The sequence below is a fragment of the Ensifer sp. ENS03 genome, assembly GCF_014852035.1.
GTDB classification, from domain to species: Bacteria; Pseudomonadota; Alphaproteobacteria; order Rhizobiales; family Rhizobiaceae; genus Ensifer; species Ensifer adhaerens.
This window is the reverse complement of the sequence record NZ_JACVAV010000001.1, coordinates 506,021-563,691: the sequence shown is the minus strand read 5'-3', so window position 1 is coordinate 563,691 and position 57,671 is coordinate 506,021. Positions and strand designations below refer to the sequence as shown.

Here is a 57,671-nt window from a genome sequence, read left to right as displayed (position 1 = left end):
GAACATCGACATCCTGACGACCGGCTACTTCCTCGTCTCGCGTGAAGCCTTCCGCATCTTCCGCCAGCAGAAGGCCGGCGGCAACGTCGTCTTCGTCGCCTCCAAGAACGGTCTTGCCGCCTCCCCCGGCGCATCTGCCTATTGCACCGCCAAGGCGGCCGAAATCCACCTCGCCCGCTGCCTGGCGCTCGAAGGGGCTGGCGCGCAGATCCGCGTCAACGTCGTGAACCCCGACGCGGTGTTGCGCGGCTCGAAGATCTGGACTGGCGAGTGGAAGGAACAGCGCGCCGCCGCCTACAAGATGGATGTGGACGACCTCGAGGCGCATTATCGCGAGCGCTCGATGCTGAAGCTCAGCGTCTTCCCCGAGGATATCGCCGAGGCGATCTATTTCCTCGCCTCCGACATGTCGGCGAAATCGACCGGCAACATCATCAATGTCGACGCGGGCAACGCCCAGTCCTTCACCCGCTGATCGAGGAGAGTTTCATGACGACCACCATGATCAGCCAGGCGACCGTCGAGGCCGAGAACGAAAGCCGGCTCACTGCACTTCGCCGGGATTATGAGAGCCTCGGCGAAAGGCTCAGCCGGCGCGGCATCGCGATCGACGAGATCAAACGGAAGGTCGCCGCCTACGGTGTTGCCGTCCCTTCCTGGGGTGTCGGCACCGGCGGCACGCGCTTTGCCCGCTTCCCCGGCAAGGGCGAACCGCGCAACATCTTCGACAAGCTCGAGGATTGCGCGGTCATCCAGCAGCTGACCCGGGCGACGCCGACCGTCTCGCTGCATATCCCGTGGGACAAGGTGAGCGACATTTCCGAACTAAAGGAGAAGGGCACGTCGCTCGGCCTCGGTTTCGATGCGATGAACTCCAACACCTTCTCCGACGCGCCGGGCCAGGAACATTCCTACAAGTTCGGCTCGCTGTCGCATGCCGACGCCGCCACGCGCGCCCAAGCGGTGGAGCACAATCTCGAATGCATCGAGATCGGCCGGCAGCTTGGGTCCAAGGCGCTGACGGTCTGGGTCGGCGACGGCTCTAACTTCCCCGGCCAGAGCAACTTCACCCGCGCTTTCGAGCGTTATCTCGACGCGATGAAATCGGTCTACGCGGCGCTGCCGGATGACTGGCGCGTCTACACCGAACACAAGATGTTCGAGCCGGCCTTCTATTCGACCGTCGTCCAGGACTGGGGCAGCAACTACCTGATCGCCCAGGAGCTCGGCCCCAAGGCCTTCTGCCTTGTCGACCTTGGCCACCATGCGCCGAACGTCAACATCGAGATGATCGTCGCCCGCCTCATCCAGTTCGGCAAGCTCGGCGGCTTCCACTTCAACGATTCGAAGTATGGTGACGACGATCTCGACACCGGTTCGATCGATCCCTACCGGCTGTTCCTCGTCTTCAACGAACTCGTCGATGCGGAGACCCGCAAGGCCAAGGGGTTCGAGCCGGCGCACATGCTCGACCAGAGCCACAACGTCACCGACCCGATCGAAAGCCTGATGACGAGCGCCACCGAGGTCTGCCGCGCCTATGCCCAGGCGCTGATTGTCGACCGCCAGGCGCTCGCGGGCTACCAGGACGACAGCGACGCGCTGATGGCGAGCGAGACGCTGAAGGTAGCCTTCCGCACCGACGTCGAGCCTATTCTAGCGATGGCGCGGCTCGAAAGCGGCGGTGCAATCGCACCTGTCGCGGCCTATCGCAGGAGCGGTTACCGCGCGAAAGTCGCGGCTGAGCGCCCGGCCGTTGCCGGCGGCGGGGGCGGTATCGTCTGACCCTGAAACGAGCGGCGCCGGGCTGCCATTTGAGGCCCGGCGCCGCATCCCACGCTCGACAGCTCAAAAAATCGCTGCGCGATGAAATTGCCCCCTATCTGATTTCAATTCCTGATCTATCTTTCCCTTGGAGATTCAACGGAAAGGGACCCGTTCATGGGCATTGAAAGCATTCTCGTCTTCCTGATCGTCGGCGCGGTCGCCGGCTGGCTCGCCGGCCTCATTGTCAAGGGCGGCGGTTTCGGCCTCATCGGCAATATGGTCGTCGGCATCATCGGCGCCTTCATCGCCGGCTTCCTCTTTCCGGCGATCGGCATCAGCCTCGGCACCGGCATCCTTTCAGCGATCCTGCACGCGACGATCGGTGCCGTCATCCTTCTGGTGCTGATCCGCATCGTCAAACAGGCCTGACCCATCGTCGGCGGCAGTACCCTTCGCGCCCGGGATATCCCCGGCCGTTCCATCTGGACGCGCGAAGGGGGCTGTAGCACTGTGATCTGCTGGACGGGACATCGCACATAGCCAGACGGAGGCGAGCATGAACGCACTTTACACCGACAAGATCGAAACGGCGCTCAAGTCGTTCATTGCGGATCACCCGGGAATGCAGACACGGGATCAGGCGATCATCGCGATCCTCGAAAACTGGTTCACCAATCACGGCTACCTGCCACCGCAGCAGGAAGGTCTGCGCCCGGAAGACCTTGACGCTTCCAACGACGATTGAGAGATTTGCGCGCCCGGCACGAAGGACCCTAGCGCTCCTTGCGCCGCGGCGGCCGCCCTTGCCTTTTCAATAACGTGAACTGTTCGCCATGAGCCTGACCTCCGTCAAAGACTTCTTCTCCCAGCACGCCCCAGATATCGACGTCATTGAGCTACAACAAAGCACCGCCACGGTTGCTCTTGCGGCCGAGGGCCACGGCGTCGAGCCGGCCCAGATCGCCAAGACGCTGGCGCTTCGCGTCGGCGACGACGTGATCCTGATCGTCACGCGTGGCGACGCCCGCCTCGACAACAAGAAGTACAAGGCTCGCTTCGGCACAAAGGCCCGCATGCTTGGTTTCGACGAGGTGGAAGCCGAGACCGGCCACCCGGTCGGCGGCGTCTGCCCCTTCGGTCTCGCCAAGCCGCACAGCATCTATTGCGACCTGTCGCTCAAGGCCTACGACATCGTCGTGCCGGCCGCCGGTGCCACCAATGCGGCTGTGCACATCAGCCCGACCCGCATCGCCGAGCTGACCGGCGCCGAGTGGATCGACGTATCGGAAGCGTAGTTTGCCGTTGCGGATACGGGGCATGCCTTGGAATGGCCACAAAGCTTAACTGAAACCGCAAGCGCGCGCCCGGCAGTGATTTGCCGGGTTGGTCCTTTCCGTTCCCAGGAGTCCGTCAAGCATGAAGCTACTCGCGTACCCGCTCGTCTTCGCCGCCACATTCTCCCCGGCGCTGGCGATGGATCAGTCCCTGGTACGTCAGTTCGAGAAGCTCGACCCCCAGACCCGCCTGGAGCAGCGCTGCGACACCGAAGCGATGGAGCGCATCAACGCCGACAAGTCGAGCTTCAAACCGGACAAGGTGATTGCCTATACTTTCGCCGAACCGGTCGTGAAGGAAGACAAGATGAAGGCGCCGGGCGCCGTGTTCCGCAGCAAGGGCGAATGGTACAAGCTGAAGTTCAAGTGCCGCACCGACGCCGAGCACCTGGATGTCCTGTCCTTCGAATACAAGATCGGTGAGCTTGTGCCGCACGAGAGCTGGGACGAATTCTACCTTTATCCCTGACAGGCGTCGAAGGACGCGGTGGCCTTGAGGGCAAAGAGCCCTAGAGGATGGCCACGAGAAAGAGCAGGGAGCCGAACGAGAGCGCGGCCATGATGCTCATCAGCATTTTCATCATGTGCTCTGCCATATTGTACACCCTTACCTCGGCTCCATCGGAACGAACGCGACGGCGTATCCCGTCCGGCAGCTCCGGTCCGTCGCACAAGGGGCGGCGTGAGCCTGATCCGAGAGTGCGCCAGCATGGTTAACAAAGCGTTAACCGCGTTTGATCGGCGCCGAGAGGGGGCCGACATCGCCTATCCAAGACAAGGCTCACACAAGATCGAAGCGGAATAAGGAATGTGCAGGGGGCGTTCCCTGCATGCGCGGGACACCTGCGCCGTGCGGGCAGCGCCAGGGCTGGCGATGCGGGCAACGGCAACGTCCGAAGAGACTGGAAACCGCGCGAGAAAAGCACCATGGAGAGACGCGTGAGCCAGGTTAAGCTGAGCATTTGCATTCCAACCTACAATCGCGCAGCCTTTCTCGAGAAGTCGCTCGCCTACTTCGTCGACCTTTATCAATTCTCCTATAAGTACGAGATCATCATCTCCGACAACGCGTCTACGGACGACACGCGCGACGTGGCCGAGCGTTTCATCGCCAAGGGCCTGCCGATCCGCTACCTCAGGCAGGCGGAGAACTACGGTTCCGGCGCCAACGTCGTCAGCGCCTTCAGCCGCGCGACCGGCGAATATGTGCTCTATCTCGCCGACGACGACATCCTGATCAATGAAGGCATGCGCGAGGCGATCCGCTACCTGGATCTCAATCCGGAAGTCACCGCTTGCTACGCGCCCTGGTACACGCATGACGAAGTCGAGGAGCGCGACGATCCGCCGTTCTACATCGTCGACAAGGACACGAAGTTCAAGAAGCGCGCTTCCGAGGAAGTGTTCGACTTCCTCTGCGAGCGACACGTGTTTCCGGAAATCGGCATCTACCGGGCGTCGGCGCTACGGTCGGCCTGGGTGCCCAGGAACTTCGCCTACTGGGCCTTCGCCTATCTCGCCCATTTTCTGGAGCAGGGCGCCGTCGCCTTCCTGAGAAAGCCGTTCTACCGACAGGTCACCCGTTCGAAGATTGCCCGCGACCGGCCGCAAGCCGGCCATGCCGACGTGCTCACCGCCTGGGACAGCTACCGCGGCGGCCTTGAATATTTTCTCTATTCCGGTGCCAAGCGCGGCGCCGTGCGGCTAACACCGGAGCGCCGGGCCTATCTCGATGCGCAGGTGAGGGATTTCACCATGCTGCGCATGACGGTCGCCCTGCGCATGTGGCTCGCGAAGAAGGACTACATCCGCGCCTATGAGCTTTATACTCGCCTGATGCTCGGCGGCTTCGAACACCATCCCGAACTGCAGCGATCAAAGGGCGTTCTGCCGCTCATGGTCGCCCTGCAGACGGTGATGTGGCACACGAACGCGGTCGCCGAGATCGATCGTCTGGTGCTGCACGGCGTCGAAGACCATGGTGCGATCGAAGAGCTGTTGCGTGACCTTGGCCTGCGCTCCCATATCGCCGTCGTTCCCGGTACAACGGAGCTCACGCCGGACGAAATTGCCCGCACCGCCGTCTTCGTCACGGCCGACAGCGATCGCAAGCACTATCTTCGCAAGGGGCACCTGCCGAACCTAGTGGTCAGCGAAAGCGACATCCTCAACCACGTTCTGCTTTAAAACATAAAGGGCGCCGCTGGCGCCCTCGTTTGTTTCGCAGGTTATGCCGGGTAGCGCGACGGGCAAAAAGGCCGCTTGGCCACGCACGCCCCACGGATACCGCATTACTTGCGCATGATACCCTTGTAATAGGCGCCGTTGCGCGGCGGTGGGCGGTTCACGACCTTGGCCTCAGGGTTGTACTTCTCGCTCTTGTGGCCTTCGTTGATGGGCGTTGTCGATACGCCCTTGTAGTAGCTTCCGCCGGCAAATGCCGGAGCAACGCCGCCCACGGCGACCGTCGCAGTCACCAAAGCTGCCAGAGAGAGTGTCGCAAGTTTACGCATGTCTAATCCTCGTTGACCCGGCCACGCCCCCGTTTTTTCCGGATGTCGCGGCCTAAATTGTGCGGCGACGAACTGCGCCGCTCAGGTCCTCCCGGGCGCCAGAATAGGCAGAAGCTGCGACACGCCTGTAACGCAGGTGACAGCCGAGGAGCCTCGGCTGAGTTATGTTCCGGGGTCAGTCGAGGCAGGTCCGCAGAGCGGACGCTGTTCTCCCCTCTTAATCGCGCCCTCCAAATCCACCTCTGCGGCTTGTCTCAGCGGAAGAGCTGCAGGATGTTCTGAGCGTCGGAGTTGGCGATCTGCAAAGCCTGGATGCCGAGTTGCTCCTGCGACTGCAAGGCCTTCAGCCGCGTCGATGTCTCGTTCATGTCGGCATCCACCAGGCGCCCGACCCCCTTGTCGATCGTCGCCATCAGCGTTTGAGCGAAGGTCGTTTGCATGTCGATGCGCGACAGCAGCGAACCGAGCGCCGCTGCACCATCGATGGTCCGCTGCAGGACGACTTCGATGTAGTGGAGATAGGAATCGACCGATTGCGGGTTGGCCGCGATATCGACGTCAAGGAAGTTTCTGCGGGCGATCGGTTCGATGTTCACGTCAATGTTGGTGAAGCCGATAAAGGTTCCGGCACCGGATTTCCGATCGACGGCCGGATCGGACTTTATCAGGATGCCGCCTGAGCCGTTGTTCTGAATGATGGTGTTCGGCCGGGTGATGAGCGACTGAAGCACCGTCACCATCTCGTCGACCGTTTCGATCTTGCCGGTATCCTTGCCCAGCAGCGCGTTCACCTGATTGCGGTCGAAGGAATGGGTGCTGGGAGCTTCGCCGTTCACCGAAAAATTGAAGGATACGACGACGTCCTTGTAGACCTCGAACTGCTCGAACGTCAGCGTCATCTCCGATCCGCGCTCGCCGAAATCCGAGTTTTCAACGAGACCAGCTCCGCCGCCGCTCGACGTGCTGACGACCAGATTGGCGACCTCGACATAGGACCCGTCGAGGCCGGAATTCTGCTGTGTCATGAAGCCGATTTGATTGATAATGGGGGCGTAGGGCTCATAGGGGTGCCTATATGTCTTGACCGTGGCGCCGGCCCCCGCCTGTTTGACCGCGTGGTCGAGCACTGCTGCATATTGCGTGTAGTTCGATATCACGCCGTTGGCAGCGGCGCCGAGCACCGTATCGACGGTGGTGCGATCGACGGTGACCGAGGTCGTCTTTCCGGCGTGTAGCGGCAGCGAGAGACCTTGAGAGCTGCTGTCCTTGTCGACGATGACGTCAAACGTGATCTTGTCGCCCGCGTTCGAAAAACTGAGCGGCCCCGTGAAATGGAACACGAATTCGCCAGCCTGGCCCGCCCGGTTGTTGTAGTTGCTGTTGGTGGTGTAGCCGTCGACATCGACCGAGGTCACGAAGCGGATCCCGCCGACGGTCCTCAGATCCCGCGTGTCGGCCTGCAGGATGCCGCCGCCGGTGCTGTTGAACAGCGAGGAGTCCCGCAGGAAAAAGTCGGCCGTGTTCAGCGACACGCCGTTTCGGGCGTCTCTCGAAAACGAGGAGGCGACGGACGTGCGATTCAGATCGCTGTCATAGATGTCGGAGACATTGGTTCTCAGCCAGTTCTGTCCGCTGAAGCTCGCCGAATCCACGATGCTCAGGATCTGCTGCTTGAGCTGGTCGAGCTCCTTCTGGAGCTTGCCTTTGTCGACGCCGGGCTCCCTCGCCGTCACCAGCCTGGCCTTGAACTCGCTGAGAATACCGGTAACGGCATCCATCGCCGCATAGGCCGTCTCGACCTTGGCCGCTCCCAGCCCGAGCGCGTCCTGGACCGCAGACACGGCCTTGGCATCGGAGCGCATGGTTGTCGAGATCGACCAATAGGCGGCGTTGTCGGCCGCCGTCTGAATTCTCAGGCCCGAGTTCAGTTGCCCGCGGACCTGAGCCATGTCGGAGTTAATCGTACGCAGAGTCTGGAGCGCAGAAATCGCTCCAGCGTTCGTGAGAATGCTGACCATATTAGTGACATCTTAAAATTGAAAAATGCCCTTCATGGGCCGCTGTGATTGTGGCGATACAACCAAATACGTGGTTAACACCGACTTAAGAAACCTCGCCTCGGGGCGCAAATATTGCGTCAGCCCTTCCGATGGTTGGCAATAATTGCGCCCTTGCTCCTCGCCCTGCAGGCGGGGTCAGGCACGCTCGGCCGCCAGCGGCACCGGTTGGGTTACGGGGAACAGGGCTTTCAGGGCGTCGAAGTGCTTTTCCACCAGATGCCAGGAAATCGTCGCGACGATGACCGTGATGGTGCTCATGATGAGGAACGTCATCGGCCCCGCCCTGTAGAGCGCCGGCCACTGTTCCGCGACCAGCCACCAGAGCGCCATGTGGTACACATAGGTCGCGTAACTGACGCGGCTGAGGAAGCGCGTGACGGGGTTTGCCAGGAGATAGGCCGACACGCCCTTGTATCCGATGTAGGAACTCAGAACGATCGAGGCCAGCGCGTAGATGCAAAGCAACTTATAGGTTTCCGAATGGCCGAACTTGAAACCGACGAAGAGAGGTGACGCGATGATCGCGACAGACGCGAGGTTGTTGAGCTTGCTCGTCAGAACCGCCCGCACATCGGCATTGTCCTTGACCAGCGCCAGGATCGCCCCTGCCGCCACCGGGTCAAAGGCAAGAACGATGTTTGACCAGGCGAGAAGACCGAGCTCGTCGCTATAGGTTCGGGCGATCACCGACATCGTGAAGATGAGGACATAGGCCACGAAAATATGCCGCCGGCTCAGGAAGATGATGATCAGCGGAGCGGTAAGGTAGAACTGCTCGACGATGTTGAGGCTCCAGAGATGCGCGGCAACCCAGGGCTCCCAGTCCTGGGTGATGGCGAAATACAGGCTCGACATCTGAAACGTGTGCCACGCCAGGCTGTTGCGTATGCCATCCATGTTGAACAGTGCCGCCACGAACAGCATCAGGAACAGCGCCGGGAGCAGGCGAAGCGAGCGGCGAATGTAGAAATTGGTGACGTTGATCGTTGCCTGGGTGTCTTTTGCCGACAGCAGGATCACCCCGATCAAGAAGCCGCTGATGATGAAGAAGAGTGAAACTCGAACAGATTCAAGTGTGGGATGCTCGTTCCAGTAATGAACGTACAATACCCCCGTCATGGCGATCACGCGAAGCCCGTCAATTTGCTCCCGCCTGTCGCCGCGCGCTCCCGTCGCAGCCATTCCTTTGTCCCCGCAGGATCTATTACTTAAATTATTTCTACTTAAGAATATCCTTGGAGATTACGCCGCTTCCGCGCACTTGTGAAGAGGAGCGATGTTCTTGACCGATCGGCGACGATACCTCGCCCGCCAGCCCAACAGAAAGGCCACGGGCGCGGCGTGCCCGTGGCCTTTCCAACGTTTAGAAGCAAACCTTAGGCTTCCTTGAAGACCTCGTCGCGGTTTCGCCGCATCGACGGCGAGATGGCGATCACAAGCGCCATGACGGCGATCGCCAGCAGAATTGCCGACAGCGGCGATTGCAGGAAGGTCAGCGGGCTGCCGCCGGAGATGATCAGCGACTGGCGCAGCTTCTCCTCGAGCAAGCGGCCTAGCACGAAGCCGAGCGCCAGCGGCGCAGGCTCGAATTCGAGCTTGTAGAGGGCGTAGCCGATGATCCCGAACAGGGCGGCCATCATTACCTGGGCCGCATCGTTGGCGATCGAGTAGAGGCCGATGCAGCAGAAGCAGACGATGGCCGGAAACAGGAGGCGATAGGGCACGCGCAGCAGCTTCACCCACAGACCGATCAGCGGCAGGTTGATGATGACCAGCATGAGGTTGCCGATCCACATCGAGGCGATGAGCCCCCAGAACAGTTCCGGATTGCGCTCGATCACCTGTGGCCCGGGCACGATGCCCTGGATCATCATCGCGCCCACCATCAGCGCCATCACCGCATTCGGCGGCAGGCCGAGGGTGAGAAGCGGGATGAACGAGGTCTGCGCGCCGGCATTGTTGGCGCTTTCCGGGCCGGCGACGGCCGCCGGTGCGCCATGGCCGAAGTCCTGCGGCCGCTTCGAGATGCGCTTTTCGACCGCATAGCTGGCAAAGGGGCCAAGGATCGCGCCGTTGCCCGGCAGGACGCCGAGCACCGAGCCCAGGAAGGTGCCGCGGAGGATCGCCGGGAAGTTCTCCTTGAGTTCCTTCGGCGTCGGCCACAGGCGGCCGATGCGGCTGCGCACGACATCGCGGGCTTCCGGGTCGGCGAGGTTCTTGAAGATTTCGCCGAAGCCGAAGATGCCCATGGCCAGCACGACGAATTCGATGCCGTCCTGGAGCATTTCAACGCCGAAGGTCATGCGCTCGCGACCCGTTTCCATATCGGCGCCGACACAGGAGAGCAGCACGCCGACGAGGATCATCGACACCGCCTTCAGAAGCGAGCCGTGCGCCAGCACGACGGCAAAGACGAGGCCCATGATCATCAGCGAAAAATACTCGGTCGGGCCGAAGAGAAGGCCCATGCGTGTCATCGGAACGCCGAGAGCGGCAATCACGATGGTGGCAACCGTGCCGGCAAAGAACGAACCGATCGCCGCCAGGCCGAGCGCAAGCCCCGCCTGGCCCTTCTGTGCCATCTTGTGGCCGTCGATGGCGGTGACGACCGCGGTCGCCTCACCGGGAATGTTGACGAGGATGGCCGTGGTCGAGCCGCCGTACTGGGCGCCGTAATAGATGCCGGCGAGCATGATCAGCGAGCCGGTCGGATCGAGCGAGAGGGTGACCGGCAGCAGGATTGCGATGGTGGCGACCGGGCCGACGCCGGGCAACACGCCCACCAGCGTGCCGATGAGACAGCCGATGAAGCAGAGCGCGATGTTCTGCAGGGTGAACGCCACGGTCATGCCGAGGCCGAGATTGATAAAGACGTCCAGCATCTCAGTATCCTAGAAGCCAGGGCGCAACGGGAACCGAAAGCCCGAGCGCATAGCGAAAGAGGCCGATGCAGAAGGCTGTTAGCACGGCGGCAAAGACAAGAAGTTCGCCAAGGCGCGCATCGCGCGCGGCCAGGCCGGAAGCGACGACCGCCAGCGGACAGGCGATCGAGAGGCCGAGACCGGGAATGGTAACCGGACCGAGATGATAGCCACGCACCGTAACGGCAAAGAGAACGACGCCGAGGATGACGGGGATCGTCTCGCGGATCGCCCAGCGGCCGGTCGAAGGCCCCGGATCCTTTCGGCTCAGCACCAGTTGCAGGAGCCCGAGCCCCAGGATGACGAGGGAAAGCAGCCGCGGCATCAGCCCCGAGCCGACGCCTTCCGAGGTGATGAAGGGCAGATCGGAGCCGGCCCACAGGCCAAGCCCGCCGAGGCCGACCAGCACGATGCCGGCAAGCCTCTCCCGGCCGAGCCCTCCCGCAGAGGGCTCGGTTTCAGTGTTCGGGGACGTGGCTTCCATCTTACTCGACCTTGATGTCGGCCGCTTTCACCACGTCGCCCCAGCGCGCGCGCTCCTTGGCCATGAAATCGGCAAAGGCCTGGGGGCCCATGGAGGACGGCACGGCGCCGTCGTTCTTCAGCTTGTCGAGCACGTCGGCATCGCTGAGCGTCTCGGTCGTCGCCGCCTCGAGCTTCGACTTTACGTCCGCCGGCATGCCCTTCGGACCGACGAGGCCATACCAGGCCGAGGCCGTGTAGCCCGGAACGCCGGCTTCAATGGCGGTCGGCACATCCGGCAGGCTCGCAAAGCGCTTGTCGCCGGTGACGGCAAGCGCCTTCAGCGTGCCGCTCTCGATCAGCCCGATCGCCGAGGGAATGGTGGTGACCATGAAGTCGATGTGGCCGCCGACGAGGTCGTTCACCGCCGGGCCTGCGCCCTTGTAAGGAACGTGCCTGACCTTGATGCCGGCGGTCTGGCCGAGCAGCAGCGCGCCGAGATGGCTGGCCGAGGCGTTGCCGGCCGAACCATAGACCAGTTCGCCGGACTTGGCCGCCTCGACCAGTTCGCCGAGCGTGTTGACCTTGAGCGATGGTCCGACAACGACGACGAGGGACGCATCCGCGATCATCGCGATCGGATCGAGGTCCGTGCCCGGATCGGCCTTCAGCTTGAAGATATGCGGGTTAACGACCATCGGGCCCTGATTGCCGATCAGCAGGGTGTAGCCGTCGGGATCAGCCGCAGCGGCAACTTCGGTCCCAAGGTTGGCGGCGGCACCCGGGCGGTTTTCGACGATGACGCGACCGCCGAGCGCCTTTTCAAGCCGCGCGGCAAAGACGCGGGCGATGGCATCTGTGCCGCCGCCGGCGGCATAGGAAACCACCAGCGTGATCGGCTTGGACGGATAGGCATCCTGCGCCATCACAGGGGCTGCGACCGACATGGTCATGGCGGCCCCGCACAGGGCCAAGGCGACGCGACGGGTAAATTTCATGGGCATTTTGTTCTCCTCCCAGTTCGTTAATGCATTCGCGACACGTTGCTCTGCAAGACCCTAAGCGTCTTTGCGAACAAGAGCCGCACCTTCAAACAGCCGACGCGTGGTGCGCATCACAGACACAGTCGGGCTATTGTCTCCTATGGCCTTCTCGACCCTTACCCGCAGTTCACCGGTCGGGTGCTCGAAGGCGAGCGTCGCCGGCAGCGAAAGCTCCAGAAAACGCCGACCCACCAGGCCGGTCGGGATCGTTGCCGCCAAACCGAGGCTTACGGCACCGGTCGTTGCAAGCGCGGTGTGGCAATTGGCGGGCGTGAAATAGCGTACGGCCAGATCGCCGCCGTTCGCGGGCGCCCCGATCAGCACCGGCTTCGGCAGAACCGACTGGCTGACATCCCCCATCCCCATCAGCCTTCCGGCCTCCCGCCGGATTTCCTCGAGCCGGGCCATGAAATCCGTATCGGCGTCGAAAGCTGCAGCGGGCTCCGAGCCGCTGTAGCCCATATCCTCCGCGGTGATGATCACCACCGGCGTTGCGCCGTCCAGCAGCGTCACTTCAAGACCGAGAATGACATCGGTCGCCTTGCCGCTCGGCAGCAGTCGGCCGGTCTTGGCGCCGATCGCATCGCGAAAGGCCAGATAGACAGGGGCGGCCTTGCCCGGCACGCCGTCGATGGCGGCCTCTCCCTGATAGGCGATCGCGCCGCCGGGGGTCTGAATGCGGGCGTCGATGATCTTGCCGGTGTTGACGTTGTGAACCTTGATGACCGTTTCGTCGCCGGTCGGCAGAACCAGGCCGGCCTCGATGGCGAAAGGGCCGACGGCCGAGAGCATGTTGCCGCAGTTCGGCGCCGTATCGACGCTGCGCTCCAGCACCTTCACCTGGGCGAAGAGATAATCGACATCAGCTTCCGGACGGCTCGACGGACCGACGATCGCGACCTTGCTCGTCAGCGAGTTGCCGCCGCCGAGACCGTCGATCTGCAGCGGGTGGCCGGAGCCCATGATTTCGATCAGCAGGCGGTCGCGCTCGACGGGATCAGCCGGAAGATCGCGAGACAGAAAAAACGGTCCCTTCGACGTTCCGCCGCGCATCATCACGCAGGGTATCCTGATCAAGTCATCCATTCCGCATGCTCCTTCGAACCGGCCGCAACCGGCTGATCGGAGGGATCTCACGGATCAAATCTGTTGTGAAATGCAAAGAATGGCGTAATTATTCCGATATGCGCAATAATTTCGAATTCCTCGACCTCAAGGCTTTTCTCGCCGTACTCGACCTCGGCTCGTTCAACGAAGCTGCCCGCCAGCTCAATCTTTCACAACCTGCGCTTTCACGGCGGATCAAGGGCTTTGAAGCCTCCGTCGGCGCGCAGTTGATCGAACGCACGACCCGGCACGTGGCGCCGACGCAGGTCGGGCGGGAGCTTCTGCCACTGGTCAGGCGTCTGGTCGACGAATTCGAGGAATCGATCCTCTCGATCAGCGACCTCGGTGGGCGACACCGCGCCCAGGTCACCATCGCCTCGGTCCCGACCGCGGCCTTCTATTTTCTTCCCAGGGTTGTGCAATCCTTCAACGAGAAATTCCCGGGAATCCGCTTCCGAATCCTCGATCTCTCGGCCAATGAGGGGCTTGATGCGGTCGCCAACGGCGAGGTCGAATTCGGCATCAACATCACTGGGGCGGCGCGCCCTGATCTCAGCTTCACGCCGCTCGTCGACGACCCGTTCGTGCTCGCCTGCCGCCGCGATCATCCGCTGGCGACCTCGAAGCAACTGACCTGGGCGGATCTGACCGGCCACCCGCTCATCGGCGTCAGTAAGACCAGCGGCAACCGTGCCGTGCTCGACCGGGCGCTGACAACGGCCCAGGTGCAGCTCAACTGGTTCTACGAGGTCAACCACCTCTCGACCTCGCTCGGCCTCGTCGAGGCGGGCCTCGGCATCTCCGTGATGCCGCGGCTGGCCACACCCCAGGTCGAACACCCTGTTATCGCCACCGTGCCGCTGACCGCCCCCACCGTCAGCCGCACCATCGGCCTTGTCGAACGCCGCGGCGGCAGGCTATCACCGGCCGCCATCCGCTTTCGCGAGATGTTGGTGCAGGAGTGGACGACGTATTGAAGGAGCGCAGCCGCACAGCGGACGCAAGGAAACGACACGGCAGCGCTTGAAGGAACCAAGATCTTCGAGAAGAAAGAATGGTGCCCGGAGGCGGATTTGAACCACCGACACGCGGATTTTCAATCCGCTGCTCTACCAACTGAGCTATCCGGGCATCCTGCCGTTTCGGGCATCGGCTCCTTTCGGAACCATCGGGGCGCTTGTGTTTGCCCCGGGAACGAGCGGGGTTATAGCATCTTGTTCGGCGGTGTCCAGCGCCAAATGAAAGTTTTTTGACCGAAATCCTGTGGACAATCGAAACGCCGAAAAAGCGAGGAGTTTCAGAGAGATCGCATCCTCTCCCTGGTCCATTTTTCGTGGAAAGTGGCCGTTGGAAGCCGAAAAAGATGATCGCCCGCACCCGGTGACGCGCGAGGATCTTCGAGGCGTCGTTCGCGGCAAAGAGGATGTGGGGAAGGAAAAGCCGGACCGGCGGGTCCGGCCGCAGCGGTACGCCTAGCGGTCGTCGCCGTCGTCGGCCTTCGCCTCGTCGTCGGCGACCGGAATAGCGTAGGAGCCGGAGAGCCAGCGATTGAGGTCGACGTTGCGGCAGCGGTCGGAGCAGAAGGGATAGTGTTCCCGATGCGACGGCCGGCCACATTCCGGACACGGGCGCGGTGCACGCAGGGGCGCAACGTTCGAAGCGCTTTTCTTCGTTTCGTCGGTCACTCGTTCAGCCTTCCAGCCAACGATTGTGCACGTCATAGCCTTCGCCGACAAGCAGGCTGACGGTTTCGTAAAGCGGCAGGCCAACGACGTTGCTGTAGGAGCCGACGAGCTTGACCACGAAGCTGCCGGCGATGCCCTGGATGCCGTAGCCGCCCGCCTTGCCGCGCCATTGGCCCGAGGCGAGATAGCTCTCGATATCGAAACCGGACAGGCGCTTGAAGCGCACCTTGGTGTCGACGACCTTCTGGCGCACGGTCTTGTCCGGGGTGATCAGGCAGACGCCGGTGTAGACGCGATGACTGCGGCCGGAAAGAAGATGCAGCGCGCTCGAGGCTTCGCTGACGAGTTCCGGTTTCGGCAGGATGCGGCGGCCAACGCAAACGACCGTATCGGCTGCCAGAATGTAGCTTCCGTCCCAGCCGGCCTCGCCCTTGACTGCAGCAAGCGCCGCTCGCGCCTTTTCGGCCGACAGGCGCCTTGCGAGCGAACGCGGATGTTCGGCACGCTTCGGCGTCTCATCGAGATCCATCGGCATCAGGCGCGCGGGCTCGATGCCGGCTTGCGCCAGAAGCTCGACGCGACGCGGCGAACCGGACGCAAGTATCAGTTTCTTGGCCACTGTCATCGGAACGAGCCGTCACTCCAAAGCAATTCCAGCAAAATGCGATAGGCGGTTTACGTCTGGAATTGCAATCCAACCAAAAGGTTAGAGCGTTTTCGCGATTCGAAGTAGAAGCGGAAATGCTCCAGGAATTGCTAAGAGCCGGAGCGGCTTACTTGAAGCGGTAGGTGATACGGCCCTTGGTAAGGTCGTACGGGGTCATTTCAACGAGAACCTTGTCGCCGGCAAGCACGCGAATGCGGTTCTTGCGCATACGACCGGCAGTGTGAGCGATGATCTCATGCTCGTTTTCGAGCTTCACGCGGAAGGTCGCATTCGGAAGCAATTCGGTGACCACGCCCGGAAATTCAAGGACTTCTTCTTTCGCCATGTAGGACTGTTCTTTCTATCTTTGTTTAGGGAACCGTCAGGTATCCCGAAAAATTCGCCGGAAACTACACAATCGACGAGGATTTGTGAACCATCTAAGACCGGCTTTTGCGCTTTTGTGACGGGCTACTGTGCCGCGCGTCGGATCAGAAGCGCGAAGCCGCTATAGCACTTCGTACCGCTCCATGTCTCTAGTCTTAAATCGATCGAGATTTACGCCGGCATGGAAGCGACGGAGACTGCAGACCGCGCGGGGATTTTTCGCAACACTCTCAAGCGTCTTCCGACTTCCTGGAGCTGATCAACCGATGATTGATCAGCGTCGACAGGTGATCGCGCACGGCGCGGTAGGCATCGACGATCTGCTCGCGCGTGCCGGCAGCCACCGTCGGATCCGGCGTCGGCCAGTAGACCACGTCGACGGCCATGGAGCGCGTCAATTCGAGCGCCTTGTGATGCGCCTCCGGCGCCAGCGTGACGATAAGGTCGAAATAGTCATCCTCGAGTTCATCGAGCGTATGCGGCTGGTGGCGACCGAGGCTCAGGCCCACTTCGGCCATGACCACGTCGACGAAGGGGTCGCGTTCGCCATGCCGCACGCCGGCGGAGGCGACATAGGTTCCGGCCGGCAGCGCCGCCTTGGCGAGCGCTTCGGCCATCGGCGAGCGAATAGCGTTCATGCCGCACATGAAGAGGACCGAGCGGGGCATTTTCAAGCGCTGAGCCTCGGTTCCCGCCATGCCGGTCGTCGCCCTCACCCGCGCCAGTAGAGCACGCAGACGAGCGTGAACAGGCGGCGGGCGGTATCGAAGTCCAGCCGGATCTTGCCGGAGAGGCGATCCATCAGCGTCTGCGAACCCTCGTTGTGAATGCCGCGGCGCCCCATGTCGATCGCCTCGATCTGGCTCGGCGTCGCCGAGCGGATCGCTTCGTAGTAACTTTCGCAGATCATGAAGTAGTCCTTCACGATCCGGCGGAACGGCGTCAGCGACAGAATATGGGTGGCGACGTCGCTGCCCTTGTCGGTCGAGATCGCAAAGACGAGCTTGGCGTCGACGAGCGAGAGATTGAGCTTATAGGGGCCGCCTGGATGGCCGACCGGCTCGAACAGGTTTTCTTCGAGCAGGTCGAAGATCGCAACCGCGCGCTCATGCTCCACGTCAGGGGTCGAGCGGCCGATGGTATCGTCCAGAACGACATCGCAGAGACGCTGGTTGCGATCCGCCTTCATCCAGCGTCCCCGAGATTGAGGCGAATGGCGACGGAGCGCGCATGGGCCTCAAGGCCTTCGGATTTTGCCAGCACGATGGCCGCCGGCCCGAGGATCCGCAATTGTTCGGCATCAAGCCGCAGGATCGACGTGCGCTTCATGTAATCCAGCACGCCAAGGCCGGAGGAGAAGCGCGCGGAGCGGGCGGTCGGCAGCACGTGGTTGGAGCCGCCGACATAGTCGCCGATGACCTCGGGCGTGTGGCGACCGACGAAGATCGCGCCGGCATTGCGGATCTTGGCCACCATCGGCTCAGGGTCGGCAAGCGCCAGCTCCAAGTGTTCGGCAGCGATGCGGTTCGCGAGCGGCACGGCCTTCTCAAGATCGGGCACGAGGATGACGGCACCGAAATCGCGCCAGCTTGCCGACGCCGTTTCGGCGCGTGGCAGCGTTTTCAGCTGCCGCTCGACCGCGCTCTCGACCGCCTGGCCGAAATCCGCATCGTCGGTGATCAGGATCGACTGGGCGCCGACATCGTGCTCGGCCTGGGCCAGGAGATCGGCTGCGATCCAGTCCGGATCGTTGTGCTTGTCGGCAATAACAAGCACTTCGGAGGGGCCGGCGATCATGTCGATGCCGACCGTGCCGAAGACCTGGCGCTTGGCCGCAGCCACATAGGCATTGCCCGGGCCGACGATCTTGGCAACCGGTGCAATCGTCTCGGTGCCATAGGCAAGGGCGGCCACAGCCTGCGCGCCGCCGATGCGGTAGATTTCCTCGACGCCGGCAAGGCGTGCAGCAGCCAGCACCGCCGGGTTGACCTTGCCGCCGGTTGCCGGCACTACCATGACGATGCGGGACACGCCGGCAACCTTTGCCGGCAGCGCGTTCATCAGCACCGAGCTCGGATAGCTCGCGGTGCCGCCGGGCACATAGAGGCCGACGGCATCGACCGCCGTCCAGCGCGAGCCGAGGCCGACGCCCATGGCGTCCTGGTAGATATCGTCCTTCGGGCGCTGGCGGGCATGGTGCGCCTCGATGCGGGTGGCGGCGACCTTTAGCGCGCCGAGAACTTCCGGCTCGACCGCCTGGATCGCCGCATCGATCTCGGCGGCGCTGACCGCCATCGGCGTCGTCTGGAAATCGACGCCATCAAAACGCTTGGAGTATTCGGCGAGCGCCGCGTCACCGTGTGCCCGCACGTCGTCGATGATCGCCTTGACCACCGCATTGACGTCCTCGGACACCTCTCGCTTGGTCGTCAGGAATGCCGCGAACTTTTGTTCGAAGTCACCGTCGAGAAAATTGAGCCTGATTGCCAAAGGGGACGTCCTCGTATGCCAGTGTCGGTCGGGTCGATCAGCGTCAAGCGCCTTCGGGATGCTTGGGCTTGAAAGCGGTTTCCCACGCCCCGCCGGTATCCGCAAGCTGCGTTTCGATGCATTCGACGTCAAGCGCGATCGAGGCGTCGCCAGCCAGAACCAACTGCAGCGTGCCTTCCGGCCCCTCGCCCTGCAGCGCGAACTTCAGCGTCAGCAGATCGAGCACCGCCTCGCCGTCACGCCGGTCGAAGCCGACGGAGCGCACCGCATTCACACGCTTGAAGAGGAGAGCCGCACGCCGGCGCTCAAAGGAGCGGCGCTTGCCATCGGCCGTCTCCCAGACGAAGCGGTTGACGATGAGAGAAAACTGCTTGCGACGCGCGTCGTATTCCAGGCCCGAAACCTTGAACACGGCATCCTGGACGTGGGCGGAGACGACAGCGAGATCCTCCTCGTCGAGCGCCAGCAGCTTCAATCCGGTCATGCCATCCATTCCTTTCGTTTCGCCGCACATCTTGCCGTGCCACAATTGAAATGGACATAGGATGTTGCGCCTGAAACCGCAACGGTATCAGGCGCAACCGTTCAAATCAGTCGCTGACGCGCTCGACGTGCGCGCCGCACCGGGTAAGCTTCTCTTCGAGCCGCTCGAAGCCGCGGTCGAGATGATAGACGCGCGAGACCATGGTCTCGCCTTCGGCGGCTAGGCCGGCGATGACGAGCGAGACGGAGGCGCGAAGGTCGGTCGCCATAACAGGCGCGCCCTTCAGGCGGCTGACGCCCTCGATTTTCGCCGTCTGGCCGGAAAGCGAGATCTTGGCGCCGAGACGGGCGAGTTCCTGCACGTGCATGAAGCGGTTCTCGAAGATCGTCTCGGTGATGTGCGAGGTCCCCTTCGCCATGGTCATCAGACCCATGAACTGCGCCTGCAGGTCGGTCGGGAAGCCCGGGAAGGGATCAGTGACGATATCGACCGGCTTAATGCCGGCGCCATTGCGCACGACGCGGATGCCGCTGTTGGTCTCGGTGATCTCGGCGCCGGCGCGGCGGATCGCTTCCAGCGCCGTGTCGAGCAGCGCCATGTCGGTGTCTTCGAGAATGACGTCGCCGCCGGTCATGGCAACCGCCATGGCGTAGGTGCCGGTCTCGATGCGATCAGGAAGAACGCGGTGACGGGCGCCGGAGAGCGAGCGAACGCCCTCGATGGTGATCGTCGAGGTGCCCTGGCCGGTAATCTTGGCGCCCATGGCGTTCAGGCAGTTGGCGAGGTCGACGACTTCAGGCTCGCGCGCGGCGTTGCCGAGCACCGTGGTGCCGTTGGCAAGCGTCGCTGCCATCATCAGCACATGGGTGGCGCCGACCGACACCTTCGGGAAGGTGTAGCGCGCGCCGATCAGGCCGCCAGCCGGCGCCGTCGCGTTGACGTAACCGCTGTCGATCTCGATGTTGGCGGAAAGCGCCTGCAGGCCTTCGATGAAGAGATCGACCGGACGCGTGCCGATGGCGCAACCGCCCGGCAGCGATACCCGCGCCTTGCCTTCACGGGCAAGCAACGGGCCGATAACCCAGAAGCTCGCGCGCATCTTCGAGACCAACTCGTAAGGGGCGGTCGTGTCGACGATGTTGCGGCAGGTGAAATGGATGGTGCGGGCGTAGCTCTCGCCCTGGCGCTCGCGGCGACCGTTGACGGAGATATCCGCGCCATGGTTGCCGAGGATACGGATCAGTTGCTCGACGTCGGCCAGATGCGGCACGTTTTCGAGCGTCAGCGTGTCGTCGGTCAGAAGCGACGCAATCATCAGCGGCAGGGCCGCATTCTTGGCGCCCGAAATCGGGATGACGCCGTTGAGCTTGTTGCCGCCTACAATCCTGATGCGATCCATGAGGCCTCTCGAACGGGCTTGGCCCGCCTTTCCAAAATAATCCGATGTTGTCTGAAGGCGCCTCTTTAGTGGAGACGCCGCGAAATTAGAAGTGCCTTGAACGCCGCGCATCCCTTCGGACGCCTGGCGCTGTAACATTTAGGTCGCTGCACGGCTTCCCCCGCGATCGGTCCCGATTTACGAACCTGTGCAATCGAACGCCGATGGAGATGCCACCGGCAAATTGAGAACGAAGCGGCGATGCCGCTTCCTGCCCGTACTAATCTTGGGATTCGTCCGTTTTTGCGGCAGGAAGACCGCTGACGTCATCGGCAGCGCCAGATCGGCGCGCCCGCATCTGCTGCTTGCGGCGCATGAGGTTGTCGCGCAAGTTCCTGGCAAGACGCGCCTTTTTCAGGTCCGCCTCGGTCGTATCCTTTATCTTTTTCTGGCGCACCTTGCCATCCGCCTGCCGTTCGTCAGGCGGAGGCACGGCTTTGCCGCCTTCTTCGTCGTCTGTTTGCATGCCCATGCCATAGCGCAAAACCAGGGTCTTCGGAAGCGCCGGTGACTTTTCTCACAGCTCTTCGCGAAAAACTTCGAATTGCGGCTTGCACTCGCCGCTGAGCTATGGCAATAGCCCCCTCGCTTGATGCGGCTGACACACGAACCGGCCGCGAGATGCTGCTATAGCTCAGGGGTAGAGCACTCCCTTGGTAAGGGAGAGGCCGAGAGTTCAAATCTCTCTAGCAGCACCAGTTTTCTCTTAAAGAAATCAAATTGATACTCGCTCGTAGCACCGCGTGCTTTTGCGGTCTGCGAATGTTTTCGCCTGTCCTATCGCCCCAAACGAGCAGGATCTAGGGCGCCGCGAAAGACGCGCGCCAGGCCGCAGAATTTCTCATCGGATGCAATTTTCGCCTGCTGCCATCTGCGTTATGCTGCGATTCGGGCGCGCCCACGCCTCCCCCCTCCGATCGGGAAAGTAGATTCCATACCGGGCACTCTCATCATCGAACCGACTGTTGGGGCAATGCGCACAAGGAGGGACTGCGACGATCGCTCGTACCAGGAGGTTGCCGATGAAACTGACTGCACCGATCTACCATTTGAAACGCAGGGCGAAACGCCTGTGCCGTGAAGAAGCCATCCCGCTCCATGAAGCACTTGATCGCATTGCCGTTCAGGAGGGCTACTCCACTTGGAGCCTGCTTGCGGCACGACAAACGACTGCCGGCACCGCGGCGAGTATGCTTGCCCAGCTCGCTCCCGGAGATCTCGTGGTCCTCGGCGCACGCCCCGGCCAGGGCAAGACGCTGAAGAGCCTCGAGCTTGCCGTAGAGGCGATGAGGGCCGGCCATCGCGCCTACTTCTTCACACTGGAATATACCGTGACGGACGTCATCGAGCGTTTTGCGGCCATCGGGGCCGACCATGGCCGGTTTGCCCCGCTGTTCGAGATCGATTGCTCCGACACGATCAGCGCCGACCATATCGTCGGCAAGCTGTCCAAGGCCGATCCCGGCACGCTGGTGGTCGTCGATTACCTCCAGCTTCTCGATCAGCGACGTGACAATCCCGCTCTTGGCGATCAGGTGCGCAAATTGAGGGCATTCGCGCGGCAACGCGGGCTGATCATCATCTTCATCTCGCAGATCGATCGATCCTTCGAAGCCGCCGTGAAACCACTTCCGGACCTGGACGATATCCGGATGCCGAACCCCGTCGATCTCCGGCTTTTCGACAAGGCCTACTTCTTGAACAAGGGCGAAGCGAGGCTACTGGCGATAAACTGAAACAAGAGCCTGCCTCGCTGACACCCGGAACGTATTTCCCGATGCTGCGTTATCGTTTCAAAGGCAGCAACGCGGAGGCTTCTCAATGAAAGGTATCGTTCTCTGGCTTATGGGCGTGCCGCTCATCGTCATCATCCTTCTCTACATGTTCGTATTCTAGAGAAGCAAAATGCAACGGCAGGTTGGCAGATTAACGCAACCTTAAGATTCCACTGCCAGATTTGATATTGCGATGATGGACAATCGCAACATCTTTGATCCCCTTTTGAAACCGGCTCCTGGCGGTTTCTTTTTTTGCAAGATCGCTGAGCACGCGGCGTCGTTTGACTTAGGCGTTACTTGGCGGTCAGACCTTAACCGCCTGCTCAACGAAATCCTGCGAGCCAAAGAACTTGAGGTAGCGCTCGACCTCGGCCGGGTCACCGGTCGCCTTGCGCGGATTGTCGGAGAGTTTTACAGCCGGCCGGCCATCCGCCTCGCTGACCTTGCAGACGATCGAGATCGGACTGAGGCCGCTGATTTCCGTCGGCGCGCAACCGGCAAAATCATTGGTGAGGTTGGTGCCCCAGCCGAAGCTCATGCGCACGCGCCCCTCGAAGTGGCGGTACGTCTCGATGATCGTGTCGACGTCGAGACCATCGGAGAAGATCAGCAGCTTTTCCCGGGGATCCCGTCCCATCTTCTTCCACCAGGCGACGATTTTTTCGCCACCTTCGATCGGCGGCGCGCTGTCCGGCCGAAAGCCCGTCCAGTCCGCCACCCATTTCGGCGCGTCGCGCAGGAACGCCGCTGTGCCGAAGGCATCGGGCAGCACGATCAGGAGATTGCCGCCATAGAGTTGGTTCCAGTCCTGCAGCACCTTGTAGGGGGCGGCGGCCAGTTCCTTGTCGTTGCGGGCAAGGGCCGCGGCCACCATCGGCAATTCGTGTGCGTTGGTACCAAGCGCCTCCAGATCGTTGTCCATGGCGAGCAAGACATTGCTGGTCCCGGAGAACGAACTGCCAATCCCTTCCTTCAACGCCTCGACGCACCAGCGCTGCCAAAGGAAGCTGTGGCGGCGGCGCGTGCCGAAATCGGAGATCCTGAGGTTAGGGTACTGCCGCAGCCGCTCGACTTTGGACCACATCTTGGCCTTGGCGCGGGCATAGAGCACATCGAGGGTAAAGGGACCGAGGCCCTTCATCGCCGAGCGCGAGCGCAGCTCGTTGATGATCGCCAGCGCCGGGATCTCCCACATGGTGGTCTCCGCCCAGCGGCCGCGGAAGGTCAGCTCGAACTGGCCGTCGCTGCGTTTCAGCTCATAATCCGGCAGGCGGAACTTGGCGAGCCAGGCGAGAAACTCCGGCGAGAAGATCTGCTTGCGGCCATAGAAGGTATTACCCGCAAGCCAGATCATTTCCTTCTTGGAGAAACGCAGTTCGCGCGCGTGATCGAGTTGCTCGCGCAGTTCCTGCTCATCGATCTCGTCGGCGAGCCGCACCGTCTTCGTGCGGTTGATCAGCGAGAAGGTCGCATCGACATCCGGATAGAGCTGCCAGATCATCTGCAGCATCAGGAGCTTGTAAAAATCCGTGTCCAGCAGGCTGCGTACGATCGGGTCGAGTTTCCAGGCATGATTGTAGACGCGCCTGGCGATATCGGTCTTCGTCATCGGTGAAATTGCTCCTTCCTCTTGGGCGAGGCTAGATCATCTCGGTTAGTTCAGCTCGACACCGGCATCACGCATACGCGTCACCATGGCATGAAGCGAGCCGTTGAGATCGATGCCCCGACAGGCTTCGAGAACGACCGTGGTCGAGAACCCCTGCGCCACCGCGTCGAGCGCGGAGAAGGCGACGCAGAAATCGGTCGCGAGCCCGCAGAGCGTCACCTTTTTGATGCCGCGGTCCCTGAGATAGCCGGAAAGGCCGGTCGGCGTCCGGCGGTCGTTTTCAAAGAAGGCGGAATAGCTGTCGATTTGCGCTCGGAAACCCTTGCGGATCAAAAGTTCGGCGCGGGTCCATTCGAGCGCCGGATGGAAATCGGCACCGGCGCTGCCCTGCACGCAATGATCCGGCCAGAGCGTCTGCGCGCCATAGGGCATGGCGATCATTTCGAAGGGATTTTTGCCGGGATGGCTGGAGGCAAAGCTGGAGTGGCCGGCCGGATGCCAATCCTGGGTCAGAACCACATGCTCGAAGCGGTCGATCAGCCCGTTAATCATCGGCACGATCTCGTCGCCGCCCGCAACACCAAGCGCTCCGCCCGGGCAGAAATCGTTCTGCACATCCACGACGATCAACGCTTTATCCGCCATCATTCACCTCTGGACGATCAACTGCTTATCGATCACCAAAATCGATTTAAGTCCAAGATCAATCACAGAATTTGAGCGACGACAAGCCAGTTCCGCAGGCTTCCGAGATCGGAAGGGCAGATAAGCAAAAAGGGCGTCGGCCATGGCGGACGCCCTCGAACAAATGCGATCGAAAACGATCAGTTTCCGAGATTGTTGATGTTATCTGCGATCGAGAAGCCGGAATTGGCGATGCCGACCGGCTGGGCGACGAAGTTCAGGAACTTCGAAAAATCGACCGACGGGTGACGCGAGGCATAGATGACGTCGCGGTTCTTGACCGGGAAGGTCTGGCCGACAATCAGGCTGTCAGGCTTGCTCATGTCAAAGCGGTAGACGATCGGGTAGCGCCCCACGCTGTCGGTCTTCATGCCCTTACGCAGCATTTCGTTGAAACGCTGCTGACCGAGCAGGCTCATGACCACATCAGGCTCTTCGTAACGGAAGATGAAATAGCCCTTCATGTCGAGCGTGTAGTCCGAGCCACCGCCCGCAAGGCCCATCGCCTCGAGCAGATTGAGATCGTTGGCGCCGAATTCGACGCGCTGGTTGGCCTTGACCGCACCGAGGATCGTGAAGCGGCGCGGATCGCGCGTCACGAAGATCTGGTCGCCCGGCTTGACGTGGATATTTTCCGACGGGTTCTCGATGATCGACTTCAGGAGAACCGTTCCGGTCTTCTTGCCGCGCACCAATGTGACGAAGGTTTCATAGGGCTGCGCGACCGGGCCACCGGCCTTGGCGATGACCTCATTGATTGTTTCGTCGACGAGACTCAGCGGCACCACCGACGATTTGCCGACGGCACCCGAAACCGTAACGTTACGCGATGCGGTGCTCATGCTCGTGACGATGACGTCGGGCTCAACCGCCTTCTGCTTCAGCGCTTCCAGAATTTCCTGGCGCGCCTGCTCCAGTGTCAGGCCGGCAAACCTGACGGGGCCGACATAGGGGATGGCAGCCTTGCCATCCGGCTGAACGACGAGATCGATGCTCGTCTGCTTGGAGTCCTGCGTCGAGAACAAGCCGTCGCTGCCGGCTTCGAAGATCGAGACCTTAAGCTGGTCGCCAACGCCGATGACGACGCGGCCAACACCGCCGCCAATGCCGAAACGGCGATTAAGCGTCGAGGAGACATAATCGGAAACGAGACGCGCGGAGCGTCCGTCCACATCGACGATGTCGAAAACCGTTGCATTCTGGCGGCCGATCTCGGCGCCTGACTGGCCGGCGTCCTTGACGATCGCTCCGGCCAGCGGCCCTTCACCAGGCACAGCCTGGCACCCGACGAGGGCGGAACAAAGCAGAAGGGCACTGACTCGTTTCAACTACGACACTCCACATTCGGCACAGCCATGATTTTGCTCATGGTTCCGCGCCGCATCATCCCCCGGCAGGGAATTTCGCCGGTCTCTGAAAAGCACAATCGCCGTCCCACAACAAGTCACCTCAAGACCAAGACGGGCAATTTATTTGAGCCCGCGTCTTTCTGGTCATACCTTCGATACCTTGAGCGTGGTTTGTCGCCCAATCCGACTTGGACTGGCGTTGACAGCGTGTATATCTTCAGTCTTTGGGGTTGAAAGCTAGGGACTTTAAGTTAAAAGCTGACTAATGAGGCGGAACGAATATAGCTGGGGATAGCCCGCAAGCATGACGATTGGCGATTGCATTTCAACTTCCGCCGCGCAATCGCAGGTGCAACTTTAACGGCATTTTAGAGCGTTCGATCATACATGGCTGTTGAGATTATTGGGCGTGCATGCCTCGCCCCTGGAGCAGAATCGCCCTCGGCGTTGTTCAAACTTCTACGTCAGGGCAAGTGCACCGTCACCAGCATTCCATCGGATCGCTGGGACGTGGCGCGATTCTGGCATCCCGTCATGGGCACGCAGGGGAAGACCTATTCCTTCGCGGCCGGCGTGCTGGATCAACTCTATGATTTCGATCCGGCCGTCTTCGGCATGTCGCAGCGCGAGGCCATGTATATGGACCCGCAGCAGCGCGTGCTGCTCCAGCTCGCCTGGCGGGCGCTTGAAGACGCCAACATCTCGGCGACGTCGCTGCACGGCGAAAACGTCGGTGTCTATATCGGCGCATCGAGCCTCGACCATGCGAATCTGACGGTCGAGGATCCGGCCGCGGCTGGCCCGTACTTCATGACCGGCAACACCCTGTCGATCGTCTCCAACCGCATCTCGCACATCTTCGGCCTCAGCGGCCCGAGCATGACGGTCGACACCGCCTGTTCCTCCTCGCTGGTCGCCCTCGACCAGGCGATGCGGGCGCTCAACGCCGGGGAGATCGACACGGCGATCGTCGGCGGCGTCAACATCCTTGCCCACCCCCTGCCCTTCGTCGGCTTCGCCCAGGCACGCATGCTGTCGCCGGAAGGCCTCTGCCGCGCCTATGACAACGACGGCGCCGGCTACGTGCGCGCCGAAGGCGGCGTGGTCTTCGTGCTGCGCCGTTCCGACCGGGCGCGCCGCGAGAAAGACCGCAGCTATGCGCGCATCGTCGCGACCGGCGTGAATTCGGCCGGCCGCACCAACGGCATTTCGCTGCCGTCGCGCGAAGCCCAGGCCAACCTGCTGAGAGCGATCTACGAAGGAAACGGCATCGACGCCAATCAGGTGGCCTTCGTCGAAGGCCACGGTACCGGCACCAAGGTCGGCGACCCGGCGGAAGTCTGGTCGATCGGAACGGTCATCGGCGCCAAGCGCCGGGCGCCTGTGCCGATCGGCTCGATCAAGTCGAACATCGGCCATACGGAACCCGCCTCCGGCCTCTTCGGCATGCTGAAGGCCATGATGGCGCTTGAGAACAACTACCTGCCGGCTTCGTTGCACTTCGACACGCCGAACGAGCATATCGATTTCGACGGCCTGAACGTCCGTGTCACGGCAAACCCGATCGAGCTTCTGCGCGGCAAACGCGTGCGTCTTGCCGGCATCAACTCGTTCGGCTTCGGCGGCGCCAATGCGCACGTCGTTATCAGCGACCCGGAACCGGCCGCCGATGAAAAGGCCGCAAACCCGTCGTCTTCGGGACATGTGTTCCTCGCAACCGCTCATACGCAGTCGAGCCTGGAAGCCCTTCTCAAGGATTACAAGACCGCTTTCGCGCATGCTTCCAAGGGTGAAGCCCGTGCGATGATCGCCGCATCGGGTGCCAACCGCACCCATATGCGCCATCGGTTTGCCGCTCGCAGCGACCAGCCCGAAGATATCGTCCGTGCGATCGCCAGCCACCTGGAAAAGCCCGGCTCGGATATCGGTGAGGTCGGCGAGGCCGTCGTTCGCGACGCCAAGGTCGCGTTCGTGTTCTCCGGCAACGGCTCGCAATGGGCCGGCATGGGTGTGGAAGCCTTCCGCGAAAACCTGCATTTCCGCCAGTGTTTCACCTCGGTCAGCGCGCTGTTCAAGTTCCATTCGGATATCGCGCTCACCGATCTCCTGACCGATCCTGATCTCGACAAGAAGCTTGCCGACACGAAGATCGCCCAGCCGCTGCTGTTTGCGGTGCAGGCCGCCCTGTCGGATTCGCTGGTTGCCATGGGCATCAAGCCGGTCGCCGTCTTCGGTCACTCCGTCGGCGAAATCGCCGCGGCCTATGCCGCCGGCGCGCTATCGCTCGTCGATGCCGTTTCGATCGTTGCGAAACGTTCGCTGCATCAGGACCTGCTTGCCGGCCACGGCACGATGGCGGCCGTCATGCTCGGTGAAGAGGCTGCTCGCGCCTTTGCCGAGGCTCGCGGTCTTGACGAACTCTGCGTTGCTGCGGTCAACGCCCATAATTCCGTGACGATCTCGGGCCCGGCCGACCAGATCTCGGCCTTCCGCGATGCCGCCCGCAAGGCGAAGATCCCGGTCCAGATCCTCGACATCAACTATCCGTTCCATCATCCGATCATCGATCGGGCGAAGGATGCCTTCCTCTCGGACATCCCCGATATCGCACCGCGCCGCACCGAACTCGCCTATCTTTCGACGGTCACGGGTGCCGCGCTCGAGGGCACGCAGCTCGATCCGGAATACTGGTGGAAGAACGTTCGCGAGCCGGTCCGCTTCCAGGCGGCTGCGGAAGCCGCGATCGAAATGGGCTGCCGCCTGTTCATCGAGATTTCGCCGCGCCCGATCCTGTCGTCCTACGTCAAGGAGACGATCAAGCAGGCAGCAGCCCCCGGCATGGTGGTGCCCACGCTGCTCAGAGACGTCGCCGAAAGCGGCCAGGATCCGATCTCGGCCGCGATGGCACGTGCCGTTGCGCACGGCGCCGTCGTGGATACGACCCGGGTATTCGGCAAGCGCAATGCATCGATCGCCCTGCCAAGCCTGCCCTTCGAGCCCGTCGAACTGCGCCCAGCGGCAACAACTGATGCCACCGACCTGTTCGGCCGGATTGCCAGACCATACCGCCTGACCGGCTGGCGCAGCGATCCGAACAGCGGCAGCTGGAAAAACCATATCGACGCCCATCTCTTCCCGGATCTTGCCGAACACGTGGTGGACGGTAAGGCGATCCTGCCGGGCAGCGGCTTCATCGAGATCGCCGTTGCTGCGGCACAGCAGTTCTATGGCAGCGAAGAAGTCGAGATCACCAATCTCGAAATCGTCCGGCCGCTGGAACTCAGCGACACAAAAATCATGGAGCTGTCGACCGTCCTTTCGCCAGAGACCGGCGACCTCGAAATCCGCTCGCGTGAACGGCTGTCGGAAGACGACTGGGCCGTGCACGCGGTTGCCCGCTGCCGCAAGCCGCTGCCGGCCGGGGACCGCGCCTATCCGTCGCTCGCAGGCCTCGCCAAGACGGCAACGGTGGCACCGGGTCGCGCCTATGAGACGGCACGGCAATTCGGCCTCGACTACGGTCCTCGCTTCCAGCTACTCGCAAAAGCGGTTGCCTATGGCGACCGCCTGGTCGATGTCGAGCTGAAGACGGCCGAAGCCACCGGACACCCGCTGGTCAGCTATGCCCTGAACCCGATCTCGGTCGATGCGACCTTCCACGGGCTGGTGGCGCTCTTCGACCGATTCACCGGCGACAAGAGCGGCGCACCCTATATTCCCGTCCGCTTCGGTTCGGTTCGTGTCGTCAATGGCGGCCTGCCGATCGCGCGCGCGATGATCGAAATTGAACGCGTCAGCACCAATTCGATCAAGGCGAAGTTCCACTTCTTCAGCCAGTCGGGCGAGCCGATCGCGCATTTCGAGGATTGCCGTTTCCGCCGCACCTATCTGCGCAAGCACAAGACGCTCGATGCGCTGTCCTTCCACTACGAGGCAGTACAATCGGAAGCCGCCCTGCCAGGCCTTCTGCGCAACAGCCTTGCGCCGGTATCGATCGCAATGCCGGCCGCCGGCGAGGCTGGTGTCGACAATGCGACGCTGCTCTTCAATGCCGCGATCTACCGCGCCTGCCAGGAGATCGCCCTCAAGCTCGGTAAGGGGCGTTCCACGATCCAGGGCGGCAATCTGCCTGGCGATTTCGCCTTCCAGTGTTTTCTGACGAGTTGCCTCTACGTGCTCGAAGATGCCGGGCTCTGTGAGCACAAGGATGGTGTGTGGACCGTCGCGCAGGAATTCAACCTGCCGAGCGTGCCTGAAATTCTGAGCGAACTTTACGGCGAACGGCCTGACCGCGCCGTCGAGGCCGTGCTGATCAACAACGCCTATGCGGAAGCCCTTGCCCGCATCGACGCCTTGCATGCGGGCGACGAAGCGGCCTCGGGATCGAGCTTCATCAGCGACGCCACGATCGACCATCAGGCGGTTCATTCGGAGGCAAGCCGCCAGCGCATGGCCTTCGTGCTGGAGGCTCTCGAAACGGCGCTATCGGCACAGTCCGCCGGAGCGCGCCTGCGCATCGTCGAACTCGGCAGCGTATCCGCCGGTTTCACTAAGCGGCTGGCGACTCTTGCCGAAAAGCATGGTGCAAGCCTCACCGTGTTCGAAGCACGCGATAACGCCCAGCGCGGCCTTGAGCTGGCCTTCGAAAACGACGCCCATGTACACATCCTCAAGAAGGGCGAACTCGCGACGCTTGCGGCCTTCGATCTTGCTGTCAGCGCGTCCGACGGGTTCTACGGCCTGATCGAGGACGATGTGGCGGTTCGCACAGCGTTGCGCACGGCACTGCGCCCTACGGGTGGGCTGATTGCCGCGGTCAGCGCGCCATCGCTGTTCAACGACTTCGCGCTTGGCCTGTCCGAGGGCTGGTTCGCGCGCAGCCAGACGGCGGAGTTTCCGATCGGCAACCTCGCGGCGGCGCCGCACTGGCAGAAATGCCTCGACGATCTCGACCTGCGGGACACCGACATTGCCGACCGCGAATGTGCAAGCGGCAACGTCATCCTGCTCGAAGCGCGTGGCGCAGCAACTGCTTCCGCAGACGCGGCGGTGCCGGCATCCGTCCCCCACCTGCTGCTGGAGATCGCGGGGCACGAACAGCGCGAGCCCTCTGGTTCAGCCATTCGCGTCAGCCTGACCGGCGACGCGGCTGCGGACAAGGCCGCGCTCCTGCCAGCCTTCGAGACGCTGTGGGGCCAACCGCTTCGGGCAGTCTTCCTTGCCTTGCCGGCGGCCGCGTCGCGCACCGACGATTCCGCCTCTCTACAAACACAGATCCTCGCGCTCGGCACGTTTGCCGAAGCATTGCGCCAGCATGTCGGCGGTACGGAGCCAGCGGACGACAAACGGCCCCGTCTCGTGCTTGTCGCGCCGGGCGGCGCACCGATCGCCAGCCGGACGGTCGGCGCGGCGGTCGCAAGCGACGGCGTCAATGCCGGCCTCTGGGCTTTCGCACGCGTGCTTCAGAACGAATACGAGTTCCTCGACGTCCACTCGCTCGACATCGACGGTTCACCGACGACGGATGCTCAGATGGCTGCGGCATTGCCGCTGCTTGGCGCGATGGGAGTAAACCGCGAATGGCTGCTCGAAGGCGAGGCTGGCGCTGCGCTTTCGGAGATCCGCGCCGTGCCTGGCCCAGTCGACAATGCGCACGCGGCAACGGCTGCCTTCAAGGCTGCAACCATCCGCCAGCGCGTCAGCTCTCAGGTGGGCAGCATCATCTGGGAAGAAAGCGACATCCCCTCGGCAGGCCCGGGTGAAGTCGTCGTCGCGGTCGCAGCCACCGGCCTCAACTTCCGCGACGTGATGTGGGCGATGGGCCTTCTGCCGGAAGAGGCGCTCGAAGACGGCTTCGCAGGCGCGACGATCGGCATGGAGCTTTCCGGCCACGTGGTCGCGGTCGGCGACGGCGTCGATGACCTCGCCGTGGGCGATGCCGTCATGGCGATTGCATCCTCCGCCTTCTCGACCCACGCGGTCGTTTCGCGCGCCGGCGTCGCCAGGTTGCCGCAATCGGTCAGCCCCGTCGCCGCGGCGACGGTTCCGGTCGCGTTCCTGACTGCCTATTACGCGATGGTCGAGCTTGGACGGATCCAGCCTGACGAAACGATCCTCATCCATGGCGCCGCCGGCGGCGTCGGCCTTGCCGCGCTGCAGGTCGCAAAGCTGAAGGGCGCCAGGATCATCGCCACGGCAGGATCGCGCGAGAAGCGTCGCTTCCTGTCGATGCTGGGTGCCGATCACGTCTTCGATTCCCGTTCGCTCGATTTCGTCAACGACGTTCGCGCCGTGACGGGCGGTGAAGGCGTCGATCTCGTGCTCAACTCGCTGTTCGCCGAGGCCATGGAGCAGAGCCTGGCGCTGGTGAAGCCCTTTGGCCGCTTCCTTGAGCTTGGCAAGCGCGACTATTACGCCGACAGCAAGATCGGCCTTCGGCCGTTCCGCCGCAATGTCAGCTATTTCGGCATCGACGCCGACCAGTTGCTGGTCAATCAGCCGAAGCTGACCAAGCGGATCTTCACCGAGATCGGTGCGCTGTTCGAAGACGGCAAGCTGACGCCGCTTCCCTATCGCGCCTTCGACTTCGACGAGATCGGCAACGCCTTCCGACTGATGCAGAATGCCGGGCATATCGGCAAGATCGTCGTGCTTCCTCCGGTCGCCGGCACGCATCGCGTTGCCAAGCGTCCGCATGGCGGCATGAAGGTCGATCCGAACGGCATGCATCTCGTCGTCGGCGGCATCGGCGGTTTCGGCCTGGCTGCCGCCAACTGGCTCGTCGAAAAGGGTGCGACGAAGGTCGCGCTCTGCTCACGCCGCGGCCTGGCGGACGCCGAAACGACGGCAATGATCGAAGCTTGGACGAAGGCTGGCGTATCCGCCACGGTTCATGCCTGCGACGTCACCGATCCGGCAGCGACGGAGCGCCTGCTCAAGACGTTGCGCGCCGTGGCACCGCTGCGCTCGATCGTCCATGCCGCGATGGTGCTCGACGACGCGCTGATCAGCAACCTCAACCGCGAGCGAAACCGGCCGGTCATCGACACCAAGGCCAAGGGTGCCGCGGTTCTCGATCAACTGACCAGCGGCGACAAGATCGACAACTTCATCCTGTTCTCGTCGGCGACGACACTCGTCGGCAACCCCGGACAGGCGAATTACGTCGCAGCCAACGGCTATCTCGAAGGTCTCGCCCGCGCCCGTCGCGCACGCGGCCTTGCGGGTCTCGCCGTCGGGTTCGGCGCCATCGCCGACAGGGGCTATCTGGTCCAGAACACGGATGTGAACGACATCCTCGCCAAGCGCATCGGCAAGACCGCGCTGAAGGCGCAGACGGCACTCGACATGGTCGAGAGCCACCTGGCCTTCGATCCAGGCACCGTCGATGCGGCAACCGTGATGATCTCGGAGATCGACTGGTCGGCGGCACGCAATCTGCCTGTCGCCAAGAACGCGCTCTTCGAAGTCATCCTGCGCAGCGCCGACCAGCATGCGACGGGCGGCGAAGGCACCAAGATGGACCTCGTCGCGATGATCGAGGGCAAGTCGCCGCAGGAAGCCGAAGACATTCTCTTCGACCTCGTCGCCGGCGAGATCGCCGCAATCCTGCGCGTATCGAAGGATACGGTCACGCGCAGCAAGGTTCTGAAGGAAATCGGCCTCGACAGCCTCATGGCCGTCGAACTCGGCATGAGCTTCCAGCAGAACACCGGCTTCGACATGCCGCTCAGCGGCGTCGCCGACAACACGACGGTTGGCGATGTCGCCCGCAAGCTCTATGAGAAGGTGAGCAAGCGCGACCAGAGCGACGATGCCGAGCCCGCCGACGACAAGATTGTCAGCGAACTTGCGCAGCGGCACGTCGGAACGGCGAAGGAAAAAGCACAAGGCCAATGAGCACGAACGGAAACGGTCCAGGCGCATCCAAGATGACCAGCAGCCTCAAAGAGAACCTGCTGGACCGGATGAGAAACACGCATCAATCCTCCGAGCGCAACCGCATGGCGCGCTCGGAGCGGGAGATGCCGCCGCCGGCACGCCGGCAGCAGGCCCGTTTCGAAGACCTGCCGGAATACAAGCAGGTGATGACCCAGAAGTTCGCAAGCGAGCAGCTCGGCATCGCCAATCCATTCTATCGTGCGCACCAGACGGCGGCGGGCGCGACCACCGTCATCGACGGCCGGAAGCTGATCAACTTCGCCTCCTATGACTATCTTGGCCTCAATCGCCATGCGGAGGTGCTTGCGCGGGCACGCGATACCATCGGCACCTTCGGCATTTCCGCCTCGGCGAGCCGCCTCGTCGCCGGCGAGCGTCCGGTGCATGTGGCGCTGGAAGAGAAGATCGCCGGCTTCTATGGCGTCGACGCCGCCGTCTGTTTCGTCAGCGGCTATCTCACCAATGTCGCCGCCATCAGCTGCCTGATGGGACCGAAGGACCTCGTCGTCCACGACGAGTTCATCCACAACAGCGCCCTTGCCGGCGTCAAGCTCTCGGGCGCGACACGACGCCTGTTCAAGCACAATGACGTCGCCGACCTCGAACACGTGCTACGCACGGTCGCCGGCGACTATCGCCGCATCATGGTCATCGTCGAGGGCATCTACTCGATGGACGGCGATGTCGCCGACCTGCCGGCGCTTCTGAAGCTCCGGGCCGAATACGGCTTCTGGCTGATGGTCGACGAAGCGCATTCGCTCGGCGTTCTCGGCAAGACCGGCCGCGGGCTTGCAGAGCATTTCGGCGTCGATCCCCGCGAGATCGACATCTGGATGGGCACGCTCTCCAAGACCACGTCGAGCTGCGGCGGCTACATCGCCGGCAGTGAAGCGCTGGTCGAGGTGCTGAAGGCATCGGCCGGCGGCTTCGTCTACAGCGTCGGCCTTGCGCCGGTGCTGGCGGCCGCGGCAACCACAAGCCTGGAGGTGCTGGAACGGGAGCCGACGCGCACGGCGGCGCTGCGCCGCAACGGCGCGCTCTTCCTCAAGCTTGCCAAGGAAGCGGGGCTCGACACCGGCCTCAGCAGCGGATTTTCCGTGGTTCCGGTTCTGGTTGGCGATTCCCTGCGAGCGGTGCAGCTGTCAAACGACCTGCTTGCCGAAGGGGTCAATGCGCTGCCGATCATCCACCCGGCGGTCCCGGAAGGCCTGGCTCGGCTGCGCTTCTTCATCACCAGCGACCACACGGAAGAGCAGATCCGGCGCACGGTAACACTCACGGCCGAGCGTCTGGCCGACCTTACCGAACGCAACTTCGGCCTTGGCGGCATCGACATCGACCAGATGATGAAAGCGCTCTCGGCGCGCTGACCCGATCGCATTTGCTGCCGGGTCAGGTGGTCGCGGAAGCAGAGCCGCTTCGCACTCTCCCGAACTCTGGAGCGGAATACCAGCATGGCGCATGTGATCATTACCGGTGGCTCGAGCGGTATCGGATTTGCGGTCGCATCGATCTACGCGGCGCGCGGGGCGCGCCTCTCGCTGATTGCCCGCTCCCTTGGCCTCCTGGAAGCCGCGCAGGCAAAACTTATCGCATCCAGTGGGGCGAACGCCGACAGCATCCGGATCGAGGCCGCCGACGTCGCGGTGGAAAACGATGTCGAAGCGGCTATCCGTCGGTGCGAACAGGCCTTCGGCCCCTGCGACATCCTGGTAGCATCGGCCGGCATCGTCGAACCCGGCCGGTTCGAGGAGCTCGACAGCGCCTCGTTCCGGCAGCAGATGGACACCAACTTCTCCGGCACGGTGCATGCTGTCCGGGCGGTCTATGACAGCATGAAGCGGCGCCGTCGGGGCCGGATCATGATGATCTCGTCCGGCGCAGGGCTACTCGGCATCTATGGCTATTCGGCCTATTGCGCCTCCAAGTTCGCCGTGCACGGCTTCGCCCAGGCGCTGCGTTCAGAAGCCCGTCCGCACGGCGTCAGTGTCTCCGTCTGTTTTCCGCCGGATACGGAAACGCCGCAGTTTCAGCGCGAGCTGGCGGCTCGCCCGCCGGAAGCCGCCATGATCATGGGCACGGTCCGGCCCTGGCCGGCCGAAGCGGTGGCCAAGCGGATCGTCAAGGGAACCGACCGCGGCCGGTTCGAAGTCTATTTCGGCACGACATTGTTTCTACTTGGACGCTTCGCTCCCGCCGTTCGTCCCCTGCTCAACTGGTGGTTCGACCGGGCGATTGTGCGGTGCGGCAACACGGCGACGCATAATCGTGGAGTGTCCGAGCACCGGACCTGACGGTGCTTGTACCTAGCATCGATAAGATCTAAGTGTCGGGCGGACGCTGTGCCGCATAAAGCGGCATCGGCCGGCATGAAGACATGAAGGTTTCCGCTTGGCGTTGCTTCCCTTTCAGCTGCACGACTACCCGATAACACTGACGCTTAGTTGTTATCTGCTGTCCTGCGCGGTGATCTTCTTCACCGACCGTTTCGCCCTGCCGAAGCGGGAGCGGCGCGCCAATCCTTCGCCTTTCGGACGCACGCAGGACGTGATCGACGTGCTTGCCCGCCTGCCTGTCATCGCTCTGGTCTTTGCCGGTTTCTTCGCCGGATCCTGGCGTCCGCTCTATGCGGCGGCGGGCACGATGAGCTTCTTCATCATCTTCACCGGCATTTCCCGCGCCAAGTTCAAGTTCATCCGTGAACCGCTGATCTTTTCCGACATCGCGCTGGTCGTCGACGTGTTCAAGTACAAGACGATCTTCTATGCGAGCTCGCTGAACGTCGTCTTCTGGACCGTCGCCTTCCTCTACGTCTTTGGCGTTTCCGGCCTCTACATGTATTTCGAGCCGGCGATTCTGCCGGACCGGGGCAAAGCCTTCTGGATCCTCGTGATGCTCGGCATCGCCTATGGTCCCTGGCTCCTGCTCTTCTACGGCCCGGTGAACCGCCCGACGGCCGCGCTGGTACAGCGGCTGCTCAAGGTTCTCGACGTCAAGATGAACACGGTGCGCTTCGGTACCTTCGGCTCGGTCGTCTTCCGTTTCATCATCTGGCTCGGTGTGCGTCGCGAAAAGATCGTCGCGGATCTCTCCAAGATCGTCCGGGCCGCCGTGCAGGATCTGATCGGTGACGACGGCTCGCCGCTGATCGTCGTCTGGCAATCGGAATCCTTCATCGACATGCGGCACTTCGGCGTCGATACGCTGAAACTGCCGACGCTCGACCGGCTGCGGCGCGAGGCGGTTCAGTGGGGCCGGCTCAGCAGCGTGTTCGAAGGCGGCTATACGCTGCGCACCGAATTCGCCGTCATCAGCGGCCTGGTGCCCGACGATATTCATGTCGACGCCAGCTATCCCTATCTGCGCGCATCGCACTATGCCGACGTCGTCTGGCCCGGAAAGTTGAAGCGTGCCGGCTGGAATACCCACTTCATCCATCCTTATGACCGGACCTTCTTCCTCAGGCACAAGGCGATGCCGCAGCTCGGCTTCTCAAAGCTGACGATGCTCGACGGTTTCGACCATCGCCCAGAGCGAGACGGACCCTACGTCTCCGACGAGAAGCTCGCGGCGAAGGTGATCGACGCAAGCGAGAAGCTGCCCGAAGACGAAAGCGGCTTCATCTTCGTCGCATCCATGGCCAATCACGGCCCATGGGAGCCGGGCCGCGTCGGAGACCTCACCAATCCCGTCGACATCTATCTGGCCATCCTCGAGCAGTCCGATGCGGCGCTCAACACATTGAGCGAACACCTCGACAAGCTCGACCGTCCAGTCTGGCTCGTCTTCTACGGCGATCACGCACCGCTGCTCAAATCCTTCGCCGACCCCTTCCCGGATCCGCGCACCGACTATCTGATCGTGCCGCTCGCCAAGGCAAAGCGGTCGTCCCACAAGCCGGCCGAACCGAGCAGCGTCGAGGCCTGGAACCTGATCGAGGCGCTTCTCAACCACGCGAACCTGAGAAAGGATACGCTGCGCTAGCGGCGGTCTGCGGATGGAGAACGCTTCGACGACATCGGCCGGTGGGGCCGCACGGCCGAGACAGCGGGTCTTCCTGTTCCTGCAGGGCCCCTCCTCGCCGATCTTCCGCAAGATCGCCGACCGGCTCGAAGCCCTTGGCCACCGCTGTCTCAGGATCAACCTGAACGTCGGCGACCAGATCTTCTGGCGCCGCAAGGGAGGCTTCAACTATCGCGGTACGGCGGCCGCCTGGCCCGGCTATCTCGAGACATTCATCGCCACCCACGGCGTCACCGACATGCTGCTGCTTGGCGAAGAGCGGCCTTATCATCAGGCAGCGACTGCCGTCGCCCATCGCGCCGGCGTCAGTGTCGCGATTATCGAAATGGGCTATCTGCGGCCGGACTGGCTGACGCTCGAGCGCAACGGCATGTCGTCGAACTCCCATTTTCCGAACGACGCCGGTCAGATCCTTTCAGCAGCGTCAAACCTGCCGGAGCCGGACTGGCGCAAGCGCTACAGCCAGACGTTCCTCGCCGATGCGAGCTACGATCTGCTCTACAATCTGCCGAACGTCTTTTTCTGGTTCCTGTTTCCGCACTACCGCCGGCACGGGATTTTCCATCCGCTCGCCGAATATGCGGGCTGGGTGCGCCGGCTGCTCTCCGAGAAGCGGCGCAACGCGGAAGCGGTGGCGACCGTTGCGCAGCTCCTTTCAGACGATGCCCCCTACTTCGTCTATCCGCTTCAGCTCGAAACCGACTTTCAGCTCAGGGCGCATTCGCCCTTCCACAGCCAGAAGGATGCAATCGCTGACGCCCTGACCTCGTTCGGCGCCTTTGCCGCGCCGAATGCACGCCTGGTCTTCAAGGTGCATCCGCTCGACAACGACCTGATCCCGTGGCGCAGCTTCATCGAGCAGCGAGCAGCGGCGCTTGGCCTGAGCGGGCGCGTCTTCTACCTGGACGGCGGAAATCTCGATACGCTTGGCGAGGCGAGCGCCGGCATGGTCACGGTGAATTCGACGGCCGGATTGCACGCCCTGAAGCAAGGGCGGCCGGTCAAGGTGCTCGGCACTGCCGTCTTCGATATTGCCGGTCTGACCGACCAGCAGCCACTCGACGGTTTCTGGCAGGCGCCCCAGGCGCCGGAGCCTGAACTTAGTGTCGCAATGCTCCGCCTGCTTGCCGCGTCGATCCAGGTGCGCGGCAACCTTTATTCCCGCGCCGGAACCGATGCCGGCGCGGAAGCGATTGCCCGGCGGCTGAACGAAAGCAGCCTCAACGAACCTGGCGCCTTTATTGACCCCGCGCCGCGCCAAAGGCCTGCGAAACGCGCGCCTTCCGCTTCCCGCCAAGGGTAGCCGTTTTCACATCGCGGGGACCTAGCGCGGCGCGAGCGCTGCGGCGATTGCGGCGACCAGCATCAGGCCGGCCGCGGCCAAGGGCAGCGCGGAAAAACCAGCCCCGCCATAAACCACGCCGAAACCAAGCGTTCCCAAAAAGAGCGACAGATAAGTGACGCCGCTGTTCAGCCCCATGATCGCGCCACGCCTTGTGGGATCGAGCCCCGTCAGCCGCATGATCAGCACGTTGAGACCAAAATGGTTGGCAAGGCCCCAGAAAAAGACGACGACCAGCATGGCCGTGTAGGAGCTACTCACGGCGGCCATCGCCGCATAGACGCCGGCGACGACGAGAAAAATCAGAGGCAGCAACCTGCCAGCGCCGAAGCGGTCGATCAGCCGGTCGAGTAGTGCCGCCGCACCGAAGCCGAAGCCGTAGGAAACGGCCACGAGGCCATTGGCGCTGAGGGGCAACCCGAGCGCTGCGTGCAGGTGTTCGCCGATATAGGCATAAACGCCGTAGAAGGCGGCCATGAAGGCGGCACAGGCGATCAACAGCGGTCCGGCGCCACGCACGCCAAGCGCCGCGAGCGGCGACGTCGTCTTGCCGGCCAGACCTTCCCGCACCGGCGCGAGCCTGACGGCAGCGCAAGCAACCAGCGTGGCTACGGCAACGACGAAGTAAACGGCGCGCCATCCTCCGAAGTCAGCAATCGCTGCCGATAGCGGCACGCCGGCCACCATGCTGAGCGTCCAGCCGGTCAGCACCAGGCCGATCGTCTCGCTCTCCCGTCCGGCCGGCGCGATGACCGAGGCCAGCGTGTAGATCGACGGAAGCGCAATGCCGGTGGCGACGCCGACAACGAGTTGGGCGGCGACCAGGAACGCCAGCATGGGCGCAAGCGCGCTACCGGTGAGCCCGGCGGCCAGAAGCAACAGCGCGGCAGCCAGAATGCGATGGGGGCCGTACCGGTCGATGAAGCGGCCAAGGAAGATGGCGCTGACGGCCGTGCCCAGTCCGAAGGCGGCCGAAGCGACCATTACCGATGGAACATCCGTGCCGAGGCTCCGCGCCACCTCCGGCGCGATTGGTCCGAGCGCCAGCGAGTTGGAGCCGATGACGCCGATGCAGACGGTCAGGACATAGGCGAAGGGCGGGATGCGCGCCCTGTCGATCGAGGTCCTGTCGATCGAATCTGGCGAAATTTGTTGATTGATGTTCGTCATTCCTCCATTTTTGCAGAATGAAATTCAGCAACAAGAGGAATTCTCGGTATGGACCAAAATACAGATGACGTTCGGCGGAAGCGTCCGCCGGAGCGCGACCTCGACGCGATGGACCGAAAACTATTAGGCGTCCTCGTCGAGGACGCGACCACGAGCTATGCCGAGCTTGGCGAACGCGTCGGACTTTCGCCGCCGGCGGCCCATGAACGGGTGAAGCGGCTCCGGCGTTCGGGCGCGATCCGCCGCGTGTCGGCGCTCATCGATCCGGACGCGGTCGGAAAGACGCTGCTTGCCTTCGTCCATGTCGACACGACCGGCTGGGGCAAGACGCAGGCGCTGCTTGCGATCGAGGAATGCCCTGAAGTGGAAGAGATCCACTCGGTCGCCGGCGACACCTGCATGCTGCTCAAGGTGCGCACAGAAAGCACGCATGCGCTCGAAGGGCTTCTGGCGCGGCTCTACGACACGCCCGGCGTCAAGGCGACGCGCAGCTATGTGGTGCTTTCCACCTATCTGGAACGGACGGTGCAGCCGGGCACGACGAGCGACTGGCCCGCCGTGGTGAAGGGGTAGGCTGCTTTCGCCAGGCGGAGGGCCGCCTTGGCAGTCTCAGACGACGCCAGCGCGCAGCAGATCATGAATATGCAGGATGCTGACCGGCGCCCCGCCGTCGTCGACGACGAAGAGCACGGTCACCTTATGCTGCTGCATGAATTCCATGGCGCCGCTTGCAAGCACGTCGCCGCGGATCACGCGCGGATTGCGCGACATCACCGCCTCGACCGGTTGCAGCAGCAGGTCGCCGGACATGTGACGACGCAGGTCGCCGTCGGTGATCACGCCGGCCAGCTTGCCGCCATCGTCGATGATGCCGACGACACCGAAACCCTTGGACGACATCTCGATCAGCGCCTCGCTCATCGGGCGTCCGACGCTGAGAAGCGGCATCTGGGCGCCGTCATGCGCCAGCTCGCGAACAAGCCGCAACTGCGCGCCGAGCTTGCCGCCCGGATGAAAGGTCTTGAAATCCTCGGCCGAAAAGCCGCGCCGCTCCAAAAGCGCGATGGCGAGCGCGTCGCCGATGGCGAGTTGCAGCATGGCCGAGGTCGTCGGCGCGAGGCCGTGCGGACAGGCTTCCTGAACCTTCGGTAAGACGATCGGCACTTCGGAGTTGCGGGCAAGCACGCTGTCGCGGTTGGCGCAGATCGAGACGATCGGCACGTTGAAGCGCTTGGCATAGGTGAGCATGTTTGCAAGCTCGGCCGTCTCGCCCGACCAGGAGAGCAGGATCAGCACGTCCTGCGAGGTGACCATGCCGAGGTCGCCATGGCTCGCTTCGGTCGGGTGCACGAAATAGGCGGATGTTCCGGTCGATGCCAGCGTGGCTGCAATCTTGCGGCCGATATGGCCACTCTTGCCGACGCCGGAGACGACGACGCGCCCCTGGCTTTCGCCGATCAGTTCGACGGCTTCGACGACGCTGCGCGCAAAAACTTCGTCAGCGCCAAATTGGTCCGCCAGCGCCTTGATGCCGGCCATCGCGGTCGTCAGCGTCCGGCCGATCGACTCCAAAGCCGCAAGTGCAGTGCGGTCATCCGCCGATGCATGTCTCAAACCCATGATGACCCCAATTCTGCGAAGACTTAAGCAACAGGCACGAATTTGCCCGCCAGACCATTGACGGCAGATAAGCGCTTTTTCTTGGCAAACCAAGTCTTGGAAGCAGAGTTCGGGGGAAAACTGGCGTGAACCGCGGCGTTTTCGTCAGCCGGCGCGCTTTTCTTCCATTTCCAGCGGCATCGACTTGTCGGCCGCGAATTCTTCGAGCGTCATCGAATCAAGAATGGCGGCAACGGCATCACGGACCGTCGTCATCGATACCCGCACCTGACAGGTCTCGGGATCGTTACAATCTTCGCAGACCTCGTAGGCCGTGCGGCTCGCACAGCGGATCGGCGCAAGCGGCCCGTCCAGCGTGCGGATCACGTGACCGATACGGATTTCCGAAGCGGGCCGCGAGAGCGAGTAGCCGCCGCCGGGCCCCTTTTTCGAGCGCAGCATGCCGGCGTTGCGCAGCTCAAGCAGGATCGTGTCCAGGAACTTCTTCGGGATATTGTTGCGCTGCGCGATCTCGGTAATGAAGGCAGTTTCCCCCGGCTCCAGCCGAGCAAGATCGACCAAGGCCTTCAGTCCGTACTTTCCCTTCTTCGTCAGCATTCCGGCACGCTTTCCCTGCGGCGGCACCCCAGAAAACGGGAATCATCCGCGCAAATGCAAATATATATTGGCATAGCACAAGAAACGTACTGCCAACATATAATTATAGTGGGGAATTGACCGATGTCGCGGGCAATCGCGTGCGGCCGATGCGGCAAGATTTGCGGATGTCTTCGCGGTGGATGCGGGAGAAAAGCCGAAACCGGCTTTTCTCATCCGCTTCAAGTGCGGCTTCAGGCAGCGGCGCTGTGGTTCTGCCGCTTGGCCTGGACGGCCTGGTGGGCCAACAGCTGCCGGATTGCGGCGCGCGCTTCATCGGCCGAGCCGAAGCGCTTCGCGTCCAGGTCCCAGACGTGATACTTCACCGCCAGGAACTTGAAGCGATCTTCATCCGGGACAACAACGCCGACGGCTTCGCCGCCAAATTCGATAACCTGCTTGCTCATACAAATAACGCTCCATCCACGCTGTCGGCGCGGAAACTTTCAATTTCGGCAAAAGATAAAGTTCGAGGGGTTCGAAGGTCACATTCGGCAAAGATTGCGAATGAGCCATTTTTTCTCTGTTGCGCGACAAAGGAGACGCGTGCCGAAGAAGGCGGCGGTCGAGACGGTTTCGGACATGTCACACTCCTTTGGCTGGCCCGGCATCAGCAATGCCGGAGCGTTCGATGAACAACCGTGAGGCGGACTCCCCGCGTTCACGTAGTGGCAAACTAGAATAATCTACCAATTCCGTCAATTAAAAAGATGAAGACGCAGAAAAAATTTCTTCACCCTTTAAATTCAAGGGGCGATGTACGCAAAATCCATCCACCCGTTCCGGAACCGGAGACCTACGCTATTTAGGAAGCGAAGAATCAGTCTGCAAGGCACGGGTGGATAAAGACAGCACATTCGGACAAAAAAGGGGCGGCCCGTCGGGCCGCCCCTTCACGTTTTGTGTTCCAGTGCCGGATGTCAGGCAGCAGGCGTGCCCGCCTGCGGCGTGGTTGTGCCACCGCGGGATGCTTCGCGATCCTTCCACCAGCGATTGAGGAACAGCAGGATCGGGCCGCCGATATAGATCGACGAGGTCGTTGCCACGATCACGCCGAAGATCATCGGCCAGGCGAAGCTCTTGACGGCATCGCCGCCCCAGATCGCCATCGGCACCAGCGAGAAGGCCGTCGCCATCGAGGTGAAGATGCATCGCGCGATCACCTGGTTGATGCTCATGTCGATGAGATCCGAGAACGGCATCGACTTGTACTTCCTGAGGTTCTCGCGCATGCGGTCATAAACCACGACCTTGTCGTTGACCGAGTAGCCGATCATCGTCAGGAGCGCGGCGATGGCCGTCAGGTTGAAGTCGATGCCTGTCAACGCAAAGAAGCCGATCGTCTTGGTGATGTCGAGCAAGAGGACCGCGATCGCGCCGACGGCGAAGTGCCATTCGAAGCGGAACCAGATGTAAAGCAGGATCGCCACCATCGCGAGACCGACAGCGAGGAAGCCCGAACGGGCAAGCTCGGTGCTGACGGTCGGGCCGACGACTTCGGTGCGCTCGAAGCTCGCATCCGGGATCGTCTGGACGACGGCATCCTTGATGCGGTTGAGCGCTGCCGTCTGTTCCTGCTCGCCGCCCGGCTGGCGCTGGACGCGGATCAGGACCGATTTGTCCTGGCCGAATTCCTGCAGCGCCACTTCGCCGATGTTGAGCGCTTCGAGATTGTGGCGAAGCGTCGGAAGGTCGAGGGTGTTCTTCGAGGTGGTCTCGACCTGGATACCGCCGACGAAGTCGATGCCGTAGTTGAGGCCCGGCGTGAAGAACAGCACGACGGAGCTGACCGACAGGAAGGCGGACATGCCGATGGCGACGAAGCGGCCCTTCATGAAGGAGAAGGACGGAAGCTTCGGAACCTTGCCGAACAGCGACGGGATCTCGAGCTTCTTCATCTTCCGGCGAACGACGACCTCGCGCATCATCAGGCGCACGACGGTGATCGAGGTGAACATCGAGATGATGATGCCGAGCATCATGGTGACGGCAAATCCCTTGACCGGACCGGAGCCGAAGGCGAACAAGAGCACGGTGCCCGAAAGCGTCGTGACGTTACTATCGATGATGGTCGCGTAGGCCTTGTTAAAGCCGATATCGAGCGCCTTCATCGCACCGGCGCCCGCTTCCGTTTCTTCGCGGATGCGCGCGTTGATCAGGATGTTGGCGTCCACGGCCATACCGATGCCGAGAATGATACCGGCGATACCGGGCAGGGTCAGCGTCGAGCCGAGCATGGCGAGAAGCGCGATGGTCAGGATCGTGTGCAGCACCAGGCCGACATTGGCGATCATGCCCCAGGCGCCGTAGAGCACGACCATGAGGGTGACGACGAGCGCGAAGCCGGCAAGACCGGTGTAGATGCCCATGCGGATCGAGTCGGAACCGAGGTTCGGGCCGACGGAGCGTTCCTCGATAACGGTGAGCGGTGCCGGAAGCGCGCCGGAGCGCAGCAGCGCCGACAGAACGGTCGCTTCCTGTGCGGTGAAGTTGCCGCTGATCTGGCCGTTGCCGCCGATGATCGGCTCGCGGATAACAGGAGCCGTCAGGACCTTGCCGTCAAGAACGATCGCGAAGGGCCGGCCGACGGCAGCCTGGGTGATTTCCGCGAACTGGCGGGCACCGAGCGTGTCGAAGGTGAAGGACACGATCGGTTCGTTGGTGCGCTGGTCGAAGCCGGCCTTGGCATCGGCCAGGCGCTCGCCCGAAATCGCGACGCGGCTTTCGACCGCATATTTGTTGTTGTCGTGGGCGCCCGGCAGAATGTCGACGCCGCGCGGCGCCGGCTGGTTGGGATCCACGGTCTGGTCCACCATGTGGAAGCTCATCTGCGCGGTCGAGCCCAAGAGCTGGCGCAGTGCCGTCGGATCCTCGAGGCCCGGAAGCTGGACGAGAATGCGGTCGGAACCGACACGCTGGATCAGCGGCTCGGCAACGCCGACGGTGTCGACGCGCTGGCGGATGATCTCGAGGCTCTGTTCGACGGCCTTGGTGGTGCGGTCGGCAAGGCCGGCCTCTGTCATCGCGATGTTGATGCTGTCGCCGTTCTCGGTCACCTCGATATCGGAAGCCGCGCCGCCGAAACCAAGCGTGCCGACAGGGGCCGCCAGCTCTTTCAGCTTCGGCAGAACCTTTTCGCGGTCGGCCGGATCTTCGATCTTCACGGTAACGGTATCGCCGGCGATGCGGGCCGAGGAGGCCGAGATGCGCTCGGCGCGGAGCGCCCGGCGCGTATCGTCAAGCAGGGTTTCGAGCCGAGCTTTGCGAAGGCCGGCAGCATCGACTTCGAGCACGAGGTGCGAGCCGCCCTTGAGGTCGAGGCCGAGGGTTACCGGCTTGACCGGCAGCCAGCCTGCAAATTGTTCACGTTGTGCCGGCGTCAGCACGTTCGGAAGCGCCGCGATACATCCGAAGATGATCACGACGACATAGACGAGAATCGCCCATTTCGATGTACGCATGTTGTGGTTCCAGAAGAGCCTGCGCGGGCACGGGGCGCGTCGTCAGGGCTTGTTTCATAAAGGGCAGAGCTGCAGCCGAAGCCGCCAGCCAGCCAAAATCCGCGTTGTGGATCAGGCGCCGGGAGGCGCGCGAATATGGGGGCCAGGGTTCGAGGCCCCGCCAAGATACGCAGCGAACTCGCGGAAAATCCGCCCGTCCGACGAACGGGGAAGTTCGAGTTCGAGCGATGCCGGCAAGAGCGCCGGCAAGCCATCATCGGCCGCGGACTTGGCGTCCTTGCGCTCGGCCGTAAACCGAAGGTCTGAAAGCGGTGTCGCCCGCGAGAGTTGCCGGGCGGCGGGACGGTCAGTCGAACCGGTGTCGGTGACGTTGCCGGCCTGGGCACCGGAGGCCGAACGGGACGGGATGCTCTGTCCGACCGAGATGACCTGCATTGCGAAGGAGGCGCAGAACAGCCACAGCACAGCGAGAAGCCGGCCGGCCTGTATGTTCTTGCTGCCACCACCCATGCGGTCCATCGAGGACGCGGTCCCTTTCCCTGGCGATTGCACGCCAGCGAGACGAAAATTGAGCCCGAATGCCCGACCTTACCTAGAGAACGTGGCCGGAATCGAGCATGGGCGCCTTTAACACCATTCCGGGCCGGAAAAGTCAAATCCGGCCCGTTTCGTGGTTGTCGTTGCTCAGGCCGTGATGCCGCTCGTTCGCCGCTCGTGGATCTCGATAAGCGACGGTCCCTTGCGCTTCGCCGCCTCGGCGAGCGCCTGTGAGAGATCGGCGACGGAAGCAAGCCGCCGTCCCTCGACGCCATAGGCCTTCGCGGCCATCAGGAAGTCCGGCGCCGAAGGCTTGACGCCCTCCGGCGTAACGCCGGCATCGACCATGTAGCTTTCGATTTCCTGGTAGCCGTCATTGTTCCAGACGAGGAAGATGACCTGCGCCTGCGCATCGACGGCAGACCCGATTTCAGCGAGCGAAAACTGGAAGCCACCGTCGCCGACGAGACAGACGACCGGCCGAGACGGATCGGCGACGGCTGCACCGACGGCTGCTGGCGGCGCATAGCCCAGAGAACCGTAACCGGTCGCCGAATTGAACCAGCTACGCTGCCGCGGTGCATCACAGTAGAGGTTGCCGGCATAAACGGCCTGGGTCGAGTCGCCGACGACGGTGCAATCCGGCAGGGCCTTGTAGATGGTGTCTATGATGCCGATCTCGGCCCGCATCTTCGGCGTCAGTTCCTTCAGCGCCGCCCTCCGCGCCGTTTCGGCCCGTCCCGCGCCATCCTTCGCAGCATGACCGGGGAGCAAGGCGAGGATGCCCGCCGTCGCCGCCTTGGCGCCGGAGAGGATGGAGAGCGCCGCATGCGGCCCGCGCGCGAGCTGCGCCGCATCGATGTCGGTGCGGATCAGGTTGCGCAGGGCCGGAAAGCCGCCATCGGCATACATGTCGTAGTCGGTCTGGCCCATTTCGGTGCCGAGCGCCAGCACCAGGTCGGCCTCCTTTAGCAGCGACCGCACCGCCTTCAGGCTGGGGCTCGCAGGAACCCTCAAGGGACTGCCCGAGAACATGCCGCGAGCATTGACAGTGGTGACGACGGGCGCACCGATCTTTTCGGCAAGCTCCGCAACTTCCGCCTCCGCCGTCAGCGCGCCGCCGCCGCAGATGATGACCGGGCGCGAGGCGTCGGCGCAGAGGATCGCCGCGCGCTGCAGCGTCTCGCTGTCGGAGCGCGGCCGGGTGGCCGTTGCCGGCCGCAGCGCCTGCGGCGTGATCTTCGCCGACATCACGTCGGTCGGGATCTCGATATGCACCGGTCCCGGCCGACCGGAGACGAGCACCGAGAAGGCGCGGTCGACGACGAAAGGCAGGTCTTCTGGATTGAGGAGCGTGTGCGAATAGAGCGCCAGCGTCTTCATCATGCCGTGCTGGTCGGGCAGCTCGTGCAGCAGGCCGCGCCCATGGCCGAGCGAATCGCGGCGATTGACGCCTGAAATCACCAGCATCGGGATCGAATCCTGGCGCGCCTGCGCCATCGCCGTGATGGTGTTCGTGAGGCCGGGCCCGGTGATGACGAGGGCAACGCCCGGCTTGCCGCTGACGCGGGCATAGCCGTCGGCCATGAAGCCGGCGCCCTGTTCATGCCGTGGCGTCACGTGGCGGATCTTCGATGCAGCGAGGCCCCGGTAGAGCTCGACCGTGTGCACGCCGGGAATGCCGAAGACCACCTCGACGCCATTGGCCTCGAGCAGGTCGACCAGGACTTCTCCAACCGTTTTTTCCGTGGTCATGCGCGGCGTTCCTTGCGCAGGCTAGCCCGTTCGGCAAGGGCCTTGATGCGGCGGCAGGCCTCGTCGATGGCACCATCGGGCACGGTCAGGCTGACGCGCAGATAGTTCTGTGCTTCATCGCCAAAGGACGATCCGGGCATGACGGCAACCCCCTCTTCTTCAAGCAGCGCCCAGGCAAACGCATCGCCGTCGAGACCGGTTCCGGAAACATCGATCAAGATGAACATGCCGGCTTCCGGCGCGAACACCTCGATTCCGGGCGCCCCGGCAAGGCCGGCGACGATCTGCGCGGCGCGCGACTTATAGGACAAGCGCATCCGGCGCGCCGTATCGATGTCATGCGTCAGGGCATAGGCGGTCATGTCGGCGATGAAGGGCTGCGTGCCGAAAAGCATCGTTTCGGAGACCGGCAGCAGCCGCTCGGTGAACTCGACCGGGCCGACCGCCCAGCCGCTGCGGAAGCCGGGTGCGGCGTGCGATTTGGAGATCGACGAGACGACGATCGTGCGTTCGGCGAGATCCGAATTGTCGAAGGGCGAGGCAAAGACGGCGTCGAACACCAGCTCCTCATAGACCTCGTCGCAGACGATCCAGAGATCGTGACGGCGCGCGACCTCGCCGATCGCGGCAATTTCTTCCGCCGTCAGCACGGCGCCGGTCGGATTGTGTGGCGTATTCAGCAGCAGCACGCGGCTCTCCGGCGTGATCGCCGTTTCGAGATCTTCGGCCTGCATGTGGAAGCCGAATTCCGGCTTCAGCGGCACCAGCACCGGATGCGCGCCGGTCGAGCGGATCACACCTTCATAGGTCGCATAGAGCGGATCGCCGACGAGAACGGCATCGCCGGCCTCCGCCAACCCGAGAATCACGGCGAAGAGCGCCGTCTGCGTGCCGGGGAAGCAGAGCACGTTCTCGTTCGTCACATCGGCACGGCGACGACGGTATTTCTCCGCGACGGCCGCCACGACCGTCGGTTCACCGCGGCCGTTGGAATAGCGGTAACGCCCCGCATTCATCGCGCGCTGGCATTCATCGAGCAGGGCGCGGTCCGGCGGAAGATCCGGTTCGCCGATCGTCAGTTCGATGATGTCGGCACCACTCGCCTTCAATTGGCGGGCACGGATATGCAGCGACCATTTGCCCGAACCAAGATCGGCAAGATGTTCGGTGATGGACGCGTAGCGCATGGTGCTTTCTCCCGTTTTCATTGTTTTGCAGTTCCGAACTTAGTGCCGAGCAGCGCTTCGACCGAAGACACGGCGATGGCGACGAGCTCGCCTTCGCGAAAGAGATCGCCGGCAAGGCAGCCCTCGACCCAGAGGCCGTCGACCAACCCGTTGATGGCGATGGCGAAGGCCCGGCAGGTTTCGGCGTCGGCCGGCTTGCCTTTGGCCGCAAGAAAATCGGCGAGCAGTTCCTGCAGCGAATTGCGAAAGGCAAGATAGCCTTCGCGGTGGATCTCCGACAGCACCGGATCGACCCGGACCTGGCTGATGAAGGCCGCCCAGAGCGAGATGCTGCGGCTGTCGGCCACCGGCTCGGTGAGGTTGATGGCGATGAAATCCCGGAGCCGGGTTTCCGGATCGCCCTCGACCTTGCTCGCCTTTTCGGTGAGCGAGGCGATGACGGCGCGATAGGCCTCGGCAACCATCTGGTCCTTCGATTCGAAGTAGTGGCGCACCAGCCCGGCGGTCACGCCGGCGCGGATTGCGATCTGCCGAACGGTTGCGCCCTTCAGCCCGAATTCCGAGATGCAGTCGAGCGTCGCTTCGATCAATTCCTGGCGGCGCTCGCCTTCCGGCGCGCGGTGAAAACTGCGTCTGTTCATGCGGCACTCTGCTCTCGAACCGGCCCAAAATGCTGTTCAGGCGCGGTCGGCAAAGGCTTCGGCCAGAACGGCAGCATGGGCGGCTCCTTCGGGAAATCGAACGATCGGCGGGCGTCAAAAAATCGACGACGTCTATTATTATACGCTTGAACAATAGCGGCACAAGTGCAACCATGCCGGCCAACAAAAACCCGTGACAGGCCAAAGATGCCGCACGGAAGACGACAGGGGAACTGTTTCGATGCTGACAGCAAAAGCTCGCAGAGCCATGGGAGCGGCGCGCCGATGACGGATGCGGCCCAGGCAATCGCGGTCACTGACCTGCACAAGCGTTTCGGGCCATTGGAAGTGCTGAAGGGAGTTTCGCTCACAGCGAAGCAGGGCGACGTGATCGCCATCATCGGCGGCAGCGGTTCCGGCAAATCCACTTTCCTTCGCTGCATCAACCTCCTCGAACTCCCCTCCGCCGGTAGCGTCAGCGTGCATGGCGAAAAGATCCGGATGAAATCCGACGGTCGCGGCGGCCTGGTGCCGGAGGACCGCAAACAGGTCCAGCGCATCCGCAGCCAACTCGGCATGGTGTTCCAGAGCTTCAATCTCTGGCAGCACATGACCATCCTTGAAAACGTCATCGAAGCGCCGATCCATGTGCTCGGCAAGCCGAAGGCGGAAGCGGTCGCCACCGCCGAAACCCTGCTGAAACGCGTCGGCCTCTACGAGAAACGCGACGCCTACCCGGCCTTCCTTTCCGGCGGCCAGCAGCAACGCGCCGCGATCGCCCGGGCGCTTGCCATCCAGCCGCTCGTCATGCTCTTCGACGAGCCGACCTCGGCACTCGATCCCGAACTCGTCGGCGAAGTTCTCACTGTCATCGGGGACCTCGCGCGCGAAAAGCGCACGATGATCCTCGTCACCCACGAGATGAAGTTTGCGCGCGACGTCGCCAACCACATCGTCTTCCTCCACAACGGCGTGATCGAAGAACAGGGCCCGCCTGAGGCGATCTTCGGCGCACCGAAATCGGAAAGGCTCAAGAAGTTCATCAGTTCCATTCACTGAATTCCTGAATGCTAAACAACCAAAAAGGGGAACAGCATGAAGAAGGCATTGAAAGTCCTGGCCGTTGCGGCGGCGATCGCCGTGAGCGGCGGCGTCGCGGCGTCGGCGGAAGCGCTGAAGGTCGGCGTCGCAGCGGAGCCCTATCCGCCGTTCACAGCGCCTGACGCCAGCGGCAAATGGGAAGGCTGGGAAGTCGAGTTCATGAACGCAATGTGCGCCGAGGCCAAGCTCGAATGCGTGCTGACGCCGGTTGCCTGGGACGGCATCATTCCGGCACTGACGTCGAAGAAGATCGACATGATCATCAGTTCGATGTCGATCACCGACGAGCGCCTGAAGACCATCGATTTCTCCGACAAGTACTACAACACTCCGACCGGCATCATCGGCACCAAGGGCGTCGAGATGAACTCCTCGCCGGAAGGGCTGAAGGGCAAGACGCTCGGCGTCCAGGTCTCGACGGTCCACCAGGCCTATGCCGCAAAGCACTTCGCGCCGGCGGGCGTCGAGGTCAAGGAATATCAGACGCAGGACGAGGCCAACAACGACCTCGCCGCCGGCCGCCTCGATGCGGTGCAGGCGGATGCCATCGCGCTCAAGGCGTTTCTGGCGACCGACCAGGGCAAGGAATGCTGTGAATACAAGGGCGACGTTGCCGAAGACGTCGCCGTGATCGGCCCGGGTGTCGGCGTCGGCCTGCGCAAGGGCGAAACCGAGCTCAAGGACAAGATCAACGCCGCCATCAAGGCGATCCGCGACAACGGCACCTACGATACGTTCTCGAAGAAGTACTTCGACTTCGACATCTACGGCGGATAAGGCGCGATCGGCCGGCGATCGAACTGCCGCAGCGCTTGTCGCGTCTGACAAAGACCGCAGCGCTGTAGCGATCGCCGGCCGGCGCCATCGGAGCTCGACGACGCATGGCTGCGGATTCCCTCATCAATTGGGGCCTGCTCTCGCTTTCAGCACCCGGCTGGGGCGGCGTATTGCTGCAAGGCTTTTTCAATTCCATCCAGATCGCCGTCGGCGGCTTCACGCTCGGCCTGGCGCTCGGCATCGGCGGTGCATTCGGCAAGCTCTATGGCGGCCCGGTTCTGCGCGATCTGCTCGAAAGCTACACCACGGTCGTGCGTGCAGTGCCCGAGTTGGTGCTGATCCTCTTGCTCTATTATGCCGGCACCGACCTGCTCAATCAGGTTCTGGCGTTGTTTTCGGTTGGCCCGGTCGACATCAGCGGCCTGATGGCCGGCATCTTCGTCATCGGCGTCGTCCAGGGCGCCTATTCGACCGAAGTGTTGCGCGGCGCGATCAAGGCGGTGCCCGCCGGGCAGATCGAGGCGGCGCGCGCCTATGGCATGTCGCCGGCCATGGTTCTGCGCCGCATCACCCTGCCGGCGATGTTGCCCTATGCCATTCCCGGCCTCTCCAATCTCTGGTTGATCGCCACCAAGGACACGGCCCTTCTCGCCGTCGTCGGCTTCAGCGAGTTGACTCTGGTCACCCGCCAGGCGGCCGGCACGACCAAGGCCTATCTCCTGTTCTTCCTGGCGGCTGGCGCGCTCTACCTGGCGCTGACGCTCATCTCCAACGTCTTCATCGGCATGCTCGAACGCCATGCCCGACGCGGTTTTGCGGAGAGCCGATGACCGACGAAACCACCCACGCCGTTGCGTTTACGCCCGAAGACCTGCCGACGGCGAAGAGCTTCTTCCTGCCGCACCGCATCCTCATGATGCTGGTCTTTGCCGCCTTCGTCGTCGCCGTCGCCGTCTTCATGCGCTGGGACTGGCTGCCGCGCTACCTGCCACGGCTTGGCTGGGGCATCCTCGTCAGCCTGATGATGCTGTTCAGCACCGCCATCCTCGGCTTCCTGCTGGCGGTGCCGATCGGCCTCGTGCAGGTCACCGGCCCCTGGTTCCTGAAACTGCCGGCCAAGGTGTTTTGTACCGTGATCCGCGGCACGCCGCTGCTGTTGCAGCTCTGGCTGCTCTATTACGGTCTCGGCTCGCTGTTCCCGCAATTTCCGGCGATCCGCCAATCCTTCCTCTGGCCTTACCTGCGCGAAGCGTGGCCCTATGGCGTGGCGGCGTTGACCATTTCGTTTGCGGCCTACGAGGGCGAGGTCATGCGCGGCGCTTTTGCCGGCGTTCCGAACGGCGAGCTTGAGGCGGCGAAGGCCTATGGCATGGGCCGCTGGACGATGTTCCGCCGCATCTGGCTGCCGCGCGCCATCCATCGGGCTCTGCCAACGCTCAACGGCGAAACGGTGCTGCAGCTGAAATCGACGCCACTTGTCGCGACCGTGACTGTCGTCGACGTCTATGCGGTCATCTCCAAGGTGCGGCAGGAAACCTTCCTCACCTACGAGCCGCTGTTGCTGCTCGCACTCATCTACATGTGCCTCACCGGAATTCTAGTGGTGGCCTTCCGCACCTTCGAAAATCGCATCCCAACCCGCGGTGCCTGACATGAAGCTTTCCCCCTCGATCACCAACGCCATGCCGGAACTCGTCGCCATCCGCCACGACCTGCATGCCCATCCGGAACTCGGACTGGAGGAGACGCGCACTTCCGCCTTCATTGCGAAACACCTGGAAGGTCTCGGCTACGAGGTGACGACGGGACTTGCGAAAACCGGTGTCGTCGGCACGCTCAGGAACGGCAACGGCAAGCGCTCGATCGGCATCCGCGCCGACATCGATGCGCTGCCGATCCTGGAAGAAACCGGGCTGGACTATGCCAGCAAGACCTCGGGCCTCATGCATGCCTGCGGCCACGACGGCCACACGACGATGCTGCTGGGTGCTGCCCGCGCGCTTGCCGAGCGGCGCAATTTCGACGGCACCATCCACCTGATCTTCCAGCCGGCCGAGGAGAATTTCGGCGGCGCCAAGATCATGATGGACGAGGGCCTGTTCGATCAGTTTCCCTGCGACGCCGTGTTCGCGCTTCACAACGAGCCGGGTCTGCCTTTCGGCCAGTTCGCCCTTAGGGAGGGCCCGATCATGGCCGCCGTCGACGAGGCGCGCATCACCGTGCATGGACGCGGCGGGCATGGCGCGGAGCCGCAGGAAACAGCAGATCCCATCGTCTGCGGCGCCTCGATCGTCATGGCGCTGCAATCGATCGTCTCGCGCAACATCCATCCGATGGATCCGACTGTGGTCACCGTCGGCGCCTTCCATGCGGGCTCGGCCAGCAACATCATTCCCGAACGCGCCGAGATCGTCGTCGGTATCCGCTCCTTCGAGCCCGATGTGCGAGACGAACTCGAACGCCGCATCCGCATGATCGCCGAGGCGCAGGCGACGAGCTTCGGCATGCGCGCGACCGTCGACTACCAGCGCAGCTACGATGCGACGATCAACCACAAGGCCGAGACGGACTTCGTCCGCGATCTCGCGGTCCGCTTCGCCGGCGCCGACAAGGTGGTCGATCTCGCCCGCCCCTTCATGGGCAGCGAGGATTTCGCCTATATGCTGAAGGAGCGGCCGGGGACCTACTTCTTCCTCGGCTCGAAGGTCAGCGACGACGACAGGCCGCTGCATCACCCCGGCTACAACTTCAACGACGACCTGCTGCCGATCGGCGCGGCTTTCTGGACGGAGTTGGCCGAGGCCTATCTCGCGCGCCGCTGATATCCCGCTCACCTTTCGCCAATATGCCGCAGCGCAACATTGCCGCAGTGTGACAACGTGGCGGACGCGCTGTCATTGACGTTTGGCAAATTTGGCGCAGATTCAAGTGCATGCTGAAAAGCCGGTGCAACCCCAGGATTTGCCTCGGCCAGAGGCCAAGACAGGTTCCCTGATCGACGATCGGTCACCGGACAAATGATGCAGCAGCCAGAGCATTGCGGCCTACGCTTCCGTGAGGCGTCGCATCCGCGTGTCTGAAAGGATTGCGCCCGTGTTTGAGAGTTTCGATGCGACCCTGCTCGCTCGCTTCCAATTCGCCTTTACCGTTTCCTTCCACATCATCTTCCCCGCCTTTTCCATCGGGCTTGCGAGTTACCTCGCGGTGCTCGAAGGGTTGTGGCTGTGGAAGAAGGACGGGGTCTATCTCGAACTCTTCAATTTCTGGAAGACGATCTTTGCCGTCGCCTTCGGCATGGGCGTCGTTTCCGGCATCGTCATGTCCTATCAGTTCGGCACCAACTGGAGCGTCTTTTCCGACAAGGCCGGGCCGATCATCGGGCCGCTGATGGGCTACGAGGTGCTGACCGCCTTCTTCCTCGAAGCGGGCTTCCTCGGTGTCATGCTGTTCGGCCTCAACCGCGTCGGGCCGAAGCTGCATTTCTTGGCAACCGTCATGGTCGCCGTCGGCACGCTGATCTCGGCCACCTGGATCCTTTCGGCGAACTCGTGGATGCAGACGCCGGCCGGTTTCGCGATGAACGAGGCGGGCCAGTTCGTCCCGGTCGACTGGTGGGCGATCGTCTTCAACCCTTCCTTCCCCTATCGCCTCACCCACATGGTGCTGGCGGCCTATCTCACGACCGCCTTCGTCGTCGGCGCCTGCGGCGCCTGGCACCTCATCCGCAAGACGGCGCCGCGGCGGGCGCGAAAGATGTTTTCGATGGCCATGTGGATGGCGGCGATCGTCGCGCCGATCCAGATCTTCGCCGGCGACATGCATGGTCTCAACACGCTGGAGCACCAGCCGGCCAAGGTGATGGCGATGGAGGGGCACTACCAGAGCCATCCGGACGGCGCTCCGCTCATCCTCTTCGGCATTCCGAACTCGCCTGAAAAGCGCGTCGATTACGCGATCGAGATCCCGAAGCTTTCGAGCCTGATCCTGAAGCATGATCTGAACGCGCCGCTCGCCGGTCTCGATACGATCCCGGAAGAACTTCACCCGCCTGTTGGTATCGTGTTCTGGTCATTCCGGGTGATGGTCGGCATCGGCTTCGCCATGCTCGGCATCGGGCTCTGGTCGCTCTGGTGTCGCTATCGCGGCACGCTCGACAGCAATGTCTGGCTGCACCGTGCCGCGATCGCCATGGGGCCCGCCGGCTTCGTCGCCGTGCTCGCGGGCTGGGTCACGACCGAAGTCGGCCGTCAGCCCTATACCGTCTACGGCCATCTGCTGACGGCAAACTCGGTGGCGCCGATCGCGGCACCCGCGGTCGCCGCCTCGCTGATCGCCTTCATCATCGTCTATTTCTTCGTCTTCGGCGCCGGCACCTTCTACATCCTCCGGCTGATGGCGCGATTGCCGCGCGATCCGATGCCGGAGCTCGGCGAAGGACCGTTGCGCAGTTCCGGCATCATGCCGGGCCCCGCCATCCACAGCAGCCATGCGAACACCAAGGGAGGCCATCATGGAGTTTGATCTGCCGTTCATCTGGGCCGGCATCATCGCCTTTGCGGTGCTCGCCTATGTCATTCTCGACGGCTTCGACCTCGGTGTCGGTATCCTCTTCCCGTTCTTCCCCGAGAAGCACGACCGTGACGTCATGATGAATTCCGTCGCCCCGGTCTGGGACGGCAACGAGACCTGGCTGGTTCTTGGCGGCGGCGGCCTGATGGCGGTGTTTCCGCTGGCTTACGCCACCATCCTGCCCGCACTTTACGCGCCCATCATCGCCATGGTGATCGGCCTCATCTTCCGCGGCGTCGCCTTCGAGTATCGCTGGCGCACGCGGCGGGCCGAATATCTCTGGAACTGGGCCTTCTCCGGCGGCTCGATGCTGGCCGCCTTCGCGCAAGGGATCACGCTCGGCGCGCTCGTCCAGGGCATCCCGGTCGAGAACCGTGCCTATGTCGGCGGCTGGTGGGATTGGCTGACGCCGTTCTCGATCATGACCGGCATCGCCGTCGTCGTAGGCTATGCGCTGCTCGGCGCCACCTGGCTTGTGATGAAGACCCACGGCGACCTTGCCGACCGGGCCCGCGACCTCGCGCTCAAATGCTCCTTCGCCACCGTCGCCGCCATGGGCATCGTCAGCCTGTGGACGCCGTTCCTGGAGCCGCAGTATCTGGACCGCTGGTTCGGCTATCCGACGGCGATCTTCAGCGTCATCGTGCCGGCGCTCGTTCTCGGCTGCCTTTATGCGCTGATCACGGGTATCCGCAAGCGCCACGACAGCCGGCCGTTCATCGCCGCACTGGGCCTCTTCGTGCTCGGCTATGCCGGCATCGGCATCAGTTTCTACCCCTATATGGTGCCGCCATCGCTGACGATCTGGGACGCGGCCGCGCCTGAGGAAAGCCTCTCCTTCCTGCTTGCCGGCGCTTTGGTGCTGGTGCCGATCATTCTCGCCTACACCGCCTATTCCTACTGGGTGTTCCGCGGCAAGGTCGATCCGGAGGAGGGCTACCATTGACCAGCGAATCAGGAACCGGCCGCAAGCTTCTCTGGTTCGTCGGCCTCTGGTGCGCGGGGGTGGCGGCCGTCACCCTCGTCGGCCTTGCGATCAAGCTGATGATCGGAACGTAGTCGATCCATTGGAGCGGGATGCGGGCGGAAAACCGCAGACACATTTCCTCATCCCGTTCTAAAAAGCCTCGCTCAAGCTTGGCCGGCTAACTTCC

The 57,671-nt window shown here is 62.8% G+C and carries 50 protein-coding genes and 2 tRNA genes (1 of these 52 cut by a window edge); 23 read left to right on the top strand and 29 right to left on the bottom strand.

Going from position 1 to position 57,671, the window contains the following annotated elements; genetic code table 11:
* The 7 genes from IB263_RS02780 to IB263_RS02750 form a co-directional block, all read left to right on the top strand.
* Positions 1-475, top strand: partial view of a bifunctional rhamnulose-1-phosphate aldolase/short-chain dehydrogenase gene (locus IB263_RS02780; protein ID WP_034796967.1) — the final stretch only. Its footprint begins 1,625 nt before the window's first position; the window shows 475 of its 2,100 coding nt (coding positions 1,626-2,100); its start codon lies beyond the left edge, outside the window; it ends in the stop codon at positions 473-475.
* 14 nt (positions 476-489) lie between these two features.
* A complete protein-coding gene (rhaI, locus tag IB263_RS02775) occupies positions 490-1,785 on the top strand; it encodes an L-rhamnose catabolism isomerase (protein WP_192437553.1) in 1,296 nt (431 codons plus the stop codon).
* Between the two features lie 156 nt (positions 1,786-1,941).
* Positions 1,942-2,196, top strand: coding sequence for a GlsB/YeaQ/YmgE family stress response membrane protein (locus IB263_RS02770; protein ID WP_034796969.1), 255 nt, complete (start codon positions 1,942-1,944; stop codon positions 2,194-2,196).
* Between the two features lie 127 nt (positions 2,197-2,323).
* The gene (locus tag IB263_RS02765; RefSeq protein WP_034796970.1) at positions 2,324-2,512 is read left to right on the top strand and encodes a hypothetical protein; all 189 of its coding nucleotides are present in this window, start codon (positions 2,324-2,326) and stop codon (positions 2,510-2,512) included.
* Between the two features lie 88 nt (positions 2,513-2,600).
* Entirely contained in the window at positions 2,601-3,062 is a 462-nt protein-coding gene (locus tag IB263_RS02760; protein WP_034796972.1) for a YbaK/EbsC family protein, read from the top strand.
* A 121-nt stretch (positions 3,063-3,183) separates the two neighbouring features.
* Entirely contained in the window at positions 3,184-3,570 is a 387-nt protein-coding gene (locus IB263_RS02755) for a DUF930 domain-containing protein (protein ID WP_043613096.1), read from the top strand.
* A 470-nt stretch (positions 3,571-4,040) separates the two neighbouring features.
* Complete coding sequence (locus IB263_RS02750) at positions 4,041-5,288, top strand: glycosyltransferase family 2 protein (RefSeq protein WP_089043372.1); 1,248 nt, start codon at positions 4,041-4,043, stop codon at positions 5,286-5,288.
* A 104-nt stretch (positions 5,289-5,392) separates the two neighbouring features.
* Here the strand turns inward: IB263_RS02750 and IB263_RS02745 are convergent, their stop codons facing one another.
* The 7 genes from IB263_RS02745 to IB263_RS02715 form a co-directional block, all read right to left on the bottom strand.
* Positions 5,393-5,614: a hypothetical protein gene (locus tag IB263_RS02745; protein WP_034796981.1), complete on the bottom strand. Its 222-nt coding sequence runs from the start codon at positions 5,612-5,614 to the stop codon at positions 5,393-5,395.
* 254 nt (positions 5,615-5,868) lie between these two features.
* A complete protein-coding gene (locus tag IB263_RS02740; protein ID WP_192437551.1) occupies positions 5,869-7,632 on the bottom strand; it encodes a flagellin in 1,764 nt (587 codons plus the stop codon).
* A gap of 177 nt (positions 7,633-7,809) precedes the next feature.
* Complete coding sequence (locus IB263_RS02735) at positions 7,810-8,856, bottom strand: acyltransferase (protein WP_034796993.1); 1,047 nt, start codon at positions 8,854-8,856, stop codon at positions 7,810-7,812.
* A gap of 194 nt (positions 8,857-9,050) precedes the next feature.
* Positions 9,051-10,556, bottom strand: a complete 1,506-nt coding sequence (locus tag IB263_RS02730) for a tripartite tricarboxylate transporter permease (protein ID WP_192437549.1) — start codon at positions 10,554-10,556, stop codon at positions 9,051-9,053.
* 1 nt (position 10,557) lies between these two features.
* Positions 10,558-11,079, bottom strand: a complete 522-nt coding sequence (locus IB263_RS02725; protein WP_192437546.1) for a tripartite tricarboxylate transporter TctB family protein — start codon at positions 11,077-11,079, stop codon at positions 10,558-10,560.
* A 1-nt stretch (position 11,080) separates the two neighbouring features.
* The gene (locus IB263_RS02720; protein ID WP_226020659.1) at positions 11,081-12,061 is read right to left on the bottom strand and encodes a tripartite tricarboxylate transporter substrate binding protein; all 981 of its coding nucleotides are present in this window, start codon (positions 12,059-12,061) and stop codon (positions 11,081-11,083) included.
* Positions 12,062-12,115: 54 nt separating this feature from the next.
* Entirely contained in the window at positions 12,116-13,186 is a 1,071-nt protein-coding gene (locus IB263_RS02715) for a 4-oxalomesaconate tautomerase (RefSeq protein ID WP_192437544.1), read from the bottom strand.
* A 98-nt stretch (positions 13,187-13,284) separates the two neighbouring features.
* On the opposite strand from IB263_RS02715, the gene IB263_RS02710 reads away from it, so the two are divergent.
* Positions 13,285-14,184, top strand: a complete 900-nt coding sequence (locus tag IB263_RS02710; RefSeq protein ID WP_034796999.1) for a LysR family transcriptional regulator — start codon at positions 13,285-13,287, stop codon at positions 14,182-14,184.
* Positions 14,185-14,262: 78 nt separating this feature from the next.
* Here IB263_RS02710 and IB263_RS02705 read toward each other — a convergent pair.
* The 10 genes from IB263_RS02705 to IB263_RS02660 form a co-directional block, all read right to left on the bottom strand.
* A tRNA-Phe gene (locus IB263_RS02705) sits at positions 14,263-14,338 on the bottom strand.
* A gap of 341 nt (positions 14,339-14,679) precedes the next feature.
* Complete coding sequence (gene yacG, locus IB263_RS02700) at positions 14,680-14,928, bottom strand: DNA gyrase inhibitor YacG (RefSeq protein WP_051659366.1); 249 nt, start codon at positions 14,926-14,928, stop codon at positions 14,680-14,682.
* Positions 14,897-15,517, bottom strand: coding sequence for a Maf-like protein (locus tag IB263_RS02695; protein WP_034797002.1), 621 nt, complete (start codon positions 15,515-15,517; stop codon positions 14,897-14,899). The genes yacG and IB263_RS02695 overlap by 32 nt, the downstream gene beginning before the upstream one ends.
* Before the next feature lie 148 nt (positions 15,518-15,665).
* The gene (infA, locus tag IB263_RS02690; protein ID WP_004435948.1) at positions 15,666-15,884 is read right to left on the bottom strand and encodes a translation initiation factor IF-1; all 219 of its coding nucleotides are present in this window, start codon (positions 15,882-15,884) and stop codon (positions 15,666-15,668) included.
* A 271-nt stretch (positions 15,885-16,155) separates the two neighbouring features.
* Complete coding sequence (locus tag IB263_RS02685) at positions 16,156-16,623, bottom strand: low molecular weight phosphatase family protein (protein ID WP_192437542.1); 468 nt, start codon at positions 16,621-16,623, stop codon at positions 16,156-16,158.
* A gap of 14 nt (positions 16,624-16,637) precedes the next feature.
* Complete coding sequence (locus IB263_RS02680; protein ID WP_192437540.1) at positions 16,638-17,114, bottom strand: UPF0262 family protein; 477 nt, start codon at positions 17,112-17,114, stop codon at positions 16,638-16,640.
* Positions 17,111-18,415 (bottom strand): histidinol dehydrogenase, encoded by a 1,305-nt coding sequence (hisD, locus tag IB263_RS02675; RefSeq protein ID WP_192437538.1) that lies wholly within the window; start codon positions 18,413-18,415, stop codon positions 17,111-17,113. Before hisD ends, IB263_RS02680 begins: the two co-directional genes overlap by 4 nt.
* Before the next feature lie 43 nt (positions 18,416-18,458).
* The gene (locus tag IB263_RS02670; RefSeq protein ID WP_192437536.1) at positions 18,459-18,899 is read right to left on the bottom strand and encodes a DUF2948 family protein; all 441 of its coding nucleotides are present in this window, start codon (positions 18,897-18,899) and stop codon (positions 18,459-18,461) included.
* A 106-nt stretch (positions 18,900-19,005) separates the two neighbouring features.
* Positions 19,006-20,298, bottom strand: coding sequence for a UDP-N-acetylglucosamine 1-carboxyvinyltransferase (murA, locus tag IB263_RS02665; RefSeq protein ID WP_060522281.1), 1,293 nt, complete (start codon positions 20,296-20,298; stop codon positions 19,006-19,008).
* A 259-nt stretch (positions 20,299-20,557) separates the two neighbouring features.
* Positions 20,558-20,809 (bottom strand): hypothetical protein, encoded by a 252-nt coding sequence (locus IB263_RS02660; protein ID WP_060644096.1) that lies wholly within the window; start codon positions 20,807-20,809, stop codon positions 20,558-20,560.
* Positions 20,810-20,960: 151 nt separating this feature from the next.
* Between IB263_RS02660 and IB263_RS02655 the strand changes: the two genes are divergently transcribed.
* Positions 20,961-21,035, top strand: a tRNA-Thr gene (locus IB263_RS02655).
* Positions 21,036-21,359: 324 nt separating this feature from the next.
* The gene (locus IB263_RS02650; RefSeq protein ID WP_034797013.1) at positions 21,360-22,073 is read left to right on the top strand and encodes a DNA helicase; all 714 of its coding nucleotides are present in this window, start codon (positions 21,360-21,362) and stop codon (positions 22,071-22,073) included.
* A 346-nt stretch (positions 22,074-22,419) separates the two neighbouring features.
* On the opposite strand, the gene pncB is transcribed toward IB263_RS02650, so the two are convergent.
* The 3 genes from pncB to IB263_RS02635 form a co-directional block, all read right to left on the bottom strand.
* Positions 22,420-23,724, bottom strand: coding sequence for a nicotinate phosphoribosyltransferase (gene pncB, locus IB263_RS02645; RefSeq protein ID WP_034797014.1), 1,305 nt, complete (start codon positions 23,722-23,724; stop codon positions 22,420-22,422).
* Positions 23,725-23,769: 45 nt separating this feature from the next.
* Entirely contained in the window at positions 23,770-24,369 is a 600-nt protein-coding gene (gene pncA / locus IB263_RS02640; protein ID WP_112984490.1) for a bifunctional nicotinamidase/pyrazinamidase, read from the bottom strand.
* Between the two features lie 179 nt (positions 24,370-24,548).
* Positions 24,549-25,736 (bottom strand): polysaccharide biosynthesis/export family protein, encoded by a 1,188-nt coding sequence (locus tag IB263_RS02635; RefSeq protein ID WP_192437535.1) that lies wholly within the window; start codon positions 25,734-25,736, stop codon positions 24,549-24,551.
* 408 nt (positions 25,737-26,144) lie between these two features.
* Here IB263_RS02635 and IB263_RS02630 point away from each other — a divergent pair, with 408 nt between their 5' ends.
* From IB263_RS02630 to IB263_RS02610, 5 genes are all read left to right on the top strand, one after another.
* Positions 26,145-33,656 (top strand): type I polyketide synthase, encoded by a 7,512-nt coding sequence (locus IB263_RS02630; protein WP_192437533.1) that lies wholly within the window; start codon positions 26,145-26,147, stop codon positions 33,654-33,656.
* On the top strand, positions 33,653-35,068 hold the full coding sequence (locus IB263_RS02625; protein WP_060522318.1) for an aminotransferase class I/II-fold pyridoxal phosphate-dependent enzyme: 1,416 nt from the start codon (positions 33,653-33,655) through the stop codon (positions 35,066-35,068). The genes IB263_RS02630 and IB263_RS02625 overlap by 4 nt, the downstream gene beginning before the upstream one ends.
* Before the next feature lie 84 nt (positions 35,069-35,152).
* A complete protein-coding gene (locus IB263_RS02620) occupies positions 35,153-35,992 on the top strand; it encodes an SDR family oxidoreductase (protein WP_192437531.1) in 840 nt (279 codons plus the stop codon).
* A gap of 97 nt (positions 35,993-36,089) precedes the next feature.
* The gene (locus tag IB263_RS02615) at positions 36,090-37,682 is read left to right on the top strand and encodes an LTA synthase family protein (RefSeq protein WP_034797021.1); all 1,593 of its coding nucleotides are present in this window, start codon (positions 36,090-36,092) and stop codon (positions 37,680-37,682) included.
* Between the two features lie 13 nt (positions 37,683-37,695).
* The gene (locus IB263_RS02610; protein WP_192437529.1) at positions 37,696-39,024 is read left to right on the top strand and encodes a capsule biosynthesis protein; all 1,329 of its coding nucleotides are present in this window, start codon (positions 37,696-37,698) and stop codon (positions 39,022-39,024) included.
* A 21-nt stretch (positions 39,025-39,045) separates the two neighbouring features.
* Here IB263_RS02610 and IB263_RS02605 read toward each other — a convergent pair whose 3' ends face one another.
* Positions 39,046-40,233 carry an MFS transporter gene (locus tag IB263_RS02605; RefSeq protein ID WP_060607073.1) on the bottom strand — a complete coding sequence of 396 codons (1,188 nt, stop codon included), beginning with the start codon at positions 40,231-40,233 and terminating at the stop codon, positions 39,046-39,048.
* Positions 40,234-40,281: 48 nt separating this feature from the next.
* On the opposite strand from IB263_RS02605, the gene IB263_RS02600 reads away from it, so the two are divergent.
* A complete protein-coding gene (locus IB263_RS02600) occupies positions 40,282-40,806 on the top strand; it encodes an Lrp/AsnC family transcriptional regulator (RefSeq protein WP_192437526.1) in 525 nt (174 codons plus the stop codon).
* Positions 40,807-40,842: 36 nt separating this feature from the next.
* On the opposite strand, the gene IB263_RS02595 is transcribed toward IB263_RS02600, so the two are convergent.
* The 8 genes from IB263_RS02595 to IB263_RS02560 form a co-directional block, all read right to left on the bottom strand.
* The gene (locus IB263_RS02595; RefSeq protein ID WP_034797034.1) at positions 40,843-41,853 is read right to left on the bottom strand and encodes an SIS domain-containing protein; all 1,011 of its coding nucleotides are present in this window, start codon (positions 41,851-41,853) and stop codon (positions 40,843-40,845) included.
* A gap of 144 nt (positions 41,854-41,997) precedes the next feature.
* The gene (locus IB263_RS02590; RefSeq protein ID WP_034797035.1) at positions 41,998-42,450 is read right to left on the bottom strand and encodes an Rrf2 family transcriptional regulator; all 453 of its coding nucleotides are present in this window, start codon (positions 42,448-42,450) and stop codon (positions 41,998-42,000) included.
* Between the two features lie 233 nt (positions 42,451-42,683).
* The gene (locus tag IB263_RS02585) at positions 42,684-42,896 is read right to left on the bottom strand and encodes a hypothetical protein (protein ID WP_034797039.1); all 213 of its coding nucleotides are present in this window, start codon (positions 42,894-42,896) and stop codon (positions 42,684-42,686) included.
* A gap of 513 nt (positions 42,897-43,409) precedes the next feature.
* Complete coding sequence (secD, locus tag IB263_RS02580) at positions 43,410-45,950, bottom strand: protein translocase subunit SecD (protein ID WP_034797042.1); 2,541 nt, start codon at positions 45,948-45,950, stop codon at positions 43,410-43,412.
* Between the two features lie 111 nt (positions 45,951-46,061).
* Positions 46,062-46,469 (bottom strand): hypothetical protein, encoded by a 408-nt coding sequence (locus IB263_RS34020; protein WP_034797046.1) that lies wholly within the window; start codon positions 46,467-46,469, stop codon positions 46,062-46,064.
* Positions 46,470-46,634: 165 nt separating this feature from the next.
* Complete coding sequence (locus IB263_RS02570) at positions 46,635-48,242, bottom strand: 5-guanidino-2-oxopentanoate decarboxylase (RefSeq protein ID WP_192437524.1); 1,608 nt, start codon at positions 48,240-48,242, stop codon at positions 46,635-46,637.
* Positions 48,239-49,429, bottom strand: a complete 1,191-nt coding sequence (locus tag IB263_RS02565; protein WP_192437522.1) for a pyridoxal phosphate-dependent aminotransferase — start codon at positions 49,427-49,429, stop codon at positions 48,239-48,241. The genes IB263_RS02570 and IB263_RS02565 overlap by 4 nt, the downstream gene beginning before the upstream one ends.
* A 17-nt stretch (positions 49,430-49,446) precedes the next feature.
* Entirely contained in the window at positions 49,447-50,070 is a 624-nt protein-coding gene (locus tag IB263_RS02560; RefSeq protein WP_060607082.1) for a TetR/AcrR family transcriptional regulator, read from the bottom strand.
* A gap of 285 nt (positions 50,071-50,355) precedes the next feature.
* Here IB263_RS02560 and IB263_RS02555 point away from each other — a divergent pair, with 285 nt between their 5' ends.
* The 7 genes from IB263_RS02555 (at position 50,356) to cydB (ending at position 57,463) form a co-directional block, all read left to right on the top strand.
* Complete coding sequence (locus tag IB263_RS02555; RefSeq protein WP_034797059.1) at positions 50,356-51,129, top strand: ABC transporter ATP-binding protein; 774 nt, start codon at positions 50,356-50,358, stop codon at positions 51,127-51,129.
* A gap of 36 nt (positions 51,130-51,165) precedes the next feature.
* Positions 51,166-51,948: a transporter substrate-binding domain-containing protein gene (locus tag IB263_RS02550; protein WP_034797062.1), complete on the top strand. Its 783-nt coding sequence runs from the start codon at positions 51,166-51,168 to the stop codon at positions 51,946-51,948.
* Positions 51,949-52,052: 104 nt separating this feature from the next.
* A complete protein-coding gene (locus tag IB263_RS02545; protein WP_113079611.1) occupies positions 52,053-52,778 on the top strand; it encodes an ABC transporter permease in 726 nt (241 codons plus the stop codon).
* Positions 52,775-53,599: an ABC transporter permease gene (locus tag IB263_RS02540; protein ID WP_034797068.1), complete on the top strand. Its 825-nt coding sequence runs from the start codon at positions 52,775-52,777 to the stop codon at positions 53,597-53,599. Before IB263_RS02545 ends, IB263_RS02540 begins: the two co-directional genes overlap by 4 nt.
* 1 nt (position 53,600) lies before the next feature.
* Positions 53,601-54,770 (top strand): M20 aminoacylase family protein, encoded by a 1,170-nt coding sequence (locus IB263_RS02535; RefSeq protein ID WP_112974858.1) that lies wholly within the window; start codon positions 53,601-53,603, stop codon positions 54,768-54,770.
* 271 nt (positions 54,771-55,041) lie between these two features.
* Positions 55,042-56,469: a cytochrome ubiquinol oxidase subunit I gene (locus IB263_RS02530; protein ID WP_060607085.1), complete on the top strand. Its 1,428-nt coding sequence runs from the start codon at positions 55,042-55,044 to the stop codon at positions 56,467-56,469.
* Complete coding sequence (gene cydB, locus IB263_RS02525; RefSeq protein ID WP_090295002.1) at positions 56,459-57,463, top strand: cytochrome d ubiquinol oxidase subunit II; 1,005 nt, start codon at positions 56,459-56,461, stop codon at positions 57,461-57,463. The genes IB263_RS02530 and cydB overlap by 11 nt, the downstream gene beginning before the upstream one ends.
* The last annotated feature ends 208 nt before the right edge of the window (positions 57,464-57,671 follow it).

Bases quoted from the DNA above. Each gene is read 5' to 3' on its own strand.
- IB263_RS02720 (WP_226020659.1), bottom strand. From the start codon at position 12,061: ATGCCCATGAAATTTACCCGTCGCGTCGCCTTGGCCCTGTGCGGGGCC.
- IB263_RS02535 (WP_112974858.1), top strand. From the start codon at position 53,601: ATGAAGCTTTCCCCCTCGATCACCAACGCCATGCCGGAACTCGTCGCC.
- IB263_RS02660 (WP_060644096.1), bottom strand. From the start codon at position 20,809: ATGGGCATGCAAACAGACGACGAAGAAGGCGGCAAAGCCGTGCCTCCG.
- IB263_RS02765 (WP_034796970.1), top strand. From the start codon at position 2,324: ATGAACGCACTTTACACCGACAAGATCGAAACGGCGCTCAAGTCGTTC.
- infA (WP_004435948.1), bottom strand. From the start codon at position 15,884: ATGGCGAAAGAAGAAGTCCTTGAATTTCCGGGCGTGGTCACCGAATTG.
- IB263_RS02680 (WP_192437540.1), bottom strand. From the start codon at position 17,114: ATGAAGGCGGATCGCAACCAGCGTCTCTGCGATGTCGTTCTGGACGAT.
- IB263_RS02770 (WP_034796969.1), top strand. From the start codon at position 1,942: ATGGGCATTGAAAGCATTCTCGTCTTCCTGATCGTCGGCGCGGTCGCC.
- IB263_RS02600 (WP_192437526.1), top strand. From the start codon at position 40,282: ATGGACCAAAATACAGATGACGTTCGGCGGAAGCGTCCGCCGGAGCGC.
- IB263_RS02755 (WP_043613096.1), top strand. From the start codon at position 3,184: ATGAAGCTACTCGCGTACCCGCTCGTCTTCGCCGCCACATTCTCCCCG.
- IB263_RS02625 (WP_060522318.1), top strand. From the start codon at position 33,653: ATGAGCACGAACGGAAACGGTCCAGGCGCATCCAAGATGACCAGCAGC.
- IB263_RS02695 (WP_034797002.1), bottom strand. From the start codon at position 15,517: ATGACAGTGGCCAAGAAACTGATACTTGCGTCCGGTTCGCCGCGTCGC.
- pncB (WP_034797014.1), bottom strand. From the start codon at position 23,724: ATGACGAAGACCGATATCGCCAGGCGCGTCTACAATCATGCCTGGAAA.
- cydB (WP_090295002.1), top strand. From the start codon at position 56,459: ATGGAGTTTGATCTGCCGTTCATCTGGGCCGGCATCATCGCCTTTGCG.
- IB263_RS02740 (WP_192437551.1), bottom strand. From the start codon at position 7,632: ATGGTCAGCATTCTCACGAACGCTGGAGCGATTTCTGCGCTCCAGACT.
- IB263_RS02670 (WP_192437536.1), bottom strand. From the start codon at position 18,899: ATGACCGGATTGAAGCTGCTGGCGCTCGACGAGGAGGATCTCGCTGTC.
- IB263_RS02620 (WP_192437531.1), top strand. From the start codon at position 35,153: ATGGCGCATGTGATCATTACCGGTGGCTCGAGCGGTATCGGATTTGCG.
- IB263_RS02540 (WP_034797068.1), top strand. From the start codon at position 52,775: ATGACCGACGAAACCACCCACGCCGTTGCGTTTACGCCCGAAGACCTG.
- IB263_RS02590 (WP_034797035.1), bottom strand. From the start codon at position 42,450: ATGCTGACGAAGAAGGGAAAGTACGGACTGAAGGCCTTGGTCGATCTT.
- IB263_RS02550 (WP_034797062.1), top strand. From the start codon at position 51,166: ATGAAGAAGGCATTGAAAGTCCTGGCCGTTGCGGCGGCGATCGCCGTG.
- pncA (WP_112984490.1), bottom strand. From the start codon at position 24,369: ATGGCGGATAAAGCGTTGATCGTCGTGGATGTGCAGAACGATTTCTGC.
- IB263_RS02650 (WP_034797013.1), top strand. From the start codon at position 21,360: ATGAAACTGACTGCACCGATCTACCATTTGAAACGCAGGGCGAAACGC.
- IB263_RS02715 (WP_192437544.1), bottom strand. From the start codon at position 13,186: ATGGATGACTTGATCAGGATACCCTGCGTGATGATGCGCGGCGGAACG.
- rhaI (WP_192437553.1), top strand. From the start codon at position 490: ATGACGACCACCATGATCAGCCAGGCGACCGTCGAGGCCGAGAACGAA.
- IB263_RS02735 (WP_034796993.1), bottom strand. From the start codon at position 8,856: ATGGCTGCGACGGGAGCGCGCGGCGACAGGCGGGAGCAAATTGACGGG.
- IB263_RS02710 (WP_034796999.1), top strand. From the start codon at position 13,285: ATGCGCAATAATTTCGAATTCCTCGACCTCAAGGCTTTTCTCGCCGTA.
- IB263_RS02560 (WP_060607082.1), bottom strand. From the start codon at position 50,070: ATGAACAGACGCAGTTTTCACCGCGCGCCGGAAGGCGAGCGCCGCCAG.
- IB263_RS02595 (WP_034797034.1), bottom strand. From the start codon at position 41,853: ATGGGTTTGAGACATGCATCGGCGGATGACCGCACTGCACTTGCGGCT.
- murA (WP_060522281.1), bottom strand. From the start codon at position 20,298: ATGGATCGCATCAGGATTGTAGGCGGCAACAAGCTCAACGGCGTCATC.
- IB263_RS02585 (WP_034797039.1), bottom strand. From the start codon at position 42,896: ATGAGCAAGCAGGTTATCGAATTTGGCGGCGAAGCCGTCGGCGTTGTT.
- IB263_RS02565 (WP_192437522.1), bottom strand. From the start codon at position 49,429: ATGCGCTACGCGTCCATCACCGAACATCTTGCCGATCTTGGTTCGGGC.
- IB263_RS02685 (WP_192437542.1), bottom strand. From the start codon at position 16,623: ATGGCGGGAACCGAGGCTCAGCGCTTGAAAATGCCCCGCTCGGTCCTC.
- yacG (WP_051659366.1), bottom strand. From the start codon at position 14,928: ATGACGTGCACAATCGTTGGCTGGAAGGCTGAACGAGTGACCGACGAA.
- IB263_RS02725 (WP_192437546.1), bottom strand. From the start codon at position 11,079: ATGGAAGCCACGTCCCCGAACACTGAAACCGAGCCCTCTGCGGGAGGG.
- IB263_RS02730 (WP_192437549.1), bottom strand. From the start codon at position 10,556: ATGCTGGACGTCTTTATCAATCTCGGCCTCGGCATGACCGTGGCGTTC.
- IB263_RS34020 (WP_034797046.1), bottom strand. From the start codon at position 46,469: ATGGACCGCATGGGTGGTGGCAGCAAGAACATACAGGCCGGCCGGCTT.
- IB263_RS02570 (WP_192437524.1), bottom strand. From the start codon at position 48,242: ATGACCACGGAAAAAACGGTTGGAGAAGTCCTGGTCGACCTGCTCGAG.
- IB263_RS02745 (WP_034796981.1), bottom strand. From the start codon at position 5,614: ATGCGTAAACTTGCGACACTCTCTCTGGCAGCTTTGGTGACTGCGACG.
- IB263_RS02610 (WP_192437529.1), top strand. From the start codon at position 37,696: ATGGAGAACGCTTCGACGACATCGGCCGGTGGGGCCGCACGGCCGAGA.
- IB263_RS02605 (WP_060607073.1), bottom strand. From the start codon at position 40,233: ATGACGAACATCAATCAACAAATTTCGCCAGATTCGATCGACAGGACC.
- IB263_RS02555 (WP_034797059.1), top strand. From the start codon at position 50,356: ATGACGGATGCGGCCCAGGCAATCGCGGTCACTGACCTGCACAAGCGT.
- IB263_RS02760 (WP_034796972.1), top strand. From the start codon at position 2,601: ATGAGCCTGACCTCCGTCAAAGACTTCTTCTCCCAGCACGCCCCAGAT.
- secD (WP_034797042.1), bottom strand. From the start codon at position 45,950: ATGCGTACATCGAAATGGGCGATTCTCGTCTATGTCGTCGTGATCATC.
- IB263_RS02545 (WP_113079611.1), top strand. From the start codon at position 52,053: ATGGCTGCGGATTCCCTCATCAATTGGGGCCTGCTCTCGCTTTCAGCA.
- IB263_RS02630 (WP_192437533.1), top strand. From the start codon at position 26,145: ATGGCTGTTGAGATTATTGGGCGTGCATGCCTCGCCCCTGGAGCAGAA.